Origin of the sequence: Nitrospira sp. (genome assembly GCA_029194675.1) — a bacterium.
Taxonomy (GTDB): Bacteria; Nitrospirota; Nitrospiria; order Nitrospirales; family Nitrospiraceae; genus Nitrospira_D.
In genome coordinates, this window is record JARFXP010000002.1 from 57,672 (window position 1) to 115,342 (window position 57,671).

Consider the following 57,671-nt stretch of genomic DNA (forward strand, 5'->3'; position numbering starts at 1 on the left):
CTTGCCGGAGTGCTTGCGCAGGTGACGTTATATATCGGCCATGATTCGGGTGTGACCCATTTGTCTGCTTTGCTGGGTGTACCGACTATTGCCTTATTCGGTCCTACAGATCCACAGCGGTGGGCCCCACATGGTAGCCACGTGACAATCCTGCGTGGGTCGCCCTGTTACTGTGACTTGTGGGAAACGGTAAAAAAGTGCGCGGAGAAGCCCTGTCTTCAAGTACCGATCGAAGAGATTCTCATAGCATCGAGGCCTGCGATGGAGTGTGAGCAGCGCAAACCCTCGTAATTCCATGTAAACCGCCTTGTCTCTGCCTACCTCATGTGATAAAGTGGCGCGTTAATTTCCTTTCATTGGTAAGCACTTAGAGGAATTGTTGTGTCTCAAGGACTCGTGCAAGAGAAGGTTACAACGGCCCTGCTTGGCGCCCTCAATGGCGCGAAGCAAAAAGGGCAGTTGAAGACGACGGCTTGGCCCACACTTACTCTCGACGCGCCCAAACGACCGGAGTGGGGGGACCTCGCTTCCACGGTGGCTATGTCTCTGGCCTCCTCTGAGCACAAGGCACCTCATGATATCGCCCAAATCATCGTAGAAAACCTTCCTCAAAGAGAGCAGATGTTTGATCGTGTCGAGATCGTTCGTCCCGGTTTCTTGAATCTTACGGTTAAACCGGCTCTCTGGCAGGAGGTTCTCCGCGAAATTGAGCTGCAAGGAGATCGCTATGGCCGGGCCGCTGTCGGAACAGGCCATCGCGTGTTGGTTGAGTATGTGAGCGCAAATCCGACCGGTCCATTGCACGTTGGTCATGGCAGGGGTGCTGCGGTCGGGCAGGCAGTTGTCCGGTTACTACATGCGATCGGATACGATGCCGTGGGCGAGTATTATATCAATGACGCAGGACGACAGATGAAATTGTTGGGCGCGTCGGTGTACGCTCGTTACCAAGAATTGTCGGGGCGGACCGTCGAATTTCCTAGGGACGGCTACCATGGTTCGTACATCACAGCTGTGGCACAACAGCTCAAGGAGCCACTCGACCGCGTAGCTGGTGAACTGACCCCTGCCGACCTGGAGGCTCGATGCCTTTCGCTTGCCTATCAGAAACTGCTAGGGTTGATCCGTGACGATCTTATGGCATTCGGCATCGAGATCCAATCCTGGTTCAGCGAAGCTTCGCTTCTGGAGTCCAAAGCCATCGAGCGTGCTCTGGATGAATTGAAAGCTCGTGAACTCCTGTTTCAACAGGAAGGGGCCTGGTGGTTTCGAGCGTCGATGTACGGGGATGAAAAGGACCGCGTCGTCATGAAGCAGGACGGAGAGTACACATATTTGGCTTCCGACATCGCTTATCACCACGACAAGCTCCGGCGCGGCTACGATCTGCTGATCGATGTCTTTGGTGCTGACCACCACGGATATATCCCCCGCATGCAAGCCGTCATGCAAGCCTATGGACATCCCAAAGATCGTCTCCATGTCGTGCTGGTCCAATTGGTGAAGCTGTTGCGCGATGGAGTCGAGGTGAAGATGTCCAAACGGACGGGGGAATTCATTACGATGCGGGAAGTCATCGATGAGGTCGGAGCCGACGCCGCAAAATTCTATTTCTTGATGCGGGATTCCAAGACTCATCTGGAGTTCGATTTGGAGTTGGCGAAGCAACGGTCAGCCGACAATCCGGTGTACTACGTCCAATATGCTCATGCCAGGATCTGCAGCCTCTGGCGTGTGGCCTCCGAAAGAGGAATGACCCGTCCGTCTGCATTGGAGACGGATCTGACTGTCTTAACTGACCCCGATGAATTGGGACTGATCAAAAAGCTTTCCGCCTATCCTGAAATTATCCAAGCCAGCGCGCTGGCCTTTGAGCCGCACCGTGTGACGTATTACCTTCAGCAATTGGCAGCGCTTCTTCATATGTTCTATAACAAACACCGTGTTTTGCCCTCTGCGACCGATCAGGAGCATTGTGAGTCAGCGTCCGCCGAAGTCCTCACGCCAAAACGAACTGCGGCGCGTCTAGTCTTGATGGGGGCGGTCCAGCAAGTCCTCAGAAACGGGCTTGACGTGCTCGGTATCTCCGCGCCTGAGCACATGTAACGGCCCAGCCCCGTACAAGATGATGCAGTACCAAGTCCAACAATCCGACCGTCACTCAAAAGGCCGCATCGGCCTGCTTACGACCGGTCATGCACAGGTCAACACACCAGCCTTCATGCCGGTAGGCTCGTTGGGACCGGTCAAGGGGCTCGAACCGGAGGACCTCCAGAGTCTAGGGTTTCGACTCATCCTCAATAATGCCTATCACCTATACCTGCGCCCCGGTCATAAGATTGTGGCTGACCTGGGGGGGCTTCATGCCTTCACCGGATGGCCGGGAGCGATCCTCACCGACAGCGGTGGGTTTCAGATTTTCAGCCTAGCGAAGTTGTGTGAGATCACCGACGAGGGCGTCACGTTTCAATCGCACATCGATGGGGCGACGCACTTCATTACGCCGGAAAAAGCGATAGAGATCGAAGAGGCGTTGGGAGCCGATATCATCATGGTGTTGGATCAGTGTGTGGCGCTCCCTGCCGGTCGAGAGATCGTCCAGGAAAGTGTGCGTCGGACTCAGCTCTGGGCTGAGCGATGTCAGGTCAGCAGGCGACGAACGGATCAAGCCTTGTTCGGCATCGTACAGGGTGGACTGGAAGCGGACTTGCGAGTAGCTTCGGCGAGGGAGTTAGTCAGATTGGGGTTCGACGGCTATGCGATCGGCGGCTTGTCGGTCGGAGAAAGTAAGCCGGACATGCAGGCGATGCTCGATGTGACGGTGCCGGAGTTGCCGGAGAGAAAGCCCCGGTATCTCATGGGGGTTGGACATCCGGAAGATCTGCTTGAAGGGGTGGCTCGCGGGATCGATCTCTTCGATTGCGTTGCTCCCTCGCGTCATGGCAGAACAGGCTCGCTGTTTACAACGACAGGCCGGGTCGTCATCAAGCAAGCTCAATATGCTGAGGATGAACGACCGATCGATTCTGATTGCATGTGCCCGGTATGCCGCCGATACTCACGAGCCTATTTGCACCACTTGTTTATGGTCAAAGAAATGCTGGGAGCACGGCTGAATACGATTCATAACTTATGGTATTACTCCGACTTGATGCGCCGCATACGAGAAGCCTTGGAAGAGGGAACGTTCCAGGAGTTTCGGGAAGCATTTTATCGCCACCACAACCGACAGACAATGATGGTCGGTTTAGCAGAGAGTCAAGAATCGTGCAGACAATCGCATGGAAACGGTCATACATAGAAGAAGGGGATTGACTTGATGTTGATGGAATCGATGGCATGGGCTGAGGGAACGGGCGGAGGCGGCTCACCCGCCAGCGGAGGGGCGGGCGGAATTCTATCTCTGATCCCGTTCCTCTTGATCTTTATCATTTTTTATTTTCTTCTGATCCGGCCTCAACAGAAGAAGCAAAAGCAACAGAAGACGTTGTTGGACGCGTTGAAGAAGGGCGACAAGGTGGTCACGACGTCGGGGATCTGGGGCACCATCACCAACATGGGAAAAGAGACCGTGACGCTGCAGATTGCCGATAATACCAAGGTTAAAATGCAACGCGAGAATATTGCGCGAGTGCGTGCAGAGGATGACGACAAAGAAAAAGACTCGTAGTTCGATGGGGTAAGGGGTCGCGGACGACATGAAAAAAATAAGCGGGCGCTTATGGTTATTAACGCTGGTTATCTTGGTCTCGGTAGTGGCCTTTCTCCCATCGTATCAGCCGACGTATCAGGCTTTGCCAAGCTGGATGAAGGGAGTCCTCCCGAACAAGGGTATTACCTTGGGGTTGGATCTGCAGGGCGGCATCCACATGGTCCTGGAGGTCGACGAGGACCGTGCGGTGGAGATCGCGGTGGACCGTTCCGTCACGGCGCTGCAAGATCTCGTTGCCGAAAAGAAAGTGGCGGCCGATTCCATCAAGCGAACCGAGCATGATCGAATCACGGTTCAGTTACAAAATTCAGACGCAAAGGCTGCGGCTCAAAAGCTAGCCGACAACTTCCCTATTTTTGTCGAGAAGGAGTCGGCGGGATCGACCAATACCGTCGTGTGGGAGCTTCGTGAGGCGGAAGCCAAGAGAATTAAGGATTCGGCGATCAATCAAGCCCTGGAAACCATCCGAAATCGGATCGATCAATTCGGAGTCGCGGAGCCGATCGTTCAGCGGCAGGGGTTGAAGCAAATCGTCGTTCAGCTGCCTGGTGTCAAGGATCCAAAACGAGCCAAGGATCTGATCAAGGAGACGGCGTTGCTCGAATTCAAAATGTTGGATGAAGACATCCACCTGGATCTACCGGCGCGTGTTCCGAAAGACAAAGAAGCCGAGGTGATCCAGCAGTTTGCAGGAAAAATGCCGGAAGGTGACCAGATCTTATTCGAACGAATGGTCGATAAGGACACCGGGCTTGAGTTTCGCATTCCCTATGTCGTCAAAAAACGGGTCATGCTGACCGGTGATGTGCTGAGCGATGCGCGTGTGGCCATCGGTCAATTCAACGATTCGTATGTGTCCATCACATTTGACTCCAAAGGGGGGCAGGAATTCGAACGAATTACAGGCGAGAACGTCAAGAAGCGTATGGCCGTCGTCCTCGATAACACCATCTACTCGGCGCCTGTTATCCAAGAACGTATCTCAGGGGGACGTGCGCAGATTACCGGAACCTTCACCACGCAGGAGGCCAATGATTTGGCGATTGTCCTACGCGCCGGCGCCTTACCCGCTCCATTGAAGATCGTCCAAGATCTCACGGTCGGACCATCGCTTGGACAAGATTCCATCGACAAGGGCGTCAGGGCGACCCTCATCGCAGGGGCGATGGTGGTGATTTTCATGATCGTGTATTACCGCCTCTCCGGGCTTATCGCCGATTTTGCGCTGGTGCTGAACCTTGTCTGCCTCATGGGCGCACTGTCCGCGTTGACCGCCACGTTAACGCTCCCCGGCATCGCCGGTATCGTGCTGACGATCGGAATGGGAGTCGACTCGAACGTCCTGATTTTTGAGCGCATTCGTGAAGAACTCCGTGGCGGAAAGGCCGTACGATCGGCAATCGATGCGGGTTACGACAAAGCGTTACTGACGATCGTCGACTCACACGTCACGACGTTGATCACAGGAGTTGCTTTGTTCCTCTTCGGGACCGGGCCCATCAAAGGGTTTGCCGTGACGTTGTGTCTTGGTATCGCCATCAACCTCTTCACGGCGTTGGTCGGGACAAAAGTCATTTTTGATCTGTTGTATCATCGACAAAAAGTCGAAGCGCTGAGCATCTAGCCATGAAACCGACGATGATCAGTCTTCAGGGGAAGGCCCAAAGCGATCAAAAGGGAGCGCGCATGTTAGAGATTCTCGGGAAGACCAACATTGACTTCATGGGCAAGCGCAAGTTCTCGTTTCTCCTTTCAGGGATTATGGTCTTGCTCGGTCTCATCGCTCTCGTGCAGATTGCCCGAGGCGCGGCTAATTTGGGCATCGACTTCGCGGGAGGGACGGCTGTTCAACTCAAGTTCGAACAGCAGGTCCGGATCGATGAAGCCCGCAAGGCCCTGGAAACCAACGGCTTGAGTGATGCGGAGTTGCAGGAATTTGGACTAGACAACAAGCTCCTCATTCGGGTGAAGGCTTCCACGACGATCGAAGAGAAGACCGCGGATCGTGTGGTGGGAATCTTCGCCAAAGAGTTCCCTGCCAATAAATTCGTGGTCGACTCCACCACTGAGATCGGACCGACCATCGGGAAGAAGCTTCAGGAAGATGCGCTCGTCGCAATCGTCATCTCATTTGCGGGCATTATCCTGTACATTGCGGCGCGATTCGAGCTCCGGTTCGGCGTCGCCGCCGCGTTGTCGACGTTTCATGACGTCTTGGCCGTGGTCGGGGCTTTCTACCTCTTGGACAAAGAAATTACCCTCCTGATCGTGACCGCGCTCTTGACGCTGGCGGGATATTCCTTGACCGACACCGTCGTGGTGTTTGATCGGATCAGAGAAAATCTGATGTTGCGGCGTCGAGAAAGCGAAGAAGCGACGATCAACGCCGCCATCAATCAGGTGTTGAGCCGTACCATTGTGACCAGCTCAACCGTGGTGCTCGTTCTTATCCCGTTGACCGTGGCAGGCGGGGAAGTTCTGCACGATTTCTCACTTGCCCTGCTCTGGGGTGTGATTGTCGGCACCTATTCCTCGGTATTCGTTGCCAGCCCACTACTGCTCTTGTGGCCGGGAGCGCCAGGTCGACTCTTGAAACGCAGCTGAGCGAATGGTGGAATAGAGCGTTGAGCGTCCGTCCCGTGCTGCCGGTGGTGAGCGGTGCATTGAGCCCGCCACACCGTCGACTTATCACGCGAACGCGTTCTCACAAGGAAACACCGTCCCACGTCTCGGTGGTGTAGCCATGGCACTCTGGAGCCGTTCTCACAGTCTCCAGCAGAAGATCATCACAGCGATCGTGATGGTCGGTCTCTTGCCGCTTACGCTTCTGCTTGCCCTCATCTATATAGAAGAGCGACGAGCCTTGCGAGAGTCGACGGGGGCGAATTTTAAAGAAGTGGCCGTCGAAGCCGCCCGTCGGATCGAAATACACATTACGCGAGGCATGAACGAAGCCCAACAACTGGCGACAACACCCTTCCTTCGCACCGCCGTCTCAGAGGCCAACCGAACGTACGAGGGCAAAGACGCGCAAAGTATTTCAGAAATCCTCAAGGACTGGCAACAGCGGTGGGGGCAGCGCGACAAGCGAAGCGAATTTCCGCTCTTCGTCAACCGGATTGTGACGAACTACTTGATTCGATGGCACGAGATTCGACAGTCGGACTATCTCGGCATTTTGATCACCGACGGACAGGGGGCCTTGGTCGTCAGTTCAATCCCCCAAGTGGAGTATTCCTACGCCAAGACCGGCTGGTGGCAGGCTCTGGTAAAAGGCGGCAGCCGGCAGCCGTACGTGAGTGAAATTGCTTTCGACCCATCGTTCGGGACTCACGTGGTCGCCGTAGCTGCTCCGATCCTGGACGATCAACGCCGAGCTGTGATCGGAGCCGTGACGATCCTGCTTCGGCGGGACACCTTGTTCCAGTCCATCGCCGAGGGCTCCTTCGGCATGACAGGCCACGCCATGCTGTTCGCCTCAGACGGGGGTGTGGTGATGTGCCCGGTCCTTGCACCCGAGGCCCATTCGATCGATGCCGAGTTGCTCAGTACGCTGGGGGCTCTGAAATCAGGATGGACGGTGGCCCTCGACGATTCTCACGGAAACAAGCACGCCCTGGTCGGATTTGCGCCGGTGCGGTTTACCGATCAACTTGCGGCAGGCAGTCTCGGCGGAAAACGGTGGATTACACTGGTGCGTCAGGAAGCGGCGGAAACGTTCGCTCCGTTGGGTGAGCTGATGACCAAGATGCTGTTGTTCGGCTCTGTGGTACTGATGGGGCTGGGGGGAATCGGAGTCATCGTCGCCCGCCGGATCGCGAGGCCGATTCGGCTGTTGCACGAAGGAGTGCAGCAGATCGGGAGCGGTCGCTTGGAGCAGCGGGTGGAGTTGAAGACCGGCGATGAAATCGAGGGGCTTGCCCAGGCCTTCAATCAGATGGCGTTCAATCTGCAACGTTCGTTCGGACAGCTGGAACAACGGATAACGGAGGTCCGGCAGTTAGAGGAGAAATATCGCGATTTGATCGAACATGCTCCGGAAATGATCTGTCAACTCGATCGCGGCGGTCGACTGGTGCACGTCAATAAGACCGGCCTCGACAAACTCGGATATACCCACGATGAGATGCTCGGCATGAAGCTATGGGATTGTGTTCCCAACGGACAGGAATTGAACGTATTGCACTTCCTGGAACGGCTTGTGTCACAGGGGCAAAGCTCGATGGAAACAGTGTTGTTGGCCAAGGATGGCCGGTTGATGGATGTGGAGGTTCATGGGACGGCACTGTTCGATCAAGCGCGAGGCGGGCTGATTCACTCGCGTGCGTTCGTTCGAGATGTGACCGAACGGCGTCGGTTGGAGCAGCAGATACAGCGGTATACCGTGGGATTGGAACAGGCGGTGTCGGAGCGTACGCAGCAGCTGACGGTCTCGCAAGCCCGCTACAAGGCCTTGTTCGACTTCGTGGCCGATTCTGTTTTTATGGTGAGTGCAACGGGGTCCATCGTTGCCGTCAATGAACGGGAAGAGCGGGTGCTCGGTTATGCCGAGTCGAAGATCGTCGGGAAGAACTTTCTCGACATCGTACCGGACGCGTACCACCGGGCTTTCACGGGTTGGTTGTGCGATGTCAGTACGGAGCAACGGCAGGTCGTCACTCAGGAGATGACCGTGTACCACGCCGATCGCGATGAGATTCCCGTGGAAATGGACTTGATCCGCGTGGGTGGGACCGAACCATTGCTTGTGATGGTGCAGCTTCGCGATATTACCGATCGGAAGAAGCTCGAGCGCCAACTCCAATCATACCGAGAAGATCTCGAGCTGAAAGTTCGGGAGCGCACCAGAGAAATCGAAGAGACCAAGCAGTACTTGGAAAATTTGCTCGAGAATGCCAACGACGTCATCTATACACTCGATCTGGATCAACAGTTCACCTATGTCAACGGCAAGGTCAATGCCTGGGGGTATCGCAAAGATGATTTGATCGGTCGGCCATATCTCTCGCTCCTTTCACGGCGTCATCGGGGACGGCGTCTCAAGAGCACATTAGATATCGGAGCCAAGCAGGTGTACGAGGTCGAAGTCGTGACTCGGCTGGGTGAAGTGCGTGCCGTCATGGTCAGTGTCTCTCCTCTTCAAGGGGTTGACGGGGAAATCCTTGGAGTGCTCGGCATCGCGCGTGACATGACGGAGACCAAGAAGCTGGAGCGACAGATTCGTCATGCGGAAAAACTGGCCTCAATCGGCCAATTGGCGGCTGGGGTGGCCCATGAAATCAACAATCCATTGGGGGGAATCCTCAATTGTCTCTACAACCTTCGAAAAGGTCCCCTCTCCCCGGCACGTCAAGAGGAATACTGGGTTTCCATGGAACATGGCGTTCGACGTGTTCAAAAAATCGTTCGGCAGTTGCTTGATTTTTCACAGCAGCACGAACCGGCATTCAGCCCGGCCGATATCAATCGAATCGTCGATCAGGTCCTGGGACTGACCACCCATCTCTTTGTTCCCAATCGGATTCGCTTGGAAACCGTTCCTGGGGATGGCTTGCCCAACGTGATGGTTGATCGGCATATGATCGAACAGGTCTTGATGAACTTGATCTTGAACGCCGTGCAAGCCATGAAAAACGGCGGAGTGCTGACGATCAGAACATCCGTGGCCGAGGGCGTCTGCCGGGTTGAGGTGAACGATACGGGTTCGGGCATTCCTGCATCCGTCCTCCCACGGGTCTTTGATCCCTTCTTCACGACCAAAGGGGAAGGGGAGGGGACAGGACTGGGTCTTTCGGTCAATCTCGGCATCGTGGAACGTCATGGCGGGAAAATTTTGGTCGAGAGCGAGGTCGGAAAGGGAACGACCTTCACATTGTGCCTGCCCGTGTCACGAGAACGTACCTTTGCGGAGAAGGAGGCATGAAAGGGTTGACTATTCTGGTGGTCGACGATGAGCCTTTGATGCGGCTTTCCATGATGGATGCATTGGAGGCTGTCGGTTGCGATGTCCGGGCGGTACCGACCGGTACGGAAGGGGTCGACGCGATCCGAGAGAAGACATTTGATGTGGTGATCACCGACCTCCGGTTACCGGGTGTGGATGGGCTGACCGTGCTCCAGACGGCCAAAGACAATGAGTCCCAGACCGAGGTGCTCGTGATTACCGCACATGGATCGGTCGAAACAGCTGTTGAAGCCATGAAACTGGGAGCATTTGACTACATCACGAAGCCCTTCCAGATGGAGGAATTGCTCCTGATCGTCGAGCGGGTCAGCGGCATGATCACACTCCGTCGCGAAAATCAGGATCTCAAACACCAGCTCGAAGACAAGTTCTGTTTCAACGGCATTTTAGGGGCGAACAGTCAGATGCGCGCCGTGCTGGACAAGATCAAGCTCGTGGCTGAGACCGATTCCACCGTCCTGATCGTCGGGGAGAGCGGGACGGGCAAGGAACTTGTCGCCAATGCGCTGCATCAGAACAGTTCGCGAAAAGGGTATCCGCTGATCAAAGTCAGCTGCGCCGCGTTGCCGGAGACGTTGCTGGAAGCGGAACTCTTCGGTCACGAGAAAGGCGCCTTTACTGGTGCCCTGCGTCAGCGTCGGGGGCGATTCGAAATGGCGAATCGAGGGACCTTGTTCCTGGATGAAATCGGCGAAATCTCGCCTGTGGTGCAGGTGAAGCTCTTACGTGTCCTGCAGGAGCGTACTTTCGAACGGGTGGGGAGCAATGAGCCTATGGAAACGGATGTGCGGCTCGTGTGCGCCACGCAGAAAGACTTGCGCAAAGAGGTGGCTCAGGGCCGGTTCCGTGAAGACCTCTTTTACCGCCTCAACGTCGTGCCGGTCGTCGTTCCACCGCTCAGGCAACGGCAAGAGGACATTATGGTGATTGCCGATCATGTCCTCGAAACATGCTCGCTGAAGCTGAACAAACAGCTGCGCGGGTTTTCCCAGCAGGCGCGTGAATTGTTGCTTCGTTATTCGTATCCAGGGAATGTGCGGGAGTTAGAAAATATGGTCGAGCGGGCTGTGGCTCTCGGTCGAGATCGTGCCGCGGTTCAACCGGCCGACCTCTGTGGATTTCAAGCTTGCCCATTCTTGGGGGGCGTCCCACAGGAATCCTGCGGCTTCTGTAGCGAAGGTTTGACCGGAGGGAAAAAGAAGAAAGATGCGACCCTGACATCGCTTGCTGCCGCGCGAGAACGATTTGAGAAGGACTACATTGTCTCCGTATTGGAACGTGTCGATGGAAGCCGCACGACAGCCTCCAGAATCTTGGGACTGTCCAGAAAAGCTCTTTGGGAAAAATGCAAACGCTATGGTATTCCGTCGGCACACGGCGACGCTGAGGATGAAAGCTGAAGGCCGCTCATCCCCATACCGACGAGATTCCAAGTTGTCGCCTGGTCGTGGGGGAGGGCCGTCGTGTTAAAGGATGTCACGTACTTGATGTAGGAGGAATCATGAATGTTTGGCGCCAAGTCATTCTTATCTCGTGGGGTGTCGTTCTCCTAGCGGGAGCCGTGTCTGCAGCTGAACCGGCAGAAGTGGAGAAGTTCGTCAACGCCCGAATCGAGATCGGTGAGATGATGACGAACTATTTCAAAGATGGCCAGAGCTATGGGGAGGGGCAGCGCCCGTCCCAGGAGCAAATGCGACAAATGGGAGCAGACATCACCGCCAAGCTCACCGCGCTTCTCGCCAAGTACGATCTGACGCTCGATGAATATCGCAAGCGCAGCCCGGAGGTGTTTGCGGATGATGCGGCGGTCAAGCGCTATCTCAACGAGCATCCGGACCTCAAACAACGCTACGAGGCGCTTCCACTCGACCGAATGGGGCGGGGCGGCAGTACCGGGCGGGGGTATTAGGTCCGATGGCATCGTCTTCTCAGGCCGAAACCGCTCAATTTTCCGGTGGTGATCCCTTCTGAGGAACTCCCAGAGAGAAGGCTGCATACCCATGGAATACACACACCTTGGCCGGTCCGGAGTGAAAGTCAGCCGACTCTGTCTAGGCACGATGAATTTCGGTCCGCAGACGAACGAGCCGGACAGCTTCGCACTGATGGATCGGGCATTGGATCTCGGCATCAATTTTTTTGATACGGCGAATGTGTACGGCTGGAAACTCGGTGAAGGCTGGACAGAGCAGATCATCGGACGTTGGTTCGCACAAGAGGGAGGCCGTCGGGATAAGGTGGTGCTGGCTACGAAAGTGTACGGTCGCATGGGCGAATGGCCGAATCAGTCACGCCTCTCGGCCGTACACATCAAACGAGCTTGCGAGGACAGTCTCCGACGGTTGAAGACCGACTGGATAGATGTGTATCAAATGCATCATGTCGATCGGGAAACACCGTGGGAAGAAATCTGGCAAGCGATGGAACAGTTAGTCAGGGAAGGCAAGGTGGTGTATGTGGGCAGCAGCAATTTCGCCGGTTGGCACTTGGCCCAAGCTCAGGAAGCCGCACGGAGCCGTAACTTTTTGGGGCTGGTGTCGGAACAAAGCCTTTATAACCTCAATGAGCGTACCATTGAACTGGAAGTCATCCCTGCCTGTGAGGCCTACGGCATCGGTCTCATCCCATGGAGTCCCCTGGGAAGGGGCCTCTTGGCCGGTGTCCTTCAGTCAGACAACATTGGTCGGCGCGCGGACGCGGATCTGAAACAAGCGGTGATCAAGTCCCGTCCCAAATTGGAAGCTTACGAGGGGCTGTGCGCACGGATTGGTGAAAGACCGGCGAATGTCGCACTTGCCTGGCTATTGCATCAACGGGCAGTTACTTCACCTATTATCGGACCTCGCACCATGGAACAGCTGGAGGGGGCTATGAAGGCACTCAGTCTTTCTCTCAGTAGCGACATCTTGAAGCAACTGGACGAACTCTTTCCTGGGCCCGGTGGAACTGCGCCGGAGTCCTATGCCTGGTAGGTCACTCATCTTTTGTTTCAGCTTCTTCTTCCAACATGATGAGTATCCGATTTCATCCTACCTTCACAGCGTCCTCTTCGGCGACCTCGCATAAAGGATACGGTTGTGCCTGTGGCCGACCATTCGGCTCTGGATTTGAGAAATTGGTCCCTAGATCTTTGTCCTATTTGATGGAGCCGTCTTTCTTCATCTAAGCTCTTGACAGATACGAAACCTCGCTCCTGACGCTGAGAGCAACCATCCACAGAAAAGTCTTGAACCTGTGGATAGTGACCCGAACGGTGGCAATAGTCAGTGGATGGCGGGCAGTGATCATATGATGTCAAGCAGATTTTTCTAGGTATACGTGAAAATATACAGAAGTATCACGTAGACCACTATTACTGGTGGTCCTGCCGATATGGAGCGGATGCCTAAAAAATAGGCGATCCGATGAATAAGTACGCCATTCGCACCATCTTTCCAGCACAAAGCGACTTGCCCACATGGTTATCCACAGAAGATGGGGAGTGGGAATTTTCATGCCAGGTTCGCAGATAATTCGTATTCCATGGGAAAAGTTTTATCGGATCTCTGGAAGCTCTCATTCGGTTCTGAGGTCAAAAGCTACTAAAGTCGGGACGACGAGAAGGAAAATACGGAGAGGGGGGACAAAACAGTTGTCATGCGTAAGGCGGAGTATGCCCCGGCTTCCACTTGATGCTGCAGCCGATGCTTGGTCGCTGGGTACCGCCGATAGGCTTGCCGACGAGCACGGCTTGGATGGCAGTGCGGAGATCACGGCCGGTCACAGGCTTATTATTACCGGGACGACTCTCATCCAATTGTCCACGATACACCAGCCGCCTGTCACGATCGAAGAGGTAGAAGTCCGGAGTGCAGGCGGCGCGATAGGCTTTCGCAACCTCCTGCGTTTCGTCGTGACAGAAGGGAAAGGTAAAGTTCAAACGTAAGGCCATTTCTTTGAGCTTGGGCGGGGCGTCGTCGGGATACCCGATAGGGTCATTGCTGCTGATGGCGATGATCCCCAAACCCGTGTCTCTATAGTCGAGCCCGATCTTGGCGAGCTCCTGCTCGACATGGACCACGTAGGGACAGTGCCGGCAGATGAACATCACCAAGAGCGCGGTCTTATCGGCAAATGATTCGAGTGAATAGGTCTGCCCGCTCACCACGTCACGCAGTGAGAAGCGCGGTGCGGCTGTTCCCACTGGGAGCATGGCGGATGATGTTGCCACAGGGACACCTCCTTTGTGATGCTAGAAGATGGCGCATCTTCGTAGTTGCGTCAAGTGGCTGCGAGGGGGGCTGTTTTTTTCTCCATAACTGAGTGAGAGGATATGCTGCCGCACATCTCTTGGTGGTGTGGGCAAGCCATGACAGAGATGAGTTGTCCCGTTGACGAAAGGAGGACGAACATGCGGATTGTCCAGCTGTTGGTGCTGCTGATGCTGGCGTTTCCGGCTGTGACGCAGGCGCATGATGAGACGAAGCCCGACACGCCGACCCTTACGGTCAGCGAAACCGGAACGATGACGCACGCGCCGGATACGGCTTACGTGACATTCGGTTTGGACAGTCCCGGTAAAGTACTCGCCGAGGCGCAGAGGCGGAACAGCGCCGCCATGAGCAACGTCATGGATCGGCTGCGGGAGTTACAGATCGGCAAGGAGCGGATACAAACCTCGTCCTTTACGGTCACCCCCCAGTATCGGCCGCCGGCTAAACGTTCGGCTGATGCGCCGTCTGCTCCGCCGGAAATCATCGGGTATGTCGTCAACAACATGGTGACGGTGGAAATCCGCGCCCTCGACGGAGTCGGCACGGTAATTGAGGAGGTCTTGAAGGCCGGTGCGAACAGCTTTCAGGGGTTGCATTGGGGGTTGCGCGACGAACAACCGGCACGGCTGAGCGCATTGAAACAGGCCGCGGCTAAGGCGCGTGAGAGAGCGGCAGCCCTGAGCGAGGCGCTGCACGTGAAACTCGTGCGGATTGTATCGGTCAATGAGGGTGGCCATATGATCAGGCCTGTCTCTCCCGTGGCACGCATGGCGATGGATGCGGGCGCAGGCGAGGTGCCGATCTCGCCGGGGGAGCTGAAGGTTGAGGCAACAGTGACGCTCGTCTACGAAATCGCTCCGAACTGAGGTGTATTCTCGTGAATAAGCAGAAACTGCTCGCCAAGGCATTGGCCGGCTCAAAAAATCTGCGGTTCACCGAAGCCGTCGCGCTCGCGAAAGCGTTCGGTTATCGTTTGGCGAGGACCAAAGGAAGCCATCACATTTTCGTTCATCCTAAAATCAAGGAACTGATCAACCTTCAAGAAGTCGGAGGCAAGGCAAAGCCGTATCAAGTACGTCAGTTGCTGGATATCGTGGAACGGTATAATCTACTGCTGGAATTGGGAGATGAGCCATGAAGGATTATCACATCAACATCTTCTACAGCGACGCCGACAAGGGCTACATCGCCGACATTCCTGATCTCGAAGCCTGCTCCGCTTTCGGCAAAACTCCGGCAGAGGCGCTCAGGCATGCGCAGCTGGCCAAGAAGGCTTGGGTGGAAGCAGCCCGTGCCGAAGGCAAACCGATTCCTCGTCCACGGTACCGGCCTGTGATTTATCAGACCGGCTCATGATCGTTTCCATGAACGTTGAAGAGTTGGATCCCGAGCTGTGTGCTTGGCGAGAGCGACACGACACTCCCACCAAGGTGGCGTCTACTCCTGAATTCGACACCGTCTAGGCCGTCTTTCCCTATTCAGATCTTCTAGGGTCTCATGGCCAAGCAGCAGGATTGGAGTCCGCTCCAGCCTTCAGCTCTGGTGGCGATGCCTCTTCCGGCTCTTCGCCAGCCGGTTGACTGATAACTTGACTAATACTTGACTCATCTACTCTGCTCCATCCTCCTGCACCGTTGTCATAGAGACATTCTCTTGTTTCTGAGAATCAGTAACTGAAGGCCAATGACTTCTTTCGATGAAAACGGTATTCTTCGGCCCCATTCGGAACGGTATCTGGACGAGAAGTTCTCTATGGAGCAAGCACCTTCCATTGTTTCCTCACTCATCGAACGGTTTGAGGGCCAGCGGGAGGCCTACAAAAGTCAGGGCTATAACGAGACACAACTGCGCCGTGAGTTTCTCGATCCCTTCTTCGAGGCTCTCGGTTGGGACGTAGCCAACAAGCAGAGTCATGCTGAAGCCTACAAGGATGTCATCCATGAAGATGCGATCAAGATCGGCGGCAACACCAAAGCGCCCGACTACTGTTTTCGCATCGGCGGCGCACGAAAATTCTTCCTTGAAGCGAAAAAACCCTCCATCAATATCAAGGATGAACCCAGCCCCGCCTATCAGCTGCGCCGCTATGCCTGGTCGGCCAAGCTGCCGCTGTCGATTCTGACGGACTTTGAAGAATTTGCCGTCTACGACTGCAGGACTCGCCCCAATCCGTCCGACAAACCCAGCGCCGGACGCATTCTCTATCTCACCTATCAGGACTATCTCGCCCAATGGGATCAGCTTGCCTCCATCTTTGCCAAGGAGGCGGTGCTCAAGGGTTCCTTCGACAAATACGCCGTCACGGACCGGAAACGCGGGACGGCCACCGTCGATGCGGAATTTCTGAGGGAAATCGAAACCTGGCGAGACGCGCTGGCCAAGAATCTCGCGCTCCGCAATCCCAGGCTCACCGTCCACGAGCTGAATTTTTCCGTCCAGCGCACCATCGACCGGCTGATTTTCCTCCGCATCGCGGAAGACCGGGGCATCGAACCCTATGCCCAACTGCAATCGCTGCTCAGCGGCCAGAATATCTATAGCCGCCTGCGCTATCTCTACAACCAGGCCGACGACCGCTACAACTCCGGCCTGTTTCACTTCCAGGCTGAGAAAGAACGCGCCGAAGCGCCGGACGATCTGACGCCCAGCCTCAAGATCGACGACAAAGTACTGAGAGACATCATCGGGCGGCTGTACTACCCCAGCAGCCCCTACGAATTCTCCGTCTTCCCCACGGAAATTCTCGGCCAGGTCTATGAGCAGTTTCTTGGGAAGGTCATCCGGCTCACCTCCGGGCATCAGGCCAAAATCGAAGAGAAGCCGGAGGTCAAAAAGGCCGGTGGCGTCTACTACACGCCCGCCTACATCGTTGAATACATCGTGAAGCACACCGTAGGGACTCTGTGTGAGGGCAAGACACCCAGGCAGATCGCCAAACTCACGATTCTCGATCCCGCCTGCGGATCGGGATCGTTCCTGATCGGCGCCTATCGCTATCTGCTCAACTATCACCGCGACTGGTACGCGAAAGATGGCCCGGAGAACCACCGCAAGGCACTCTTTCAGGCCGGCAGCGGGGAATGGCGGCTGACGACGCAGGAGAAGAAGCGGATTCTTCTGAACAATATCTACGGCGTGGACATCGACAGCCAGGCCGTCGAAGTCACGAAGCTCAGCTTGCTGTTGAAAGTCTTGGAAGGCGAGAGCGACGAAACGCTGAAACGGCAGCTCTCCTTCGTTCACGAGCGGGCCTTGCCGGACTTGGGACAGAACATCAAGTGCGGCAACAGCCTCATCGGACCGGACTATTTCGCTGGCCAACTCATGCCGGACGACGACGAGATGCGCCGGGTGAATCCCTTCGACTGGAAGGCCGAGTTTCCGGAGATATTCAAGGGGGACGGTCCTTCGACAGGCTCAGGACAAGGCTTCGATGCCGTGATCGGTAATCCACCGTATGTGCGGCAGGAGTCTCTGTCGGCATTAAAAGATTATCTCGCGCAACGCTACGAAGCCTTTGACGGAGTGGCGGATCTCTTCACATACTTCATGGAAAAGAGTGTCAGATTGCTTCGTGAAGGAGGACGCTTCAGCTTTATTGTCTCCAGCAGCTTTCTCCGCACCACCTACGGGGAGGCCTTGCGCCGTACGCTCAAGAAACACGCCGCCGTGCTGGGCATCCTGGACTTTGGCGGACTCGCCGTGTTCGAGAACGCCAAGGACACCTATGTCTGCATTCCGCTCCTGGCGAAAACGAAGCCGCCTCCCCGTATCGAAGTCTCGCGGATACCTTTGCTGGACTTTACGAGTCTTGACGATAGCGCGATCGAGCACCGCTTCACGATCCCGCAAGAGCGTCTCACGGAAAGCGTCTGGTCGTTGAAGTCAGACGAAGAGGCGGCAGTTTTTGAAAAAGTTTTGAATGCCGGAAAACCGCTAGGGGAATATGTGCAGGGCCAGTTCTTTCGCGGTGTAACATCTGGGCTTAATGACGCGTTCATTATCGACTCTGAAACCAGGAAAGCCCTCATTCGAAAGAACAAGGCGAACGAGGAGTTAATAAAACCGCTACTGGGTGGTGAGGATGTTCGACGCTACTTCATTGAAGATCCTGGTACGTGGCTCATTTTTGCCCGGCGAGGTGTTGATGCCGATCGCTATCCGGCTATTCGTGAACATTTGGCCAAATGGAAGGCTGAGCTAACCCCCAAGAAATCTTCAAGCGATAAGGTAGGACGGAAGCCAGGGCGATATGCGTGGTATGAGATTCAAGATGATGTAGCGTACTTCCCAATCTTTGACGGCCCCAAGATCATCTTTCCCGACATCTGCAAGGCGCCACGATTTTTCCTCGATCGCAGCGGCATGTATCTCGCCAATACGGCCTATTGTCTGGGCGTAGACGATCCCTACCTTCTTGGTATTCTCAATAGCCGCTTGTTCTGGTTTGCGATTAGCAACCTAAGCATCCCATTCGGCGTTCGTGCCGGGCAGTATCGCTATCGGCTCATCTACCAATATATGGAGAAGGTGCCGATTCGAATTATTGACTTCAACTCGAAGGCCGATAAGGAAAGGCATTGCCGGATAGTCTCGCTTGTCGAAGGCATGCTGAAGTTGCACCAGCGGCTCACTGATGCCAAGACACCTGCCGACAAAGACCGTTTACAACGTCAGATCGACGCAACCGATGAGGAGATCGACCGGTTGGTCTATGATCTCTACGGCTTAACGGAGGATGAGACCAAGATTGTTGAAGCCGCCTCGGTTGCATCTTCAGCCAAAGTGAAGGAGAATGACAGCCATGAATCAGACACCCAACCAGCCGATCAACCTGGCTCAGGCCGAGGCGCGGCTACAACAGTGGCGCAGCCAGCACAATACTCCAGCGAAGGTGGCGGCGGCTCACAGGAAGGTCTTGCTGGAGCGGGTGAGCCAGTCCATGGCGTTCGAGAACCAGCCGGTCAGTACGGATCGCCTCAAGACCCTGATGGCGAAGCCGAAGGCCAAGGCGAGTTAAGCTCCACGCGCGAATTCGATACGGCCGAAGGCCGCCTCTCCTATTCTGAACTCTCCGAACGTCTCGCGGTCCCACTGGTCGCGATCTGCGACGAGATTCTGCAAGCGCGTCCCGATCAGATTGTCATTACCTCCGAATGGCTTTGCCTCCGGCACAAACGTCTCGCCGGGCATCTCTATCCCGATTGGGCCGGTCGCTTCCGTGACGTGAACGTACAAGTCGGCGTCCATGTCCCGCCGCCGTTCTATGAAGTGCCGATCCATATGCGGCAGTTCTGCGACGATCTGGCCGAGCGTTTGCGGCACGATCCTGGCGCGGCGATCGGAAGCGCAGCGGAGTTTTTCTCCTGGGTTGATTGGCGCTTCCAGTGGATTCACCCGTTCAGGGATTTCAACGGACGGATCGGGCGAGTACTTTTGGCCGCGTTGCTCTATAAACTTGGATTGCCCCACGTCGAAACGGCATCTGCTGACCCAACTGTGCGCCGTGAATATCTCGAAGCCCTGCAAGCTGCAGACGAGGGGAGCCATGGCCCGCTCATAGATCTGTGGATTCGTCGAATCATCGAATCAACATAGCTGCATTTCGTTGACGTGACCTGTCATAAGACTTGGCTGGCGGTGTATGAGTCGAGGATGGGTTTTGGTGCTGCAGGGGTAAACCAATGAAAGCGATTGACCTGTTTGGAGATCTCGAAAAAAGCATTTTGCACATCATCGGTGCTGCGGATTTATACGCAATCCATCTCCTTGCAAGTTCACGGAAAGAGGAGCCCGACACGGAACTCGTTCAAAGCATTCTCGCGGGTAAGCACATCAGTACCGTCACAGTTCTTGGAATGCCATATACTGAAACAGAGAGAAAAGAGTTAGAGGAGAGAAGAATCTTTCGAGGTATTGGAAGCCAAATCGTGCTGGCTACATATACCGCGCTCGAGTCTTATCTGATAAATAAGTTCAGGGAATATTTTCGGTTCCGTTTTAGAGGTGCGGATGATGAGATGGTTGCGAAGGTCTTGGGAAAGTTTTCGTTTCGGAGCTTAAAGGACATAGCAAAACTGTACAAGGACGTTTTAGATATACATCTGCCATGTTTTGAAATTGACATGTATTTCATCGGTGCGAGTTCCTCCTTTAATCCCCAAAGGACGTGGGATGGTATTACGGCTATAGAAAAAGCCAGGCATGATATCGCTCATGAAGGGAAGGCTAAAAATTACAAAATTGGAATTTTGCCTGATGCATGGGAGCCGTTTGAGTTCGTGAGGCGTTGGGTTGGGTTGTTTGACGTGAACTTCGATTCCCTGGTTTATGAAGATAGGCCAACACCTTCTATCCAAGAATATCGAAAACGCGTAGCAATAGTTAAAGAGAACACTCGGTTCCAGAGCTAGGGAAGGTCTGATTAATTCAAAATTCGAGGGAGTCGGTCCCAGGAGGCGCTGGCCATCCGATGAAAAGGTGATGGAGTACACGACTCCGCTGTGGCCCTTCAGAGCCTGGAAGTTTCGCTCCACCGGAGGCGAAAAGCCTCCTCGCAGATGATTTCTGAGGCCTAAAAGAGTATCCTTCGACTTCAGGAGTCCCAAAAAGGATGATGCAACCAGCGGGGAACATAAGGGCAGTTCAAGTTGCCATTGCCGAAATGGTACGGCGCATTGTCGAGCGGTTCCATCCGGAGCGCATCGTTCTCTTTGGATCACATGCCCGTGGGACAGCCGGTCCACATAGCGATGTCGATTTGCTCGTCGTGATGCAGCCGCAGGGTTCCAAACGAAGGCGAGCGGTCGAGATCCATGGATTGCTGGCCGGCATAGGGATTCCCAAGGATGTCATTGTCGTGACTCCTGAAGAATTTGAAGCCTACCGAGACGCGCCAGGCACTGTGATAAGAACAGCGTGGCAAGAGGGGAAGATCTTGCATGACCGTGCGGCCTAAGGACGAAGATCTTGTCCGGGCTTGGATTCTAAAGGCCGAACATGACTTGCTCAACATCGAGAATAATCTCGCTGCGCGGGATATCCCGTGGGATACGGTAAGCTTCCATGCGCAGCAGTGCGCAGAGAAATACCTCAAGGCTCTCCTCGTTTTTCGACAAATCGATCCTCCGAAGATTCATGATCTGACCGAACTCTATGCGCTATTGCCGGAGGGCCTGCTGGGAGATTTCGACGTACGCTTGCTCGGTGAATTGAATCCCTACTCGATTGAAGGGCGATACCCTGGAGTTTGGGAGCCGGTTGAACAGGCAGAGGCAATACGTGCTGTTGAGGCTGCGAGAACGATCCGTCAGGCAATTCGCCGGATACTACCGGGCACCTGTCTCGTCTGAACTATACGGATATTGGAAGAAATGTGTTTGGCGAGTTGTTCTGCCGCTCTGCGGCAGAGCCGTGCGAGGTTACTCTTCCGCTTTCGCTCCGCCTTCCCACAGCTTCACGGTCCGGTCCCAGGAGGCGCTGGCGAGGCGCTTGCCGTCGGAGGAGAAGGTGATGCAGCGTACTCCTCCGCTATGGCCTTTCACGGTCCGGAAGTTTCGTCCGGTGGCCAAGTCCCAAAACTTGATGGTCTGATCGTCGCTCCCGCTGACCAACACTTTCCCGTCCGGGGACACAGCGAGACAGCGGACCCAGTCCTTGTGGCCGGTGAGGATTTTCTTCTCGACAACGGTCGGCATCTCGAAGAGCTTGATGGTGGTGTCTCGGCTGCCGGTAATCAAAAGCTTGGCATCCGGGGTGAAGGTCATGGCGCCGATCCAGTAGTCCATCGGCTTTTGGAATATGCTGTCATCCGTCGCGACGAAGTAGCCGCGGGTTTCAGTGGTATCCTCCTCGTCCTGCCGCCAATGACCATTGTGCAGCACCTTCTCCTCGCCGCTCGGGAGCACCTCCCAAATCTTGATCTTCCCGATATCGGTCCCGCTGGCGAGATGGATACCGTCCGGTGAAAACGCCACGCAAACCGACCAGTGATGGTCGTACTCGTCTTTCCCGAGCAGGGTCATCAACTCGGTCCCGGTGGTAATCTCCCAGATCTTGATGTCTTTGTTGTGGCTGCCGCGCGCGAGCATGAGGCCGTCCGGCGAAAGCGATAGGCAGCAGACATTATGATCGTAGCGTGTGAACAGGAGCTTCATCGGCTCGCCGGTCTTGCCGTTCCATAACCGGATCGTGCGGTCTTCGCTACCGGTGGCGAGGACCTGTCCGTCCGGAGTGAAGACGATGGCGCGAATATCTTGGGTATGACCGCGAAGCGAGCGCAGTAGCCGACCGGTTTCGATGTCCCACATGCGCACGAGGCGTTCGGCGCCGCCGCTGGCGAGTGTTGTCCCATCGGGAGAAAAGGCGACCGCCCAGACTCCGTGCGAATGACCACGGAACGTTTTCACTTCTCGGCAGTCGGTCGTCCAGTACCCTAAGAAATCGACGGAAGGTACAGGCGCAGCCGCCGTCTCAGAGGAGTTGTTCACGAGCGAAGTGGTCATTGTGCGTTCCATCATTGGTAAGGTACTTTCCTTGGTCGCCCGGTCCTTGATTGGGCAACAGCCGGGCCAGTATAATTCCGCTGGTCGTTCGGATCGTAAGAGATGCCTCACAGCCAAGTCAACCCTTCGACCGCCCCATCTGTGGGAGGGAAGATGCGCAGGGTTGACGGTGAGGGTGTGCTCACGGCATCATCGAAGCGCCAAGCCAGGCTCTGATAAACGATGTCGTCGATCGGTCATCATACAGGTTGTCTCACAGTGGTATTCTCAAGCCGCTAAGGGTTCGTCCATGGAAATCAGATTCCAACCGGCTTTGCTCCAGGAAGTGATCGACTCGTTCGTTGAGAAGACGGAACGGGAAGGCGATCCTACGTACTACAAGGAATTCCATGAGCATGCCGACCCGATTTATGAGAAGTTCATTCTCGAAGACCGAGAGGGGGAGTTCAAGAAGCTCTATCAATATCTCTTCGGTATCTGGGGGTTTTCAGATATTGTGCGAGACTCGTTTCACGAGTATCCGCTGTTACGGGAGAAGGTCGGAATCGTCCTGGTCAAGGGTGTGCTGAAGGAGGATCAGGAAGGCGTCGATATCCTCAGGAAATGGGGGGCTGTTGAGAAAGGTTTGGCCCAGGAGTTTGAGGCGAAGGGGATGAAGGGCGTGGGGATCAAGCTGATTCCCCGTCGATTTTACGACCCGGCGCTGACGCGCTATTGTCGCCATGAGCTCATGCACATCTCCGATATGATCGATCCACAGTTCGGTTACGATCCTGATACCAAGGTGGGGCTGAATCCCGGCGAAGAGACGTTGATCTTACAGCGCTATCGTGTGCTCTGGAGTTTGAGCGTGGATAGCCGGCTGGTCACGGCCGGCAAGGAACCCATGCTGAGCAAGGAGGATCGATTCAAGGAATTCCGATCGTGGTACCGAAAGATTCCACCGCCTCAGCTGAAGTCGGTGTTTGAGGGACTCTGGCAGGCTTCGTATTTCACTCACGCCGAGCTGATTGAGATGGCCGGTGACACGCTCCGTGTGATGGATCGGGCTGTGGATGTGGAAGGCGGCGAGGTCCCGGAGACTGAAAATAAGATCATGCTCATGCCGGGCTTCCCTTGCCCGCTCTGTCGGTTTCCCACCTATTCGTGGGTCGAAGATATGGGAACGAAACTGGAGCCGTATGTGCTCGACTTCATCCGTGAGAATCATCCAGGATGGGACGTGGAGTTCGGAGCCTGTGATCGCTGTGTTGAGGTGTATCAGTTGCGTGCCGATGGCGTCATGTAGATGAGGAGGGTGAAAAAGACCGCCGGCTGTGTTCTCGGCTCCCAAGAATCTTCAACGTACCGAACTCGGGAAAGATGCCGCTTCGGCCGCTCGGGACGGGCGAGTGAGATCGGGAAATGAGCTGCTCCGGCAGCTCGGGGCGGGCGGGTGAGAAAAGTGCGCCTGCGGTCCTTGCAGCGCCCGTAGCCTTGCCGAACGACCTTTTTGACCCTCCTCCAAGGAATCCACATCAGTGGCAACCAACCCTTCATATGGCCGGCGAGATTTCTTGAAGGATTCCGTCTTCTCGACCGTCAGAGCCGCGCGCGAACTCGTCAAAGAGGCAGATGGTCTTCAAGCGGAGCCGCCTTCCGCGCCGACGCGTATTGACTGGCTGCGTCCCCCTGGTGCGGTGGGAGAACAACTGTTCCTTGAACGTTGTACAAAGTGCAAGGATTGCGTCACGGCCTGTTCACCCGGCGCGATCGTCGCACATCCGCAGGACGGCACTCCCGTTCTTTTTGCCGATCAATCCCCCTGTCTCCTCTGCGAAGACCTCCCCTGCATCGCAGCATGTGGGACGGACGCGCTCGTGCCCGTCATGGGGATCACTCAAGTCCACATGGGCATCGCCGCGATTTCACACCGATTCTGTACGGCTGGTCAGGGATGTCATGCGTGCGTGTCGAAGTGTCCAACAGACGCCCTTGTGATGGATGTTGCGTCGTTGCATCTTTCCGTGGTGACGGAATCCTGTGTCGGGTGTGGAATGTGTGAGATGATCTGCAAGACCGTCAATGACCATGTTGCGATCCGTGTGATACCGTCAAGGCATTTGGCAAGGATCGATGCGTGATGACGTCACTCCGGAGAGATCGCTCAGCAGAAGATCTCAATTCACAACATCGAACCAATTCGCTCTTGACTTCATACCGCCCTTATTCATATACATACATGGCTCTGTTGCCTAACCTTAGGGGGTAAGGTGAACGAGGCGGCGAGGAGATAATTGCTATGACGAGTCAACAGCCGATGCAAAGCGTATCTGCATCAGCAACCGGCATACTACCGACCTCTTCCACCATCAAGGACTCTCCTGCCGTCGAACGCGCGCTTAGTCGCAGTAAAATCTACTTGCTGATCTCCTGGAGCCTGCTGTACCCCGAGGATGAGGAATTTCTCGATTATCTCCGGTGCGGCGAGTTCGTGGAGGATGGTCGGGCGGCTCTCGATGCATTGGAGGTCGCCCTCGGACCTGACGGCAGCGGGCTGGCGAAGGAAAAGTTGAGTCCGCTCAAGCAACAGTTTGTCCGGGTGGAGAGCCTGATCGCGTCCGAATGTGTGAACTGGCACTTGAGCGATCTACAGTCGGAACATCGTCGCGTCTTCAGTAACGTGATTACGCTCGATTGCCCTCCCTATGAAACTCTGTTCGGGAACGACCATGTGTTTGCGCAATCCCACGTGATGGGCGACATCTCCGGCTTCTACAAAGCCTTCGGAGTCGAATTGTCGAAAGACATTCATGAGCGCCTCGACCACCTCAGCGTGGAATTCGAATTCATGCACTTCCTCGCCTACAAGGAATCCTACTCGCTCTGCCACGATGGGCCGGAGAAGACGCAAATCGTTGTCGATGCGCAGAAGAAGTTCGTGAAGAATCATGTCGGCCGATGGGTGCCGCTGTTCTGTCGTATGCTGACCAAGAAAGCGGACTCCGGTCTCTTCAAATTAGTCGCCGATCTGACCGCTGATTGGATGGAGTTTGAGACGGCCTTCTTGGGCGTGACCCCTCAGCCCTATACGGAAACCGACTATCGTCCGGCGACGTTCAGCTCTCCCGAAGGCCAGACTTACGAATGCGGCGCGCAAGATCAGGGGAACGAATTGACCATGTTGTTGAACGAAGTCGGTGCCCAGTCGTTTATGGATGTGAAAGAGAAAGACAAGGAGAATGAAGAAGGGCATCCATCCGGAACGGCATGAATCGACTTGATAACGGTTTTAGCACAAACAGAGTCCTTATAATAATTCAGAGAAGGGAGTAGCACTATGAGGATAGCGCAGACGACCAACAAGAAATTGGTGTTTGCCATTCTTCTCTCCGCTGTCACCGTCGGCCTGATGCTGACGTTGGGGCGGGTACCGCTGGCCGTCAGTCAACCGGTCACGATACCGGCCAAGACGATCAAGGGCCCGATCCCCATGGACGGCGCCAATCCCATTTGGGAAAGTGTCCCGGGCGTCGTCATTCCGTTGAGTGGTCAGCTCATCACGACACCGATGCATCCGAATATCTCGGTGAAGTCGGTGTTCGTCAAGGCCATGACCAACGGCAAGGACATTGGGTTGCGGATGGAGTGGAGTGATCAAACGAAGAATGACACGGCGATCGGGCCGCAAGACTTTCGAGACCAGGCTGCCGTGATGTTTCCGGTGAACACCGCCGGCGCTCCGCCGTTCCAGTGCATGGGACAGTCCGGGGGGACGACCAATATCTGGCGGTGGAATGCCGAATGGCAGAAGGATCTCGGCAAGGACAGCGCGGGAATCTGGGATGTGGACGATCAGTATCCAGGTATCTTCTGGGATTATTATTTTGAAGAGCCGGCAGGCGGTGTCACCTATCCGGATCGCATCGGTCGAAGCCTAGGGCCATTCAATCCCGGCATCTGGTCCGGGAACATCATGTCTGATCCGACACTTCGTGTGAGTTCAGTGGAGGATCTGAATGCGAACGGGTTCAGTACTCTCACGACACAATCGCACCAGAATGTCATCGGAAATGGGGTCTGGGAGCCGGCGGGGTCCGTCAAAGGTGGAGGCTATACCGGTCCGACATGGCGGGTTGTCGTGAAACGGACGTTGGAGAGCGGCGATGCGAACGATGTGCAGTTCAAGGCAGGAATGTCGGTGCCCATCGCTTTTGCGGTGTGGGATGGTGCCAACGTCGAGCGGAACGGTATGAAGTCGCTTTCGACCTGGTTCACGCTGAAACTGTAGTGGGCGGCATTCGAGCTGATCGCAACCACCGCTACGTTGCGTCATTCTAAAGAGGCCTCGGATCGGGATCCCGGTAAAGGAGGGAACGGTTCGAGGCCTTTTTTCTGAATGATTCGGCACTCGATTAAGTCTCGACGCTTGCAGGATTGCATTTCTCAAAGTGCGGAGGGTATAAGAGAAAATATGTTCGAAACTGCTGATTTTCAAGCATAAAAGGACATACATCGCATGAAAGTCTCGCTACTTTTTCCCCCAACCTGGCATCCTTCTCAACCCTATCTCAGTTTGCCGTCCCTGACCGGCTTCTTGCGCCAGGGAGGGATTTCCGATGTCTCGCAGCGCGACCTTGGTATCGAATTGTTGGACACCGTGCTGACCCGAGATTATGCAGCCGAGGTGCATCAGTGTTTGATTGTCAGGCAGCGCGAGCTTGAGCGGACTCAGACGGGAGAGACAGGTCCAGGAAGTCGCGAGCATTACGTGAAAGTGACCGACGCGCTCGATCGGTTCTCCTATCTCGTTGATCGTATTGAGCTTGCCAAGGAAACGTTACGCAGCGAAGGATTTTACGATCCGGACGCCTATCGAGCGAGCTTGTTCATGATCGACAAGTGGTTGGAGGTCGTTTCCTCCGTCTATTTCCCGACCAGGCTCACAGTTGTGGATAATCAGTTTGGGACCTATTCCATCTATTCCTCGAAGGATCTGATGCGGGTCGTTCGTGACGAAACCCAGAATCCCTTCCTCAGTCTTTTTCGCGACCGATTCATTCCCTCGATCATCAACAGCCGCCCCGATCTCATCGGTGTCTCGATTACGGCCACGTCCCAAATCATCCCAGGCCTCACACTCTGTCGACTGATCAAGGAGGCTGCCCCAGACCTGCACGTGACCATCGGCGGCAGCATCTTTACGCGGCTCGTGGATAACATCCGTCGCTGCCCGAGCCTCTTTGAATTGACCGACGATATCGTCGTGTTTGAGGGCGAAACGGCCCTGTTGGAGTTGGTCAATCAGCTGGCAGGCAAGAAGGACTACAGCAAGGTGCCCAACCTGATCTATCGACACAATGGAAAAATCACGGTCAACCAGCCGTTCTATTCTGAGAATGTCAATCAGCTCCCCGCGCCGAACTATGACGGGTTTCCGCTGGATCGCTACTTATCGCCGGAGCCGGTGTTGCCGGTTCAGTTTTCACGGGGCTGTTACTATAAAGATTGTGCCTTTTGCGCGCTGACTCTCGACCACCAGAATTTCAGACAGAAGGATCCGGGACGGACGATCGAGGACTTGCAATGGCTGAAGCAACGCTATGGCGCGCGACATTTCTTTTTCACCGACGAATGCTTCGCGCTGGCACCGACAAAACGGCTGTGTCAGCAGATGATCGCGCAACAGCTCGATGTCAAATGGACGTGCGAGATGCGGTTCGAGAAAAACCTCTCACGCGAGCTGTTGGCATCGATGCGGGAGGCCGGATGTCTGAAAATCGTCTTTGGGTTGGAGTCGTTCAATCAACGTATCATGGATTTCATGAAGAAGGGGATCAAGCAAGAATGGGTCAAGAGGATCGCGGCTGACTGCGTGGATCTCGGCATCGCCGTGCATTGTTACATCATCGTCGGGTTCCCCACGGAAAAAGAAGAAGAAGCGCTTGAAACCATGAACTTTATCGTCGAAAACAAGAAACTCCACGAATCGTATGGGTTCTCTTGTCAACCCTGCCTGTTCGACTTGGAAAAGGAAGCTCCCATCATGAGCGATCCCGGCGGATACGGGATTCGACGAATCATGCGACCGTCGGCGGAAGACTTGAGCCTCGGGTTTTTCTATGAAGTGCAGGAGGGTATGACTCCCGAAGAGGCGGAGCGACTGTATCAGTATGTTTACGAGCGGATCAGTGAAGTCGTGTGCGAGCTTCCCTTCAACTATGCGATGGCAGATGGGTTACTGTACATCTCGAGGGCGAAAGAAGGAGCCGGACAGGCGCCGATGGCCGCACATTGACCTCATTTTTTTACGACAGCTATAATGCCAGAATCTATGGTGTGGTCATGAAGGCAGCAGCCCTCGGCGAGCGAATGACGGGGAAAGTTTCGGACTTCGGTCCACTGTTTGAGTATACCGTTAAGCTGGTTCTCCTGACCTCCTTTCTTGAGCTGGTTCTCTATCGTCTGATCTCCCGTCTTGGGATGCATCTCAGCAAGATGGCGGCAGATCATCCGTGGATCACACCCACATTCACCGCTCTGACCGAGGTCGGCATGTGGCTCCTCAACATCGTCGCGGTGTTGTTGTTCTTGGCACTCACGTTGACCCTCATCAACCGATGGGGAGGGCCTGAAGTAGGTCGGTTCGGCAAACTTGGCACGGTGGGGGCGGCACTCCTGTTGCTGTTGACCGTGGTGTTTCTTGTTGTGCAGCCCGGCATGGTGGGCGCAATCGTCTACAACGGGTTGACGCTACTGGTTCTTACGGTCTTTGTGTCGGAATATGTGATGACCCATCGCGAGCCGGCACAACGGGTACTGGCAGCCACGTATTACTTGGGCGTTTCCGGATGGCTCTACTATCAGATCGTTTCGACGACCTACGGTTTGATTGGAACAATCGCGGCGCCTCCCTTGGTCTACGAATCTCATCGTGTGGGTGAGGCGTTGATGATTCTGGCCAGTTTCTTCGTTTTTGTGGCCTATGGTAAGAGTAAGAGTCTATCGCTGCGAACGACGAATCGGCGGCAACGGAACCGGGCCGTTTGGTTTTGGTCGACGACGGGTGTCATTTTTACCGCACTCATCGTGGCTGACTATCTGCTGGACATCTTTAATCCGGCATTCGCTTCGGCCTTCCGGCAGGCCTCGCAAGGCATCGGCTGGATCTTTCAATTCGGAATGGGCTACACCTTCTACCTCCCTTTTGCCCTGTATGTCGGGGGATTGCTCTGTTGGTCCTACACCGTGGTCAAGTTGCTGATGATCGGGCGACTGGCGGGCTATGGGATCGGTTTGATGTTCATGGCCGGCTATGCCTTACTGTTCTCGAACCTTACGTTGATGGTTGTGCTTGGGGTTATGTTGCTTGCCCTTGATCGAGTGAAAGCAACCGCTGCCGAATCGGTGCCGACCGCCGCTGGTCCTGTAATGTCGGCATCGGACGGCCTACTTCCAGGACAGATCTAGTTTCAGAGCGAGATGCTTATGGAAAATTCAGAACCGACGCCATCGCAATCAGAGACCGTTCTTGACCCCGGCGATCAGCCGCTTACTCCCGACGAAGAGATCTCCGGGATCGAAAAATTATTGGCAGACGAACCTGATGACTTTCAGGCTCGTTGTCGACTCGGTGAACTGTACTTCAGCAAAGGGCGCCTCGACGATGCCTTGGCAGAAGTCAAGAAAGCGATCGAGATGGCGGAGTTCCTTCGTGCGGAAATGAATCGCTCGCTGGCCATGTATTACGCAAATCTGGGAACGATCTATGCCACCAAGAACATGACCGATGAAGCCGAGGCTGAGTTTCGACATGCATTGGATATCTTCCCCCATGATGTCCTGGCGCTGTTCAACCTTGGGAGGCTCCACGCGGATAAGAAGCAATACATGGAGGCGAAGAACTACTATGAGCGCCTCGTCGAAATCACTCCGGACGATCCGATCGCTTGGTATAACCTGGGGGGGGTCTATATTGAGCTGGATAACCCTCAAGTCTCCGACTACAACACGATCGACATGGGAATTCAGTGCTATCTTCGCACCTTGGAGCTGGATCCCAAGCACTTGGAATCGAGCTTCAAGCTGATGGAAATCGCGCTCAATCATAAGAAGACCGACTTGGCGGTTCGGGTCATGGAGAGTGCGGTGGAGCACAATCCGGACGAACCGCTCGCGTATTACAACCTCATCAGCGTGTATGACAAGTGCAAGATGTTTGACCAGGCCGAAGAGGCCCGGAAACGGTTGAAGGAGCGGTTTGCCAAGAAGTCGAAGGATGGTCCGAGGCCCTAATTCACTTTTAGGAAGAGGTGCACTATGTTCGGCAGTCTAGGGTTCACCGAGCTGGTTCTCATACTCATGATTGTGCTGATTATCTTCGGCGCTGGGAAGTTACCGCAATTGGGTGAAGGACTCGGCAAGGCGATCAAGGGATTCAAGAAGTCCGTCCATGAGGCGGAGGCGATCGAGGCCGAGGCTGAGGCGGCGGCGCAACAGGCCGCTGTACCTCAAGCGGTGACCGCGGCTTCGACTCAGAACGCTGCATTGAATCAACAACCAGCGGGAGCTACCGCGCAGCCCGCTCCACGAGCCTAGCACAGCCGTTTATGGAAACCGAACTCGGATTAGCTGCCGGTTACATTGAAACCTTTGCCGGGAACGGTAAGGCCCGAAGCACGGGTGACGGCAAGCGTGCGGTGAAAGCCGGAATCCCGCTCCCCCATCACATCGCGCTCGACAAGACGGAGCAGTGGGTCTATTTTGCCGAGTCAGGGTCCGATCGAGTCCGGCGCGTCAATCTTCAGGAAGGCACTGTCCACAATTTTGCCGGAATCGGGGAGACGTGCTACAGCGGCGATGAAGGTCTCTGTGGCGAAGCAGGACTCTATCTACCCTTGGACGTCGCGTTTGATTCCCAGAACAATTTGTACATCTGTGATTCCGGGAGCAACAGGATTCGAAAGGTCGATCATGTGACGGGGATTATTACGACGGTGGTCGGTACCGGTCAGCATGGATTCAATGGGGACGGTCCCGCGCTGGACGTCAATCTGACCTGGCCTGCAGCGATCGCCTTTGATCACGACGACGTTCTCTTTATCGCCGATACCCAAGCGCATAAAGTCAGGCGGTTTGATCCCAAGACGGGAATGATCACGACGATTGCAGGGACCTGGTCGGCCGAAGATGAAGCACGAGAACAGCCGTTGGTGGCGAGGAATTTAGTTGTTTTGTCAGGCGACGCGATTGGAATCGATTTCAGCGATGATCAGGGGTGGCTCATACCGGTCTGCTCGGATGGATTGGATATGTCGATGTATCTGGACGATGGACGGCCTGCGGTGGATGCCCGTCTTTACGACGTCGTCGGCCTAGCGGTTGATGCCGGGGGCGATGTGTATGTCGTCGACAAGGGCAGCAATCGTGTCAGAAAGATCGATTCCCGGACGGGAATTATTTCGACTGTCGCAGGAGTCTGTCGGTACGGATACGACGGCGACGATAAGCCGGCCGTCAGAGCCATGTTGCACGCCCCGGAAGCCGTGATCTTTGATCAAGATGAAAATCTCCTCATTTCCGATACGATGAATCATCGTGTTCGCAAGGTGGATGTGAAGAGCGGCCTCATTGCCACGGTTGCGGGAAACGGGGACAGCGGATATGAAGACAAGAACATCGGCGGCTGCGGGGCTGCACGGTTTGTCGCCAAGGAATCGGCGGGGATGTTGAGACATGGAGACGGTCTGCTCGGGACCGAGGCTGTGGTGAATTCGCCCGTCGGTTTGGCCGTGGATTCGCAAGGCCACCTCTATATCTGCGAACGAGGAGAAAATAAGATCCGCCGTCTGAAGCTCTCGTAGTCAATACCCACCTGCCTCCACATTTGTCTCGCACGCGTTTTGTGATATTCTGAATTCGGCTTTTTCTCGGAGTACCGTGCGGTGCGAATGACGGACATCGACAGTTCCCGCTTTCATCTGCTTGGGTTGTTTTTCAGTCTTTCTGTCGTTGCCGGCGTGCTCGGAGCGTTTGGAATTCCGCTGGTCAGTTCGGAGGGCATGACCATTAGATCTTATTTGGTCCAAGGTGATTTGCCGAACGCCGCCGATGATGTCGCATGGAAGAAGGTTTCACCGATCACGATCCCCCTGAGCGGGCAAGTGATCACGAGGCCTGTGTGGCCGGAACCCACCGTGCGTGCGTTGACGGTGCGGTCCGTACACAACGGGACCGAGATCGCCTTCCTGCTGGAATGGCAGGACAATACGAAGAATGATCGGCTGACTCCCGGCACCTTTCGGGATGGGGTTGCGATCGGCCTTCCGCTCGGCGATGCGCCGGCATTTTTCTGCATGGGGCAGCTCGACCACTATATCAACATCTGGCATTGGAAGGCGGATTGGCAAAGCGATATCGATCGACGGGCGGCTCGGGCATCGGAGAAAAAAGAGGGAGGGGTTCGGACCTTCGAAGTCATCCCCCGACGAGTCTCTTCGGTTGAAGATTTAATCGGCGGGGGATTCAGCACGTTGACCACAAAGGAGAGGCAGGGAAGAGTGCAGGGACAGGCGGTATGGAGGGACGGTGTTTGGCATGTCATGATGCACCGCCCCCTGGTGAGCGAAGAACAAGAGAATGAAGCCACCCTCGTTCCTGGTCGAGTGCAGACCGTTTCATTCGCCGTGTGGAATGGAGAAAACAAGGAGCGAAACGGCCAGAAGGCTGTGGCGCCATGGTTTCAACTCAGCATCGATCCTGTCGCCAGATTGTAGCAGGGCAATGAAAAATCCCATTTATGACGATGTGTCTTGTATGGAAGCGTTGTTCTCGGGACTGAGCGGTGGCCGCCCGTGGAGAGGCGAGATCGTGAGTTCTCGTATTGTCTGGGGAATGGTCCTGTTCTGTGGGCTTGTCTGTTGTGGGATGGAGAGCGTCCAGGCTGCGATGCAGAATGGTGCGATGACCGAGGATGAGGCGTCCAAGCTGGGAGAAGAGTTTGGGATTGTTGTCGGCGCCGTCGATGAAGAGATTCAAAAAGAGCTTAAACTGCAGAAACCGCAGGGCGTTGCTGTGTTCGAGGTCATCGGGAATTCACGCGCGGACTATGCAGGCATCAAGGTTCGGTCCGTCATTAAGGAGATCGATAAGCAGGAAATTCGAAACATGACGGATTTCGGTCTGGCCATTAAGAAAGCGATGAAAGAGTGCAACTTTACCGTCGGAACCTATGAGCCTGCAGATCCAGGCGATCCGGTCGGCTGGGGGGTTAATTTTCATTTTGTCGGCTGTAAGCGAGATTAGTGACGGTCGTGATGAGTGGTGTGATGGGACATGGCCGGTTGTGGCGACGACGAGGCGCGGCAATGGCCGTCTGTCTTCTGAGCCTCATCGGCGTGCCGAGCACCAATCATGAACGAGCAATCGCTCAAGGAGCGGATGGTCAGTCTCCGGCCGACTGGGTGGCAGAAATCGAGAAGGTCTTCATCCGTTCTGAAGAATGCAAGCAATGTCATGAGCGTCATTACGAAGAGTGGAAGGGTGCCAGAGAGCAGACGCCGGACCTGAAGACCTTTGGCCGTGTGGATGCCGCTCTTCTTCACGGCACGTCGTTGGCGTCACCTGTATTTCGAACCGTGCTGGGTCTTTGGAGGCAGACGAATCCCACGCCTGATGAACAACGCCGCTGCCTGTCGTGCCATGTGCCTTCCATCAACGCATTTCCCCAGCATGCCGAGAAGATTGCGATGCAAGTGATTGCCGGCACGCCAAAAATTGAAGGAATCGGCTGTGCGGCCTGCCATCTGATGAACGGGATCGAAAAGGGTTTGAACTCACCGCCGACATTCACATTGCAGTTGGGGAACACATTCTACGGTCCATATGCCCATCCCGAGGAGAACCTTGTCCACCCCGCTGCACAGTCCGACCGGTTCCGTGAGGTCAGCTTTTGTGCCTCCTGTCATTTCGATAAGGTGAAAGATGTGACGCAGAAGAATCTGTCTGGAGAAATTCTTCAGGGCACGGTTTGTCAGGATTGCCACATGGAGCCATCGACCGGGAGCTCCACCTCTAAACGTGGTGCGCTGACTAGACCCATCGGGCGCCATTGGTTTCGTGGGGTCGTCGCTTCCGGTACCATGCTCAAGAATCGGAACCTACAGGCCGAGTGGATGCCTCGGATTGATATTGAAGTGACGAAGATCGATACGCCGGTGGAGGGAACCGGAATCGTGAAGGTCGGCAGTCTCCCGCACAGTTTCCCCGATGGGGATCCGGTATTGAAACAGTTCTTTCTGACTGTCACGGCGAAGGATGAAACGGGCAAAGTATTAGCGGAAGAGACGAAACAGTTTGGGTTGTCGTACGACAAAATCCTTCGCGGTCCGATTCCTGATCCCTTCATTAAGGGCGGGAACACGAGGAAGGTCCCATTTTCGCTGACGCTCCCGGCCGGCCCCGCCGCCGCGTCGATAGAAGCCGTACTGACCTATTCGCTTCTTCCTACGCCCGATCCTCTCCTGCTGGAACGATATCTTGCGACTCTGCAGACCGACACAGAGCGGGAGGAGGCGAGAAAAATCATTCAGGAATATACGCAGCGGCGCTTTCTGACGTATCGTGTCAAATCACTCTTCTAGCAGAATGTTGAAAAAGTCCTCCAGCATCGTTCTCGCATCGCTCAGAGGCTCAACGTACCGAAGCGTACGCCTCGCCTCTTCGCTCGCTGCGGCCTTGGCCGGTGGAATGCGCGGTCTGGCCGCGCTGGGATGGGCGGGTGAGAATGAAGGCCTTTTTGAACATTCTGCGGTCCGGCTCAGTTTTATCGTAATAATTGGGGCGGCTGTGTTATCTGACGGTGCGTTCACATCCGTGTCCGCTCAGAACGTCACCGGTCAGTCATTGATTGAAAAAACCTTCCCTCATTCCACCAAATGCAAACGGTGTCACGAACGCGTGTACGAGGAGTGGGAAACCTCTCCTATGGCCAAGTCCATCCATTCCCCGGCGTTCCGCGCCTCGCTTGATATTTACTTGAATTCAACGATGGGAAAAGACAAGACGCTGTGTTTTCGTTGCCATGCCCCGCATGTGCGAGAGTTTTCGGATCATGCGCAGCTCTTTGTGGATCAAGCGAAAGCGGGCGACCCCTCCTTGGATGGCGTAGCCTGCAGCCAGTGTCACCTGATCAAGTCTCTGGATCTGGGTAGACATCCCCCGGAACCGAAGTATGAGATTGGGAGCAAAACTCTCTATGGGCCCTACGGTGACTTCGTTCAGAACCTGGCCCATCAGTCCATGGAACTGAACCTGTTTCAAAAGTCGGACCTTTGTTTGAATTGTCATCAGTCAGTGCCTTCAGCGACGAACTTGGGTAAGGCCAACGACTTGCTCGGGAATTGGGACCAGAGCCGAGCCGTCAAGTCCGGCAAAGAATGTCAGACGTGCCACATGCCGCAGCAGGTCGGTGAGTCAGCCAATGGAGAAAAGAAACGTAAGATTGCAAACCATACGTTTCCCGGGCGCGTCGGTAAGCTTCGACAAGAAGCGGCGAAACTGGACGTGCAGACAAAGGTCGACGGGGACAAGACGACGGTCATGGTAAAAGTCCAAAGCCTGGTGCCGCACAACCTGCCGACCACTCATCCGGCTTGGGCTACGGTGGTATTAGGCCTTGAGGTCAAGGGTAAGAACCTCAAAACGGTATTTTCCGATAAGCGTGTCTACGGTCGAACGTATCTGGATGCCCAAGGACAGAAGACCGTGTTCGACTTCGAAGCAGTGAAGGTGGCCGAAGACACGGTCCTGAAGCCCGAAGAGCCCAGAGAAGAAACATTCACGTTCCCGACACCGAAAGATACTAAGACGTTCGACGTCGAAGTCGGATTGAATTACGCTCCATTGACTGGCCCTGCCTCATTCCTCGAACGGGTCGAAGCCGAATCCTCAAAGGGATCGCAGGATCCGGTGTTCCAGCCAATCGAAATCGTCAAGCGGACGGAGAACGTACCGGTTGGTAAGTAGTTGAGCAGGCGTGAAACGTCAAAGGTAAGACGCGAAATCTGACGGATTTGAATCTGTTTGATGCTGAGGTGTACTGAGCCCATGCCCTTCAACCTCCCTCTCAAAGATATGAGCCTCCACGAGAAGCTTGCCGCGATGGAGTCTTTGTGGGAAGACATTGCCCGTACCCCGGAAGCCATCGAGTCCCCTGCCTGGCACAAAGACATCCTTAATGAGCGTCGCCAACGACTCGATGAAGGACAAGCTCACTTCATCGATTGGGAGGCCGCCAAAGCGGATATCCGAAACAAGGGTTTGTGAGGATCAAGATCCTGGACGAGGCCCAGGATGATTTAATCCGGGGCTCTCGTTTCTATGAGGCCCGGGAATCCGGTCTTGGGGCCTACTTTCTAGACTGCTTGTTCTCAGATATTGATTCTCTTCTCTTGTGCGGCGGAATCCATCAAGTCGTATATGGTCATCACCGTTGCCTCTCCAAGCGCTTCCCGTTCGCCATTTACTCCAGCGTGGAGGAAGACATCGTTTATGTGCATGCTGTATTGGATTGTCGCAGAAATCCCTTATGGATCAGGAAACGATTGAATAGAGAGGGCTAATCAGGCTCTCCAGCCAAGAACAGAAATCGTGCGGAGACTGAAAAAACCCAGGAACCATTGATTGCTCCTGCCCGCGGTAGATAGCGGAGGTTTATTTTACGTCTTGTAGGGCCGTTGCAGTAGGGGTTTCCAGGATAGTGAGGATAGAACTCATGCGTTCCATTTTGGTGATATGTGCACTCATAGCGCTGAGCTGCATGTTCGAACACGAAATTCGAGCGGAACAGATCTCCCAGGCTGACTTCGTTCAGTACCGAGATGAAAGATACAGATTCAGTATCCATTATCCCCGTTCATGGTCCAAGGTAGAGGCTACTCATGCGCAGACTCGACTCAAAGCTGTGAGTGATGGCGGTTCGGGTGGCGATGACTTGAGCGTAGTTGTCACCACGGTGCCTGGGTCAGAAAACGAAACACCCGAAGAGTTTCTTAAGTCGATAGATGCGAAAGCATACTTGAACTATTTGCGCGAAAATGTGCCGGGCGCAAAGCTGATGGAGCATGGGCCCACCAGCCTTAGCAATCAGGCCGCGTACTACTTCATAACGGATCTGACTCATCGTGTTATGGGAATAGAAGTGCCGATGCGTCAGCTCCAGTTTCAAACTGTGCGCAAGGGCAACGTGTACACAATCACCTTCCGGACCGATCCCGAGCAGTTCCCGGGAAAATTCACACTTTTCAAACTCATGGCAGCAGGGTTTGTGCTCTGGCCAGAAGTGCCAGCAACGAGATGATGATCATGGTGGCAGGTCTGCCAGCAGCGAGACTCTTGCCACGGTTAGGTGCTGGAAAATTTCCATTCTCATAATTATGTTTTTCAGGATCAATTGTGAGATTTCTGCCACGTGGGCTTTTGTCTTTCTGTGTTGAGTGATGTGGCACACCCCAAGGCTGTCATGGAAATTGTAATAGACAAGAGCTATTTACAAGGTGCTTCCCCGGACAAAATTCGCGACCTATGTGCTGAGCATACGGTTCTGTTTATCGAGACACTGCTGTACGAGCTTCTGACTACCGAGGCGGCAATACAGAGGACGTGTTTTGACAAGCTTTCTGAGGAAAATGATAACGTCATAGTTGTCCCATGCACCGGCCCGTTGTTTCGGCATGAGATGGAGTGCCAGCGGCCAGCCTCGCCGTTGATCGACCACCGGGTGCAGATTACATTTCAGAGTCTCGTTGACGGAGTATTCTCTCGTCCCCTGAACGATCACCCAGCGTTAGCTAAGTGGAGACTTGAGGTGCAGCGGGAGATCGATACGTTTCATCAGGTGGCGACAGGGATAGCAGAATGGTGTCCGGCTTTACTGAATGCGCCAGGCCAGGTGCTCAGCGAGGCATGTAACGACCTAAAACGACAGGCATGTACTGACGTCGATGTCGTTCGCAAGATCTACCGAAGCCTCGATCTTGAAGGCTTCCCTCGTGCGACGCTACTTGATTCATCCTGGGCCTTGTTTCGCTGGGTACAAATGCATCTCCTGTTCGGCTTGGACTACATCCGACGCTATGGTTTTGCCGATCTTGCCGCAGTACCAAAGCGACTAGAGCATGATGTCCACGATCTTCAGTACGCCTTATTCGGGACCCTTTGTGGTGCGCTTGCAACAAAAGACACGGAGGTCGCACAGAACTTCAAACTTGCATGTTCGGATGGCGCATTGCTGTTGTGAGAGGCCACACAACCGACTCTAAAACCTGTCTGCGGTGTGCAGAAACAAAGCTGAGGATAATGGGGATCGGATCTTGTTCCGTGCATCACCAAATTATGAGTCTCCTTCAGTGTTCCAGCAGTCCAGGAACAGGAGTTTGATGGGTTTATTGGTGTGTGAGTAAACGCACAAATTCAGCGGCTGAAATAACAGGGACGCCGCTGTGGTTCGTCTTGAATCCAGCTCGGACTTGCCAGTAGACTTACCTGACGGTATCGTGAGCTGACACCCCATCTATCGACCGGTCTCCATCCGGGGGTTTTTATGGAAGTCCAGTATCTGAGTCGTGACCCGGAAATCATGAGCGGCGCCCTCTGTTTCATGGGAACCCGTGTGCTGGTTCAATCCCTGTTTGATTACCTGGAGGGGAGCTCATCGTTGGAGGAATTTCTGAAGGACTTCCCCTCAGTCTCTCGTGAAGCAGCCGTAGCCGTGCTCGAGGTGGCGAAGGAGCGTCTTTTCGCTCATGCGCCTGCTGCTTGACGAGTCCGTCCCGCGCCGTTTTCTCCAGGCACTACGCGCACACACTGTCAAGACTGCTGTGGAGATGGGGTGGGGCGGGAGAAAGAACGGTGAGCTGTTAGCACTCGCAGCTACCGAGTTCGAGGCATTCATTACGGTTGATCAAAACCTTCCTTACCAACAGAATATTTCGACTCTTCCCATCGCGGTCGTTGTGCTCGTAGCCCCGTCTAATGAGCTGCAGGCCCTGCTCCCCCTTGTACCACGTCTTGAGGAGGCACTTGCGACGTTGCGGCCGAGATCGCTTGTTCAGATCAGAACATAGCGGGGGCACAATGAAATAGAGGCCCAGAATTGATTGGCTCATCCCTGGATGGTCCCAATCACGATGGCATTGGCGACGAATCGGCCGTAGGGCACGTCGCGGCATTGCTCCCAATCCGACTCGATCCAATAATTCTGCTTTGAAATCCGCTTGAGAAAATGCTGGGTCGTGAATGGGCTCTTGCCGCTGTTCTGCAAATAATCGAAGTAGCGGTTGTAGCCGATGGGCAGGCTGGCCACGAGTTGGCCGGACGGGGCCAGGCAGGTGGATCGCAGATGATCAATTGCCTGCAGCAGTTTGATTGGCTTCTGGGGCTGTTCGTCCCAGCCGACATGCTCCAAGGTTGAGATGCTGATAATCAGATCATATTTATCCTGAGGGGCAAACTCGACGATATCCCGATTGATGATGCCGGAGCTGACTTCATATTTGTCGACGACGTCATGATGAATGGGGAAATAGTGAGATAAGACGTTGCCCACTTCGAGCACCCGCTTACCTTCATGTTTCAAAAGGAGTTCACGGAAGATGGGGATCTCGACGCCGCGCTCGTTCTTCCAGGTTTTGTTGTACATGTGGTACAGGTACTCGTACGTCTTGTCGTCGAAATGGAAAGTCTTGGTCCGCATGAAGCGGGTCAGCGTCATCTTCATGAGACGCCAGTATCGCCTGAATGCGCTTTCACCGGCTGAGGCTCTTGTGTAATCGTAGGTATAGGACAAGAACGTCCTGCTTCGAGAGATTACTCGAAGATGATGCGAGATCCGGGTGATTTCATTTTGAAGATCTGCAAGGCATTGTAGATACCCTTGGCTGGGTGGTTCAGGATCAGGCGAGAATTGGTGATATGAGTATCGAGGAGCTCGTATTGTCCACCACTGTAATAGAGGTCGCAGTCGTCGATCTGACAGTTCTTGTAGACGTGATTGTCCAATGCCAGTTGCGCCTTGGAAAAGGTTTGCCCGTCAATAATGATGTAATTCGGTTCCAACCCCATTCCGCCTGTCTCCGCGGCGCACTATAGCAAGTCTCTCCTTGAACAGCAAACCAACGTTCGGTCATGACTTCGCGGGACTCACGCCTCGTTATCGATTCTCCAACCGGTTGAAGTCGAGCAGCCCCGCTCCGAGCGGGTCGATCCGCCTGTAGATCTCGTGGATCCCATAGACATAGTCCTTGACCGACTGGTGGGCATCTCGGTACCAGAAGTCCCGTTCCCGCTCCCGTTCCTTGCCGGGGAGCAGCATCAGGAAGTTGAATTCCCCCTCCATCCGCAAGAAATCCATGTAGAGGCGCGTGTCGAGCCGGTGTCCGGCGAAGCATAGACGTCGAAGCCGGCCACGAGTAGATAGTAAATTCGCTCGAGCAGATCGTAGGACAGGAGCCAGGCGGTTTTTGGATCGTCGCCGACCAGGCCTTGTACCACAGAGGCGCTGTCGGCGTGGCGGAACACGGTGAGGGCTGTGTTACGGTTCCGTCCCCGCCCGTTCCAGACAAAGGACAGGTCGTGCGCCTCGTGTTCGACTCTGAGGTCTTCAAGATAGGCTTGCTTGGCTTTGAGGAATTCGTTTTGCGTACGGGAGTATTTCAGCCAGGAGGCCAGGCCGAGTCGGCTTGTTCCTTCGGTGGTCGGCAGGTAGAGATGTTTGCTCGTCCTCGCCAGGAATTCCTCGTTCTTGTCGAGCACAGCGCTGTCCGGGTCCACGAAGAAAATCCAGAACCGATCATCGATGGCGGTGAGCGCGATGGTTCCGCGGCAGACCGGCCCCTTGATGAACAACATGACAAAGGCAAGGGCATCGTCGAGCAGAAACCGGTAACGTGAGCGGACCGGCAGGTCGCGGAACGCGACAAAAGGGTTCGAGACTACGGCGGCCTCATAGGTGGGCAGCGCTTGGACGTTGTACGGCTGGTCAAGGAACAGTTCGGTATAATGCTGTTTCCGTGAGGTATTGAGCACGTAGGGGGTGTGTAGCTTGGTCAGGAAGCTGCCACGCACCGGCTCGAGACGATAGTAGACGCGGGTCACTCCAGGGTCGTCATAGGGCCGACGTGTCACGATCGGGTCGATGGGCTGACCTGGTGCCGAACGAGACCGTATGAGGCGAAACCACTGCCGATCGGGTAGCTCGTCGAAATAGAGATGGGTTGACCTCGATTGTCAATAGTGGACGGCTGCACTGCCGGCCGTCGTGGGAGGAGGCGCGGCCGGTTCACCGGCGTGCGCCGGTCCTGATGACGTAGAGCGTGCGCATCCGGTCAGGCTCCACAAAAGAAGGCTCAGAAATAACCAGCCGGCTGTGGCGAGGCAAGGGGGTCGGATCACACCGAGAACTTCGTCCCGTCCTCGGCATGACCTTTGTCTCCCATCGTTGCTCTCCCCTCCGTTCCGCAGCTGACCGGAGACTGTAATATAACGCAGTGAGAAATAGCCGAGCCCTGGCGCTGGCCCCGTTTCGAGACAACGCTTCATCGGAGCAGAAGACGGCTTCGACCGTCTGTTCCGGCTGACGAGGGGAGGCGCATGTATTCGGAGGCAGGAACCGGAGTGAGCTGTGCACCCTTCTCCAATTTACATAAGTGGCGTGCTCTCACCAAGAGGAGCTGCTGAGGCACATAACAAATGGAAAGAACTCTAGTTCGGGACGATTCGGGATATGTTGCCACCCTTGGTCAGAATATAGAGCTCTCCCGAGCCATCCTGGCCAAAACTGGTGATGGAAGAAGCAGCCAGCAGGGGCCACTCTGTTTGTTCAAGAGCTGAGCCATTATTGAAGCGGAAGCTGCGGACAAACCCGGCGCAAAAATCAGCATAGAAATAGGTGCCTTGGATTGCCGGTGCTGCTTGGCCTCGATAGACATACCCTCCGGTAACAGAGCAGGCTCCATTGTCATGGGTATACTCAACAATCGGCAATGTAAGATTCCCGTTATTGCAGTTGGTGGCTGGGTTAAAACAAACTGATCCCTCCATGAGTCGCCAACCGTAATTGAGTCCTCTTCCTGCATTGGGACCCGCCGACACATTGATTTCTTCTCGAGCATCCTGGCCGACATCGCCGATATAGAGATCGTTCCCATCGAACGAAAAGCGCCAGGGATTCCGGAGTCCATAGCTCCAGATCAACTGATTGCCTCCGCTGAGGAGAAAAGGGTTGACTGTTCCGCTGGTGCAGGCTGCTCCGGTGGTTGGATCGATCCGGAGCAGTTTTCCCAGTCGGCTTCCGAGGTTTTGGGCGTTATTGTTCGGATCCCCGGAACCTCCTCCATCTCCGACTCCTGCGTACAAACAGCCATCCGGTCCGAATGCCAACATGCCCCCATTATGGTTGGCGAAACCCGGATGTGGAATGGAGACCAAGATGACCTGCGAAGCTGGAGCAGCGACGTTGGGGTCTGTTGGTGACACTAGAAGCCGAGCGATCGTGATTGCTCCGTTGGCGTCCGTATAATAGATATAGAACCGACCGTTGGTATTGTAGTTTGGGTCAAAGGCCGCTCCCAGCAAGCCTTGTTCTCCTCCACTTGTGATGCCCGTCACGGTCAGAAATGTCGAGAGCACGCTTCCAGTTGCCCGATCAAGTACTTTAATGGCGCCTCCCAGTTCCAGGACGAAGAGACGATTCGAATCACCAGGGGGCGCCGTCATGAATACCGGAAAATTAAGGTTGCTCGCGATGGTTTGGAGCTTCAGAGTGGTTGATGTCGGAGCGCTGTCCTGGGTGTCACCTTTTCCTCCACAAGCAGCAAGGCCGGTACAACACATACATAGGGTGGTCCAGAGGATAAGCGTTCTCATTGGGTAAGCCCTTGTCTTGCTTGGGAGATATTCCGCATCTTATCACTCCTTGTGGTAACAAATCCTTAGCGCCATTTGAAGAGGGCAGACTTATCTCAGGAATGACACCAGAACAACCTGGTCCCTGGGCTTCGCTGAGTCTGGTGTTTTCTAGAAGGGCAGTCTTTTGTCTTGATCCGCTCAGGGCGACTCTATAGAATGGCTCAGCTTTTCGGGTGGTTAGCTTCTTGTTCGACTCCGCCCGCCTTGGATTTACCCACTCGCGCATGTACTTTGGATGGGTTGAAGCCACGGAGAGCCGTGTGACATAAGGAGTCCGTTTAACCAGCAGGAGGATTTCCCGTGAGTGACTCATCGATTGTAACGTTTGCTCTTATAGCGGCCGTGGCTGGTATCGCCTATGGGCTGTACCTCGCGATGTGGGTGTTCAGGCTCGATGCCGGCAATGCCAAGATGCAGGAAATCTCAAAAGCCATTCAAGAGGGTGCCAGCGCCTACATGAATCGACAGTACAAGACCGTCGGGTATGTCGCCGCGGGCCTGTTCGTCATTCTGGCGGCGGCTGGAGCCGTCTCGGATAAATTTGGTCTGATCACTGCGGTCGGATTCTTAGTCGGCGCCAGTGCCTCGGCCATCGCCGGCTACGTGGGCATGATCATCGCGGTTCGTGCCAATGTTCGGACTGCCCAAGCAGCCCATGATGGGATGAATGCGGCCTTGATCGTTGCCTTTCGCGGTGGAGCGGTGACGGGCCTGCTCCTGATCGGGCTCGGACTTCTGGCTATTACTGGGTTCTATACCATTGCAGTATCAATGGCTGGACAGGAGAAAGCCATTCACGCGTTGCTCAGTCTTGGCTTCGGTGGCAGTCTGATCTCCGTCTTCGCACGCGTCGGTGGCGGCATCTACACGAAGGCAGCCGACGTCGGTGCCGACTTGGTCGGCAAAGTAGAAGCGGGGATTCCAGAAGATGATCCGAGAAATCCGGCCGTGATTGCAGATAACGTGGGTGACAATGTGGGTGACTGCGCCGGAATGGCGGCAGACTTGTTTGAAACCTATGCCGTGACGACCGTGGCAGCCATGGTGTTGGCCTTTACGATGTTCAAGGGAGCGACCGCTCCAATCCTTTATCCGTTAGCGTTAGGTGGGGTGACGATCTTTGCCACAATTATCGGTATCTTCTTTGTCAAGGTCACTCCGGGCGGGGAAATCATGCCGGCGCTCTATAAAGGGTTGTTTGTAGCCGGTGGGATCGCAGCTGCGGCATTTTTGCCGATCACCTTCATGATCATGGGTGGAGTAGGCGGTGTCAGCGGATTCAGCTACTACATCGCAGCGTTGATGGGCTTGGCCGTGACATTGGCGCTTGTGTTTATCACGGATTATTACACCTCCAAGAGCTATGAACCGGTGCAGTACATCGCCAAGGCGAGTGAAACCGGCCATGCGACGAATATTATCGCAGGCTTGGCGGTGGGTATGCAGGCGACTGCAGCTCCTGTAGTGGTGATTGCCCTGGCAATTCTCGGCAGTTATTGGATTTGCGGGGGAGCGGAATCCAGTGGCCTGTATGGCGTTGCCGTCGCAGCGGTGTCCATGCTCTCGATGGCAGGGATTGTCGTTGCGATCGATGCCTTCGGTCCTATTACGGACAATGCGGGTGGCATTGCAGAAATGTCGCATTTGGGCAAGGACGTTCGAGACATCACGGATCCATTGGATGCGGTCGGCAATACGACCAAGGCGGTCACAAAGGGCTATGCGATCGGGTCCGCTGGTTTGGCGGCGGTCGTGTTGTTCGCGGAATATTCCCGCGAGGTTGCAGCCCGCAATCCCTCACTGGCCGCATTTGATCTTTCCAATCCGAAAGTTTTAGTGGGGCTGTTCCTCGGTGGCATGTTGCCGTTTATTTTCGGCGCATTGTGCATGAAAGCCGTCGGTCAAGCCGGTGGTTTGATCGTCGAAGAAGTCCGGCGCCAATTTCGGACGATCAAGGGCATCATGGAGGGAACCGGTAAGCCGGAATATGGAACTTGTGTGGATATCGTGACGCAGGCGGCGATCCAGAAGATGATGATCCCAGGATTGATTCCGGTGGTGTCGCCACTCTTGATAGGCGTGATTCTTGGCCCTCAGGCGCTGGGTGGGGTGCTCGTGGGCAGCATCGTGACCGGTTTGTTTGTTGCGATTTCCATGACGAGCGGTGGTGGCGCCTGGGACAACGCCAAGAAGTTTATCGAAGAGCAGGGCAAGAAGGGGAGCGAAACACACAAGGCGGCGGTCACCGGTGATACGGTCGGTGATCCATACAAGGACACAGCGGGTCCTGCCGTGAATCCGATGATCAAGGTGATTAATATCGTGGCGTTGCTTATTATTTCGCTCATTGTATAGGGTAGCATCTCTTGTATCTCGCGAATCGTTGTTCGAGCCATGAAGTGGGTTGCTCGCGCTTTCTTCATGATCGAGCAGTCTTCCTCCTGTCGGTTCCTGAAGCCATGAGATGGCTTTTCTTCTCGGCGAGAGTCTTCTCATGGTTTTTACGTTAGCTTGACGGTTTTACGAATGCTGGAGTAAGGTTAATTAAACCTGTCCTTGGTTATCGGGAGGTGCTCGGATGGAAAAACAAGAGCGAAAACAGGAAACCAGACGAGAGCCGCAAGGTCAAGGTAAGGAAGAAGTCAAGGCGAATCCCAAGGTTGTCGAAGCCGGCAAGAAGATCAAGGAAGACATCGATAAACTGGTCGATGAAATTGACGATGTCCTTGAAAAGAACGCCGAAGAATTTGTGAAGAACTACGTACAGAAAGGAGGAGAATAACACCGGCTCCAACTACCCCATTCCCACTCGATTCGTCCTACCCCTCCCACAAGGTCCTCGGTTTGACAAAGAATGAGCGACTTATTACAGTCTGCCCCGCTCCGCCGTGATTCGTAGTCTGAGTGGTCTGAATTGTGACACGGCGCAGCTTCTTAAGGAGACGAGGATGAAGTCTAGACTTTGGGTCGTTCGCCAGGTCGATCCAATTCAACGGGGTCTCTTATCACAAGCCTTATCCATCTCATCGGTGACTGCCTCGTTGTTGCTCAATCGGGGTGTCACGAACGTGGACCAGGCGACAGCCTGGATGTCTCCTCTCCGAACTCATGATCCTTTCTTGATTCCCGATATGGAACGGGCAGTTGACCGTCTGTATCAGGCCATGCAACGGCGCGAGGTCGTCTGTTTTTACGGCGATTATGATGTGGACGGCATGTCCGCGACGAGTATTTATCTTTCATTTTTCCGTGAGCTCGGCGCCGAAGTCCGAGCCTATGTCCCTCATCGCCTGCGTGAGGGATATGGTCTGAATGAGAACGCCGTTCGGATCTTGGCGAAGGAGGGTGTTTCTCTATTGGTAACGTCCGATTGCGGGACCACGTCGCATCGTGAGATCAGCCTTGCCAATCAATTGGGAATCGATGTCGTCGTGACCGACCACCATCAAAGCGACATGGAGATGCCGCCGGCTTTGGCGGTGATGAATCCGCATCGGTCCGAAGCGTGGTATCCCTTTCACGGGCTTTGTTCCGGTGGGCTTGCATACAAGGTTGCTCAGGCCTATGACAGAAAGTACGGTTCCGGTTCGGTGCCACTGGAGTCACTATTGGATCTGGTCGCGCTTGCGACGATCGCCGACGTGGTTCCGCTGCAAGATGAAAATCGACTATTCGTTCGAGAAGGTCTCGCTCAAATTTCACGAGGGGCGCGCTGCGGCATACGAGCCTTGAAGTATGTCGCCGGTATCAGTCGTGAATGCACGACGGAAACCGTCGCGTTTAAACTCGGGCCTCGACTTAATGCCGCAGGGCGATTAGATGAGGCTATCAAAGGGGTCAAACTTCTGACGACGGAATCTGAATGGGAAGCCAAAGAGTTGGCTGAAGATTTGGAACGGTTGAATCGAGCCCGCCGTGATCTCGAGGCCGAGATTCTACAGGAAGCGTTAGCTCAGGTGGAAGCACGGGAGTGGCCGGGCGGCATCGTGCTGTATGCACGAGGGTGGCATCTAGGGGTCGTCGGTATCGTGGCCGCCCGTATCATGGAGCGGTTCCATCGTCCGACGGTCGTCATCGCTGTGAATGAACAGGGTATTGGAAAAGGGTCCGCCCGGACCGTGCCCGGGTTCGACTTGTATCAGAGTTTAACAGCCTGTCGAGACTTGCTCATGGCATTCGGTGGCCATCCCAGCGCGGCAGGAATTACGATTCAGGAAGCAAGGCTGCCGGAATTTTTGGAACGATTTTCCGCCATCGCCGAGACATGGCTCCGAGAGACTCAAAGTGTTCCCATGCTGCATGTGGATTCAGAAGTTCTGCTGAACGACGTCACGTTGCAGCTGATTCGGGAGATCTGGACGTTGCATCCATTCGGGGCTGGAAATCCGGAGCCGACGTTCGCCGTCAAGGGTCTGGATGTTCTCAGCGCTCGAATGGTCGGAGAGAAGCATTTGAAGATGACGGTCCGCCAGGGAGGGTCGGTACCGTTTGATAGTATTGGATTCGGGATGAAATCGTTGGAGGAGTATGGATTGTCTCTCAAGACACCGATCGACATCGCGTTTACGCCGGAACTGAATCACTGGAACGGGTATGATCGGATTCAACTGCGCCTCCGAGATATACGGGCGGCAGGTTGTGAGTCATAGAAGATGTACGAAACCGTGACGAGTATCGACCAATTGTTGGATCGTTTGCAAGACTATCAGCCTGACGCTGATCTTGGCGTGGTACGGAAGGCGTATGAGTTTTCCGCGAGGGCGCATGAAGGACAAGTGCGTCGATCCGGAGAGCCCTATGTGAGGCATCCTCTGGCGGTGGCTGGGGTGTTGACGTCCTTGAAAACCGACGTCACCGCGGTTGTGGCCGGACTCTTACACGATACACTGGAAGATACGGTCGCGACGGCCGCGGAGCTTCAGCGTGAATTCGGGAATGAAGTCGTTCATCTCGTCGATGGGGTGACCAAGATCGGGAAGATCACCTTTAAGAGTTCAGAAGAAAAACAGGCCGAAAATTTCCGCAAGATGGTGCTCTCGATGGCGGACGACATTCGCGTCGTGATCATCAAACTGGCCGATCGTCTCCACAACATGCGAACCCTTGAACATCTCAGCGAGAAAAGAAGGCAAGAAATCGCACAAGAGACGGTAGAAATCTATGCACCGTTGGCGAATCGCATCGGGATCGGATGGGTCAAGAATGAACTGGAAGATTTGTGTCTGAAACATCTCAAGCCGGATGTCTATGAAACCTTGCGAGTGTGCGTGGCGAAGCGCGACGAAGATCGTCAGCAGTACATCCATGAGGTGCAGGCACTCGTTGAGAGGGCGCTGAAAGAGAATGGGCTTGTCGGAGGGGTGTATGGGAGACCGAAACATCTCTACGGTATCTACCAAAAAATGAAGAAGCAATCGATCTCCTTCGAAGAGGTGTACGATCTCACCGCCTTGCGCATCATTACGGATACGAAGATGAACTGTTATGCGCTGTTGGGTGTCATCCATTCGTTGTGGCGACCGCTGCCGGGTCGCTTCAAGGATTACATCGCGATCCCCAAATCGAACCTCTACCAATCTCTCCATACAACCGTGGTAGGGCCGAAGGGGGAGCACGTAGAGTTTCAGATCCGCACGGAAGAAATGCATCGCGTGGCTGAGTACGGGATCGCAGCGCATTGGAAATATAAAGAACAGGGGAGGGTGCAGGATAAAGATAGTAAGGCCTTCGGATGGTTGCGGCAGTTCATCGAATGGCAAAAAGATCTGCCGGACAATCGCCAATTCATGGATTCCGTGAAACTTGAGCTGTTCCACGACGTGGTCTATGTCTTTACGCCCAAGGGAACCGTCAAAGAACTGCCTAAAGGGGCCACGCCGGTAGACTTCGCCTACGCGATTCACACGGAAGTCGGCGACCACTGTGTCGGGGCGAAAGTCGACGGGAAGATCGTTCCGCTCAAACATGAACTGGCGAGTGGCGACACCATCGCAATTCTGACATCGCCAAACCAGACTCCACACAAAGATTGGCTTAAGTTCGTACGCACGTCACGGGCAAAGACAAAGATCAAGCATTGGATCAAGGCGGAGGAACAGAAAAGGAGCTTGGAAATCGGTCGGCGTTTGCTCGAGGCGGAGGTACGTCGCCATGGTCTAGCGCCGGCGCAGGTGTTGAAGTCTGATTCCCTTCTCGAGGCTGCGAAACAAGAGGGTTATGAAACGATCGACGACCTAGCGGCGGCTGTGGGATTTGGAAACGTCGCAACGGCTCAAATCTTCGGAAAATTGATGGCTCCGCTATCCGCTGCTGCTCCAATTCAATCCGAGCCGGCCAGTGCTCGCAAAGTCATCAGTACGAGAAGAGAGGAGCCGGGCGTCCAAGTGAAGGGGGGACGCGATCTGTTGATGCAATTGTCGCGATGCTGTAATCCAGTTCCCGGAGACAGGATCTTGGGATACATCACGCGTGGAAGAGGTCTCACGATCCATTCGGTCGACTGTCCCAACCTGGAAGCCTTGGATTATGATCGAGAACGTTTGGTGGAAGTGGAGTGGGATACGGCCACACCGAGTCAGCATGCGGTAAAAATAGCCGTCATTGCGGCGGATAAGACGGGAGTGTTGGCGAACGTCTCCTCAGCGATCGCCGAATGCAGAGCGAATATCAGCCGAGCCGAAATCATCACTCGGGAAGACCGCAAGGCACAGCTGGATTTTGTCATCGAAATCGCTGATACAGCTCACCTGAATCGAGTGCTGAAAACCATCGAACGGGTAGAGGGCGTCATTACGGCACGGCGCGTTCGGTCTTGGCAGGAACGATCCTAAAGACAGTGTGCCCAGAGAAGACGCTAAGGCCGGCCGAACAGCAGTGTTGTCCCTTTCTCAATCTTGTACCCGTCGACTGTACCACCCCCAATTTCGAGCACATACATCGCATCATCACTGTTGGGGCGGTATTGAGGACAGGAGTCGTCGGTCTTCGTGCAAATCGGAACATTGCGTTCGATATGGATGACCCGTTTTTTGGCGTCGAGCCAAATCAGATCGAGTGCGATCTTGGTGTTTTTCATCCAGAATGACCAGGCTTGCGGCTGACTGAAGAAAAATAACATCCCATGATCTTTATTCAAGTGATCCCGATACATCAAGCCGACGGTACGCTTCAATGGCGTATCGGCGATCTCGGCATGGATCGTGATGCCCGAGGGAGTCTGGATATGTATGAGCCCTCCGTCAGAGGCGTTGGATGTCGGCATGCCGAGAAGGAGTGATCCAATGAGCGGCATGGAACACCAAGAAAAGCGAATTACATTCCCGAATGGCATGGGGTGCATCGTAGCCATCCGGCCCAGATCAGTCAAGGAACGTATTGGAGCCGTTGCGAGCAGACGGCGTTTCCCTTCCCTCAATCTTGCAATCCTTTCGGGCAATGTGCCATTCTCAGCCGCCGGGTGAAAGAGGGAATCATGCAGGAAAAACGACGCGTGTTATACAAAAAGGGGGTGTTCGTCTGCCCTGGATGTCGCCAGTCCTATGTTCAAGAGAAATGGATCGAAGAATGGCGGATTCGGTGCCACCGCTGTACCTACCGTGGAACTCTGACAGAAGTGTCGGTTGAGGAGCATATGGAGGAAGAGACGTTTCGTCGCTGACCCTTCCATAGGCTTTCATCCGGAACCTAACGTTGTGTCGCCATACCCCACGAAGACGCATGCTTCAAGTGAATCACGGCATCTCCTGGCCGTCGCGTTGACGTTGGTCACGCTTTGCACCGGCTGCGTGTCCAGGTCATGGGCGGACGAATCCTCGCCCGCGATCAAAATCCTTGTGGCTTATCATTCGCTCTCGGGAAACACGGAGCGCATGGCGGAAGCAGTGGTGGCGGGAGCAAAGTCGGTCTCCGGTACCCAAATTGTTTTGAAGCGTGTAGGACAAGTAACCGCGGAAGATTTGTTTTCTGTCGATGCGGTCGTGGTCGGCTCTCCTGTCTATTGGTCCAACATGTCTGGAGAGGTGAAGACTTTCTTCGATAATTGGCAGTTCAAGTTCGGCGTCTTTCCTGAATTCAAGATGAAAAATAAGGTCGGAGCTGCCTTTACCTCGGGAGGGCAAGTTTCAAGCGGGAAAGAGATTACGATGTTGACTATCCTTGCCGCGATGCTGGGAAATCAAATGATTGTGGTGAGCGGTGGTGGAGCCTTTGGAGCGTCTGCCACAACCGAGGGTGAGAGTCCGGGAATCGATGACAAAGAGCTCGCCGAGGCCGAAGCGTTGGGCCGGCGTGTTGCCGACGTGGCGAAGCTCATCAAAGGTGGGGCTTCCCGTTGAACTATTCCGAATGGATGAGTGCCGAAACCTCTGCTGCGAATTGACCTGTCAAGGAAGCGCTGGACCTACCGCTCCACGATGCCGGGCGATGCTCCTTGGACAGCGAGATCGACAAACTCATGGATGTTTTTTGCGCAACGACCGCAGCTGCCGCTCTGCTTGAGGCCAAATTTGGACTTGAGCTGACAGGGCATCACACACCCTGCTCGCCCCGCATCTCGAACATCTGATTCTGTGATTCCTCGACACAAGCAAACAAACATTCAGTCACCATTGAGCGATTATGAGAAGCATTATCAGTGTGCCATTGCAGAACGATTCTGTCAAGTCTTCTCGTGCAGTCTTGTCATGTGTCGGTTTAACCGTTATTCATCAGTGAGATAGGGTTACGAGAGGGTTTCTTCCAGCTGCTGCACCATGTCCTTAATGGTATCGAACCCTGACTGCCAAAAGGAGGCGGATGTCATATCCACGCCCAATTTGTTGAGAATGGCCTGGGGTGATTGAGATCCTCCGATGGCAAGCAGGTCCAGATACTTTGGGACAAATGATGCCCCTTGCTCTTTGTACATTCTGTATAAGGCCAATACGAGCAGATTGCCAAAGCTGTAGGCGTAGCAATAGAATGGACTGGCGAAGAGATGGGGAATCATGAGCCACTCCCATTGAAACTCGTCCGGTACTCGTACGGCTTTGCCGAATTGCTGTCTCAGCTCTGAGAGATAGGCTCGTGCCAGTTGGTCTCCTGTGGCCCCTTCCGCCACCATTTGATGCGCTACTTGCTCGAATCGAATGAAATAGGCCTGCCGTAGCACAGTTGCATAGATGTCATCCAGTTGACTCAGGAGCAAGCCTTGTCGAACGGTTTTGCTGTGCTCGTTCGACATGAGGGTGTCAGAGAGAATGCATTCGCCGAAGACGGACGCTGTTTCCGCCAGTGGAAGGGTTGAATGGAAAGTAAAGATCGAATGGTCTTTCGCCATCATTCCATGGATGGCATGGCCGAGCTCATGGGCCATGGTGGCGATGTCTCGGGCTTCTCCGGTGTAGTTCAACATCACATAAGGGGTCAAGCCCGGCACCACGCTGTGGCAATATGCGCCCCCCAGCTTGCCGGGACATGTGGGCCCGTCGATGTGTCGATCACGAAAGACCTGCTCGGCCAACTCCGCAAGCCGGGGAGAGAAACCACGATAGGCGCCTAGCACCATGCTGACGGCGTCGGCATATGCATATTTCTTGGTATCTGCCCGATGGGGAGCGTAAATATGATACCGATTCATGGGGGAGATTTTGCAGATCTTCGCCTTCAGTTTGAAGTAGGTCTGGAAAATCTCCGCATTCTTGGCACAGGTGGACAACAGCACGTCGACGGCTTGGTCCGGCACATCATTACCGAGGTTGCGGGTTGCGATCGGGGAAGCAAACCTACGGAGTTCGACGTTCTCAGCTTTCCAGTCGTTCACGAGTGTCCGATATATCTCTCCGAGCAGGTCACGTTGGGTTGAGAACACGCGATAGAGTTCTCTGTATGCAGCCTGGCGGATGGATGCCTTTTGGCTTCGCACGTGGGTCATGAGTTCTTCGCGGTTTATGGTGCGTGGCTTCCCGCCGATCTTCATCGTGAATGTCAGTCCGTTGGTCACGACGTCATAGAGTGTGTTGACGGCACTCCGACCGGTCACATTCTTGATGTTGATGATTTTCTCCTCCGATTCAGAAAGTGTGTGAGGTGTGTAACGCCTGATGGTTTCCAGGTAGTATCGAAGGTCGCCGACGTCGGCCATCAGTCTTGCCGCATTCTCCTTATCTACCCCCTGCCACCAGAGGTCAAGAAAGAGCAGGCGATTGTTTACGGCGGTGAGCCGCTCCTCCACCTGCGACTTAAACGAGCGTGCTTTAGTGTTTTTGGTGTTTTCCGAAAACCAAAGGTAGGCGAATGCGCCAAGCCGGGCGGAGCTCTCCGCGATCGACTCGGTGAGCGTCAGGATCGATCGGAAATCAGAACCCGCCATTGTTGCCTGGAGCCGAGGACGAGCCGACTCAACCTGCACGACCTGCTCATCAAGCGCTTCCAAATGCCGCGCCAGGTCGTTGAGAGGGTTCTTGACTAGATGAGTGAGATCCCAGCGGTCAGACACCGCCGGGGATGAAGTCTTCTGCCGAATCGGATGTCTCGCGATCATGCCCAATCTCCTTTGCGTAGCTGCCCCAGGGCGAACAGGTTGCATCCTATCATCCGGCTGTGCCGTGATTGGAGAAAATGATCAGAGCCCAATGGATGCACAGCCGCGTTGACAGTCAGTCGCCGGGGTGTAAAGATTGTTTTCACGGACTGCAACATGAACGACCACGAACTGCATCGTGTTGTCCAATATGTAACTGCAAGCACGTCGTATGCGCGGGACACGGTGTCGGACATCCTTCACACAGGTCTCGGAGAGCTGTCTGCCTTGGCCGCGCATTCGACCAGACCCTTCGAGCGGGAAGCGCTCCTCGAATATGTTTCACAATGGACGATCAAACGAACGGGACAGCCTGAGCCGTTGGTGCGGGAAGTTCTGGGGTGCGCGGGTCGATGGCTGGATGAAGTGTACGACCAATGTGTCGCTCGACAACCGGAGGTCTTGGGCGAGTCACCGGATGACGACGAAGGCGACGAGCCGGTCGCATGACGGTCGGTGGTGCCTTGTGAGGCGTATCTCGCCGCGGTAACATCAGGACAAGCTATCAACGTGTTTGACGGACCACAGCGGGAAAAGTGATGGCACGATGGCGACCGCGACGAACAGTGAAGCTCCACTCCGGCTTGCGTGAAGTCTATGGTACACCCGTCGTCGTCATATCCTGGAAGCGCCATTCCCAGCAAGACCTTTCTCACCACCTTGATGACCAATGGAACATGCTCAGTCGGCACTGTATCGATCATTCAAGTCATCTTCGGCTCGGGCGGCTTCTTCATCGCTTGGCCCATCATGATCTCGGCGTGCAGGAATCTGCGATGGCGGAACTGGAGCTGGCCACCCAGCTGATTCGCGTCGGACACCGAGTCACGTTTCTTCCTGAGTCACAAGCCAGAACGGCCGATTTGGAATGCCGCCATGGATCAGAACGGTTTTTTGTGGAGGTGACGGCAATGGTAGGCTCGGCTGAACAACGGCGGCTGCCTGTACGTGGGATCACGAGTGACGAGGGGCCGGAAGAAGAAACGGATCGCGGCGTGATCTTGACCCACCGAATCTTAGCGCGCATCAGACAAAAGGCGAAGCAGCTTGCCGACTATTGCGATCCGGTCATCTTGAGCATTTCCATACCACGGGCGGATCTGCTGGGAGGACGTCAAGGTCGGCGGGAGCAGATTCGAATGGATCTGAAGGTGCTGGCCGGCTCCACAACAGTCGATCTGATGAAACTTCGACAGCTCAGTGCCGTATTGATCTCACTGTGGGACGTCGAGCCGCTTCCCTCTCGAGCGGCGTTGAGGCTTGCCAATGTGGACTTAATTGAACGAGCCAATCATCAGCGTACTCAACCGCGTGTGCGCATGTTTATTCAGAACCCCGCTGCCGCCGCGTCGCTGAGCGAGCGACAAGCGGAGGACTTCCGCCTGATTTTCTGATGGAGACCATCCGCAATCGATTTCATCAAGGACCAGGAAAAACTCCCGGCACCTTTTCATATCCCGGTACCGTTTCATACCCCACGCTGTCGCCATCGAGTCTCCTCTCCACTGTGTGGAGAAGCGTCTTGATCCTGCTCTTATAGCGAGAGTGGAGAAGATTGGTGATGGGGCTCACCAGGAACCGTCCTCTCAACCGAGAGGATTGATAACTCCTACCTGACATCGTCTGGTAGGAGTTGATTGTGGAGCCCCTGGGTCGGGTTGCTTCTGCTTCGTCCTTTCTCCATTCAATCGCATATCCGCTTGTGCGGTGCGACTTCCGTTCGGAAGTGTCAATTTGTCACGCCCGCTCAGTACTGTCCCAACGTTATTCGAACAAGTCAGCTGTTTTATCTGAAATGTGGTCGATGTCTTCAAGCACGGCTTATGCACATAGTTAGGCTCAAGGTATTTGTTCACTTTGTTCACATAGAGTTCGGCGATCGTGAAGGCCGGCAAGATGTGCTCCCACGATGGACCTCATCGCAAGGTCGTAAGCCGTCCATTTACGGTTACGGTTCAAGTCGACGACAGACGAAATCATGTGTGGTTTTCCCCAGTCAAGGAGGTTCGTATGAGAGCGGTAGTCATGGGTTGTATCATCACGTGCGGCTATGTGCTGCCCGAGTTGCTGCCGGCCGTGTATGCCGGTTTGTTGTGGAAGGTTTGGCTGCAGGCGGTAGGTGGAGTGAGCTCATGACGATCGAATAGCCTCTTCCCGCAAATAGACTGCTGGGACGCTTAAAGCAGGTCACACAGAATCGAACGAAAGGGGTGTCTATCGAAAAAACTTCTGTATCTACTCTGCTGTCGGAGGCCAGAGATCTTCAGAGTCCAGAGCCTTCTGTCGTCCGTCTGTTTCCTGACGGAATAGGAGGATACGATGAGGCTCTGGATATGGTTTTCGATGATACTGCTCTCCGCGCTGCTTGCGGGCGAGGCATGCGCCGATCTTGATCCCTTCGAGTTTCAGATCTACCCTTATGAAACCGGTGGCAAAGGGCATTTCGATCCTCAGCTGTTGTCCAGTTTCGTGGCGTCTGGGTTTCGGGAACCCGGCCGCGGTACCTCATCGGACAGCACATTCGCCAGTCAATATATGACGCGGATGGCTGCTGAATTCGAGTATGGTCTCACCAAGAAGATTGACTTCGCTTATTATCTGAATGTGGCCATTCCAGGGTCTCCCCTGATGGCTCCTCAGTATGCCGGCTCGAAGTTCCGACTGCGCGGCCGGCTTTTTGAAAAAGACGTGCTGCCCGTCAACTTGGGATGGTATGCGGAGATCGAATGGTGGAACAAGCAGTTCGAGGATAACCTCGTGGAGGGAGAGATCATGCTCGTCGCTCAAAAGGATATCGGTCGTTGGACGTTCATCATAAACGCCCCAGACTTGGACCACGGCTTGGTCGGAGCCGATACGGGCAACTGGTTTTCGTTGGGCTATCGAGCCGAGGTTCGGTATTGGGTCAGCAAAAAGCTGACTCTAGGGCTCCAGCCTTATGGGACGATCGGCCAACTACAGGATCCGCACCCGCTGCCGGATCAGCAGCACTATATCATGCCGGTCGTGCATATGATGCTCGGAGAGGTTCCTGCGAGTTTTGGCCTGGGGTTCGGTCTCACACCCAATTCCGATCTGGTGATTTTTAAGGGCAATTTTTACTTTGGAGGGGCGGGGAGCCTAGCACGAGATATTCGGCTGTGGCGTTAGTTGTGCGTTGGCTATGGGCTAAGGATTTCATCGTTCTCATGGGCCACGACCATAGCACTATTTCCGGCTGAATATGCCCAATCATCACTTTCGGGTATTGTAAATTCGACCTCCGGATCGCTCATATCGCTGAAAGACAGCGACGGCTTCATCTCGGCAGAGATCTCTGGTTACGGTAATCCTACGTTGCTTCAGCTCCGCGATCCAATTCTTGGGTTTGGGAGCTTCGTCGAACCCGATCGATGTTGCATCGGATCTTCGTGCGCCGCAAACGACTTTTGGGACACCGGACCAAATGATCGCACCGTAACACATGGCACAGGGTTCACAACTCGTAACCAGTTCGAGCGTCGGCATGCCGTCGGTCCCCAGGTCGAAATGCCTCAGGGCTTGGTGTGCATTCGCGAGCACCACCATTTCGGCGTGGGCGAGGGAACAGTTGGAGGGTTCCACGACATTTACCCCGACAGCGATGAGCCGGCCCGTTTGAGACTCAAATACGGCAGCTCCGAATGGCCCACCGGTTCGAGCAGTGACGTTCGTGAGGGCGAGTTGGATCACGAATCGCATGCGATCAGCAGCCGTC

54 protein-coding genes, 1 pseudogene and 1 riboswitch (1 of these 56 only partly in view) are annotated in these 57,671 nt (G+C 54.7%); of the genes and pseudogenes, 44 read left to right on the forward strand and 11 right to left on the reverse strand.

The genetic code is table 11. The features are described 5' to 3' along the window. Positions 1–381 precede the first annotated feature (381 nt). The 9 genes from argS (at position 382) to P0120_09315 (ending at position 12,649) form a co-directional block, all read left to right on the forward strand. Positions 382–2,106 carry an arginine--tRNA ligase gene (gene argS / locus P0120_09275; protein ID MDF0674506.1) on the forward strand — a complete coding sequence of 575 codons (1,725 nt, stop codon included), beginning with the start codon at positions 382–384 and terminating at the stop codon, positions 2,104–2,106. A gap of 19 nt (positions 2,107–2,125) precedes the next feature. Continuing rightward, positions 2,126–3,301 carry a tRNA guanosine(34) transglycosylase Tgt gene (gene tgt / locus P0120_09280; GenBank protein MDF0674507.1) on the forward strand — a complete coding sequence of 392 codons (1,176 nt, stop codon included), beginning with the start codon at positions 2,126–2,128 and terminating at the stop codon, positions 3,299–3,301. Positions 3,302–3,334: 33 nt separating this feature from the next. Beyond that, complete coding sequence (yajC, locus tag P0120_09285; protein MDF0674508.1) at positions 3,335–3,670, forward strand: preprotein translocase subunit YajC; 336 nt, start codon at positions 3,335–3,337, stop codon at positions 3,668–3,670. A gap of 28 nt (positions 3,671–3,698) precedes the next feature. After that, on the forward strand, positions 3,699–5,336 hold the full coding sequence (gene secD / locus P0120_09290) for a protein translocase subunit SecD (GenBank protein ID MDF0674509.1): 1,638 nt from the start codon (positions 3,699–3,701) through the stop codon (positions 5,334–5,336). A gap of 2 nt (positions 5,337–5,338) precedes the next feature. Beyond that, on the forward strand, positions 5,339–6,316 hold the full coding sequence (gene secF / locus P0120_09295; GenBank protein ID MDF0674510.1) for a protein translocase subunit SecF: 978 nt from the start codon (positions 5,339–5,341) through the stop codon (positions 6,314–6,316). Between the two features lie 139 nt (positions 6,317–6,455). After that, entirely contained in the window at positions 6,456–9,635 is a 3,180-nt protein-coding gene (locus P0120_09300; GenBank protein MDF0674511.1) for a PAS domain S-box protein, read from the forward strand. Next, complete coding sequence (locus P0120_09305; protein ID MDF0674512.1) at positions 9,632–11,077, forward strand: sigma-54 dependent transcriptional regulator; 1,446 nt, start codon at positions 9,632–9,634, stop codon at positions 11,075–11,077. The genes P0120_09300 and P0120_09305 overlap by 4 nt, the downstream gene beginning before the upstream one ends. 101 nt (positions 11,078–11,178) lie before the next feature. Next, positions 11,179–11,586 carry a hypothetical protein gene (locus P0120_09310; GenBank protein MDF0674513.1) on the forward strand — a complete coding sequence of 136 codons (408 nt, stop codon included), beginning with the start codon at positions 11,179–11,181 and terminating at the stop codon, positions 11,584–11,586. 91 nt (positions 11,587–11,677) lie between these two features. Further along, the gene (locus P0120_09315) at positions 11,678–12,649 is read left to right on the forward strand and encodes an aldo/keto reductase (protein MDF0674514.1); all 972 of its coding nucleotides are present in this window, start codon (positions 11,678–11,680) and stop codon (positions 12,647–12,649) included. A 662-nt stretch (positions 12,650–13,311) separates the two neighbouring features. Here the strand turns inward: P0120_09315 and P0120_09320 are convergent. Next, positions 13,312–13,887 (reverse strand): thioredoxin family protein, encoded by a 576-nt coding sequence (locus tag P0120_09320; GenBank protein MDF0674515.1) that lies wholly within the window; start codon positions 13,885–13,887, stop codon positions 13,312–13,314. A 180-nt stretch (positions 13,888–14,067) separates the two neighbouring features. Between P0120_09320 and P0120_09325 the strand changes: the two genes are divergently transcribed. The 7 genes from P0120_09325 (at position 14,068) to P0120_09355 (ending at position 21,282) form a co-directional block, all read left to right on the forward strand. Continuing rightward, positions 14,068–14,796 (forward strand): SIMPL domain-containing protein, encoded by a 729-nt coding sequence (locus P0120_09325; GenBank protein MDF0674516.1) that lies wholly within the window; start codon positions 14,068–14,070, stop codon positions 14,794–14,796. 11 nt (positions 14,797–14,807) lie between these two features. Then, complete coding sequence (locus P0120_09330; GenBank protein ID MDF0674517.1) at positions 14,808–15,068, forward strand: type II toxin-antitoxin system HicA family toxin; 261 nt, start codon at positions 14,808–14,810, stop codon at positions 15,066–15,068. Next, positions 15,065–15,286, forward strand: coding sequence for a type II toxin-antitoxin system HicB family antitoxin (locus P0120_09335; protein MDF0674518.1), 222 nt, complete (start codon positions 15,065–15,067; stop codon positions 15,284–15,286). Before P0120_09330 ends, P0120_09335 begins: the two co-directional genes overlap by 4 nt. Before the next feature lie 327 nt (positions 15,287–15,613). Further along, complete coding sequence (locus P0120_09340; GenBank protein MDF0674519.1) at positions 15,614–19,528, forward strand: Fic family protein; 3,915 nt, start codon at positions 15,614–15,616, stop codon at positions 19,526–19,528. A gap of 86 nt (positions 19,529–19,614) precedes the next feature. Beyond that, positions 19,615–20,343: a hypothetical protein gene (locus tag P0120_09345; GenBank protein MDF0674520.1), complete on the forward strand. Its 729-nt coding sequence runs from the start codon at positions 19,615–19,617 to the stop codon at positions 20,341–20,343. A gap of 200 nt (positions 20,344–20,543) precedes the next feature. Further along, complete coding sequence (locus P0120_09350; protein ID MDF0674521.1) at positions 20,544–20,888, forward strand: nucleotidyltransferase domain-containing protein; 345 nt, start codon at positions 20,544–20,546, stop codon at positions 20,886–20,888. Next, positions 20,872–21,282 (forward strand): HEPN domain-containing protein, encoded by a 411-nt coding sequence (locus P0120_09355; GenBank protein MDF0674522.1) that lies wholly within the window; start codon positions 20,872–20,874, stop codon positions 21,280–21,282. Before P0120_09350 ends, P0120_09355 begins: the two co-directional genes overlap by 17 nt. Before the next feature lie 69 nt (positions 21,283–21,351). Here P0120_09355 and P0120_09360 read toward each other — a convergent pair whose 3' ends face one another. Then, the gene (locus tag P0120_09360; GenBank protein MDF0674523.1) at positions 21,352–22,434 is read right to left on the reverse strand and encodes a WD40 repeat domain-containing protein; all 1,083 of its coding nucleotides are present in this window, start codon (positions 22,432–22,434) and stop codon (positions 21,352–21,354) included. A gap of 289 nt (positions 22,435–22,723) precedes the next feature. Between P0120_09360 and P0120_09365 the strand changes: the two genes are divergently transcribed. From P0120_09365 to P0120_09450, 18 genes are all read left to right on the forward strand, one after another. Beyond that, positions 22,724–23,722: a hypothetical protein gene (locus P0120_09365; protein MDF0674524.1), complete on the forward strand. Its 999-nt coding sequence runs from the start codon at positions 22,724–22,726 to the stop codon at positions 23,720–23,722. A gap of 232 nt (positions 23,723–23,954) precedes the next feature. Continuing rightward, on the forward strand, positions 23,955–24,557 hold the full coding sequence (locus tag P0120_09370) for a 4Fe-4S ferredoxin (GenBank protein ID MDF0674525.1): 603 nt from the start codon (positions 23,955–23,957) through the stop codon (positions 24,555–24,557). 158 nt (positions 24,558–24,715) lie between these two features. Next, entirely contained in the window at positions 24,716–25,687 is a 972-nt protein-coding gene (locus P0120_09375; protein ID MDF0674526.1) for a molecular chaperone TorD family protein, read from the forward strand. Positions 25,688–25,753: 66 nt separating this feature from the next. Further along, complete coding sequence (locus P0120_09380; protein MDF0674527.1) at positions 25,754–26,704, forward strand: ethylbenzene dehydrogenase-related protein; 951 nt, start codon at positions 25,754–25,756, stop codon at positions 26,702–26,704. Positions 26,705–26,932: 228 nt separating this feature from the next. After that, positions 26,933–28,711: a radical SAM protein gene (locus P0120_09385; protein MDF0674528.1), complete on the forward strand. Its 1,779-nt coding sequence runs from the start codon at positions 26,933–26,935 to the stop codon at positions 28,709–28,711. 47 nt (positions 28,712–28,758) lie between these two features. Continuing rightward, a complete protein-coding gene (locus P0120_09390) occupies positions 28,759–29,883 on the forward strand; it encodes a hypothetical protein (GenBank protein MDF0674529.1) in 1,125 nt (374 codons plus the stop codon). Between the two features lie 18 nt (positions 29,884–29,901). Next, the gene (locus P0120_09395; protein MDF0674530.1) at positions 29,902–30,708 is read left to right on the forward strand and encodes a tetratricopeptide repeat protein; all 807 of its coding nucleotides are present in this window, start codon (positions 29,902–29,904) and stop codon (positions 30,706–30,708) included. Positions 30,709–30,732: 24 nt separating this feature from the next. Beyond that, entirely contained in the window at positions 30,733–31,011 is a 279-nt protein-coding gene (locus P0120_09400) for a twin-arginine translocase TatA/TatE family subunit (GenBank protein MDF0674531.1), read from the forward strand. 11 nt (positions 31,012–31,022) lie between these two features. Next, a complete protein-coding gene (locus tag P0120_09405; protein ID MDF0674532.1) occupies positions 31,023–32,276 on the forward strand; it encodes a hypothetical protein in 1,254 nt (417 codons plus the stop codon). 87 nt (positions 32,277–32,363) lie between these two features. Beyond that, positions 32,364–33,188 (forward strand): ethylbenzene dehydrogenase-related protein, encoded by an 825-nt coding sequence (locus P0120_09410; protein MDF0674533.1) that lies wholly within the window; start codon positions 32,364–32,366, stop codon positions 33,186–33,188. A gap of 7 nt (positions 33,189–33,195) precedes the next feature. Next, on the forward strand, positions 33,196–33,717 hold the full coding sequence (locus tag P0120_09415; GenBank protein ID MDF0674534.1) for a PDZ domain-containing protein: 522 nt from the start codon (positions 33,196–33,198) through the stop codon (positions 33,715–33,717). Between the two features lie 62 nt (positions 33,718–33,779). Continuing rightward, positions 33,780–35,054, forward strand: a complete 1,275-nt coding sequence (locus tag P0120_09420; GenBank protein ID MDF0674535.1) for a multiheme c-type cytochrome — start codon at positions 33,780–33,782, stop codon at positions 35,052–35,054. A 4-nt stretch (positions 35,055–35,058) separates the two neighbouring features. Continuing rightward, positions 35,059–36,438 (forward strand): multiheme c-type cytochrome, encoded by a 1,380-nt coding sequence (locus P0120_09425; protein ID MDF0674536.1) that lies wholly within the window; start codon positions 35,059–35,061, stop codon positions 36,436–36,438. Between the two features lie 81 nt (positions 36,439–36,519). Further along, positions 36,520–36,738 carry an addiction module protein gene (locus P0120_09430; protein MDF0674537.1) on the forward strand — a complete coding sequence of 73 codons (219 nt, stop codon included), beginning with the start codon at positions 36,520–36,522 and terminating at the stop codon, positions 36,736–36,738. A 448-nt stretch (positions 36,739–37,186) separates the two neighbouring features. Then, positions 37,187–37,771: a PsbP-related protein gene (locus tag P0120_09435; protein MDF0674538.1), complete on the forward strand. Its 585-nt coding sequence runs from the start codon at positions 37,187–37,189 to the stop codon at positions 37,769–37,771. A gap of 141 nt (positions 37,772–37,912) precedes the next feature. Further along, on the forward strand, positions 37,913–38,710 hold the full coding sequence (locus P0120_09440) for a hypothetical protein (protein ID MDF0674539.1): 798 nt from the start codon (positions 37,913–37,915) through the stop codon (positions 38,708–38,710). A gap of 303 nt (positions 38,711–39,013) precedes the next feature. Then, positions 39,014–39,232 carry a DUF433 domain-containing protein gene (locus P0120_09445; protein ID MDF0674540.1) on the forward strand — a complete coding sequence of 73 codons (219 nt, stop codon included), beginning with the start codon at positions 39,014–39,016 and terminating at the stop codon, positions 39,230–39,232. Then, positions 39,216–39,536, forward strand: a complete 321-nt coding sequence (locus P0120_09450) for a hypothetical protein (GenBank protein ID MDF0674541.1) — start codon at positions 39,216–39,218, stop codon at positions 39,534–39,536. The genes P0120_09445 and P0120_09450 overlap by 17 nt, the downstream gene beginning before the upstream one ends. A gap of 38 nt (positions 39,537–39,574) precedes the next feature. Here the strand turns inward: P0120_09450 and P0120_09455 are convergent, their stop codons facing one another. From P0120_09455 to P0120_09475, 5 genes and pseudogenes are all read right to left on the reverse strand, one after another. Then, positions 39,575–40,258 (reverse strand): hypothetical protein, encoded by a 684-nt coding sequence (locus tag P0120_09455; GenBank protein MDF0674542.1) that lies wholly within the window; start codon positions 40,256–40,258, stop codon positions 39,575–39,577. Positions 40,259–40,278: 20 nt separating this feature from the next. Then, on the reverse strand, positions 40,279–40,533 hold the full coding sequence (locus P0120_09460) for a hypothetical protein (GenBank protein MDF0674543.1): 255 nt from the start codon (positions 40,531–40,533) through the stop codon (positions 40,279–40,281). A gap of 88 nt (positions 40,534–40,621) precedes the next feature. Then, positions 40,622–40,807 carry a fatty acid cis/trans isomerase gene (locus P0120_09465; protein MDF0674544.1) on the reverse strand — a complete coding sequence of 62 codons (186 nt, stop codon included), beginning with the start codon at positions 40,805–40,807 and terminating at the stop codon, positions 40,622–40,624. Next, positions 40,783–41,673: pseudogene (locus P0120_09470) on the reverse strand (fatty acid cis/trans isomerase). Before P0120_09470 ends, P0120_09465 begins: the two are co-directional and overlap by 25 nt. Before the next feature lie 498 nt (positions 41,674–42,171). Further along, positions 42,172–43,335 (reverse strand): PQQ-dependent sugar dehydrogenase, encoded by a 1,164-nt coding sequence (locus P0120_09475; GenBank protein MDF0674545.1) that lies wholly within the window; start codon positions 43,333–43,335, stop codon positions 42,172–42,174. Positions 43,336–43,677: 342 nt separating this feature from the next. On the opposite strand from P0120_09475, the gene P0120_09480 reads away from it, so the two are divergent. From P0120_09480 to P0120_09495, 4 genes are all read left to right on the forward strand, one after another. Further along, entirely contained in the window at positions 43,678–45,732 is a 2,055-nt protein-coding gene (locus P0120_09480) for a sodium-translocating pyrophosphatase (protein MDF0674546.1), read from the forward strand. 223 nt (positions 45,733–45,955) lie between these two features. Beyond that, positions 45,956–46,159 (forward strand): ubiquitin-like protein Pup, encoded by a 204-nt coding sequence (locus tag P0120_09485; GenBank protein ID MDF0674547.1) that lies wholly within the window; start codon positions 45,956–45,958, stop codon positions 46,157–46,159. 166 nt (positions 46,160–46,325) lie between these two features. After that, positions 46,326–48,026 carry a single-stranded-DNA-specific exonuclease RecJ gene (recJ, locus tag P0120_09490; protein MDF0674548.1) on the forward strand — a complete coding sequence of 567 codons (1,701 nt, stop codon included), beginning with the start codon at positions 46,326–46,328 and terminating at the stop codon, positions 48,024–48,026. A gap of 3 nt (positions 48,027–48,029) precedes the next feature. Then, positions 48,030–50,207, forward strand: a complete 2,178-nt coding sequence (locus P0120_09495) for a bifunctional (p)ppGpp synthetase/guanosine-3',5'-bis(diphosphate) 3'-pyrophosphohydrolase (GenBank protein ID MDF0674549.1) — start codon at positions 48,030–48,032, stop codon at positions 50,205–50,207. 23 nt (positions 50,208–50,230) lie between these two features. Here the strand turns inward: P0120_09495 and P0120_09500 are convergent, their stop codons facing one another. Beyond that, positions 50,231–50,638 (reverse strand): DUF192 domain-containing protein, encoded by a 408-nt coding sequence (locus P0120_09500; protein ID MDF0674550.1) that lies wholly within the window; start codon positions 50,636–50,638, stop codon positions 50,231–50,233. Positions 50,639–50,848: 210 nt separating this feature from the next. On the opposite strand from P0120_09500, the gene P0120_09505 reads away from it, so the two are divergent. Together P0120_09505 and P0120_09510 are read left to right on the forward strand one after the other, a co-directional pair. After that, positions 50,849–51,034 (forward strand): hypothetical protein, encoded by a 186-nt coding sequence (locus P0120_09505; GenBank protein ID MDF0674551.1) that lies wholly within the window; start codon positions 50,849–50,851, stop codon positions 51,032–51,034. A gap of 175 nt (positions 51,035–51,209) precedes the next feature. Beyond that, positions 51,210–51,710 (forward strand): NAD(P)H-dependent oxidoreductase, encoded by a 501-nt coding sequence (locus tag P0120_09510; protein MDF0674552.1) that lies wholly within the window; start codon positions 51,210–51,212, stop codon positions 51,708–51,710. A gap of 65 nt (positions 51,711–51,775) precedes the next feature. Here the strand turns inward: P0120_09510 and P0120_09515 are convergent, their stop codons facing one another. Beyond that, the gene (locus P0120_09515) at positions 51,776–51,973 is read right to left on the reverse strand and encodes a (2Fe-2S)-binding protein (GenBank protein ID MDF0674553.1); all 198 of its coding nucleotides are present in this window, start codon (positions 51,971–51,973) and stop codon (positions 51,776–51,778) included. Positions 51,974–52,096: 123 nt separating this feature from the next. Further along, complete coding sequence (locus tag P0120_09520; GenBank protein MDF0674554.1) at positions 52,097–53,896, reverse strand: M3 family oligoendopeptidase; 1,800 nt, start codon at positions 53,894–53,896, stop codon at positions 52,097–52,099. Between the two features lie 156 nt (positions 53,897–54,052). Between P0120_09520 and P0120_09525 the strand changes: the two genes are divergently transcribed. The 4 genes from P0120_09525 (at position 54,053) to P0120_09540 (ending at position 57,085) form a co-directional block, all read left to right on the forward strand. Next, complete coding sequence (locus P0120_09525; GenBank protein ID MDF0674555.1) at positions 54,053–54,385, forward strand: hypothetical protein; 333 nt, start codon at positions 54,053–54,055, stop codon at positions 54,383–54,385. Positions 54,386–54,474: 89 nt separating this feature from the next. Next, the gene (locus P0120_09530) at positions 54,475–55,329 is read left to right on the forward strand and encodes a hypothetical protein (GenBank protein ID MDF0674556.1); all 855 of its coding nucleotides are present in this window, start codon (positions 54,475–54,477) and stop codon (positions 55,327–55,329) included. A gap of 154 nt (positions 55,330–55,483) precedes the next feature. Continuing rightward, positions 55,484–55,554, forward strand: a riboswitch (Fluoride riboswitch). 391 nt (positions 55,555–55,945) lie between these two features. Continuing rightward, positions 55,946–56,071 (forward strand): hypothetical protein, encoded by a 126-nt coding sequence (locus tag P0120_09535; GenBank protein MDF0674557.1) that lies wholly within the window; start codon positions 55,946–55,948, stop codon positions 56,069–56,071. A gap of 183 nt (positions 56,072–56,254) precedes the next feature. Next, positions 56,255–57,085, forward strand: a complete 831-nt coding sequence (locus P0120_09540) for a hypothetical protein (GenBank protein ID MDF0674558.1) — start codon at positions 56,255–56,257, stop codon at positions 57,083–57,085. Between the two features lie 84 nt (positions 57,086–57,169). Here P0120_09540 and P0120_09545 read toward each other — a convergent pair whose 3' ends face one another. After that, positions 57,170–57,671, reverse strand: partial view of a nucleoside deaminase gene (locus P0120_09545; protein ID MDF0674559.1) — the 3' portion only. Its footprint extends 2 nt past the window's final position; only the last 502 of its 504 coding nucleotides appear in the window; the start codon is cut by the window's right edge — 1 of its three bases falls inside, at position 57,671; the stop codon is at positions 57,170–57,172.

Excerpts from the sequence above, each read along its gene's own strand:
- P0120_09540 (MDF0674558.1), top strand. The coding sequence starts at position 56,255 with ATGAGGCTCTGGATATGGTTTTCGATGATACTGCTCTCCGCGCTGCTT.
- P0120_09495 (MDF0674549.1), top strand. The coding sequence starts at position 48,030 with ATGTACGAAACCGTGACGAGTATCGACCAATTGTTGGATCGTTTGCAA.
- P0120_09365 (MDF0674524.1), top strand. The coding sequence starts at position 22,724 with ATGGAAATCAGATTCCAACCGGCTTTGCTCCAGGAAGTGATCGACTCG.
- secD (MDF0674509.1), top strand. The coding sequence starts at position 3,699 with ATGAAAAAAATAAGCGGGCGCTTATGGTTATTAACGCTGGTTATCTTG.
- P0120_09405 (MDF0674532.1), top strand. The coding sequence starts at position 31,023 with ATGGAAACCGAACTCGGATTAGCTGCCGGTTACATTGAAACCTTTGCC.
- P0120_09520 (MDF0674554.1), bottom strand. The coding sequence starts at position 53,896 with ATGATCGCGAGACATCCGATTCGGCAGAAGACTTCATCCCCGGCGGTG.
- P0120_09525 (MDF0674555.1), top strand. The coding sequence starts at position 54,053 with ATGAACGACCACGAACTGCATCGTGTTGTCCAATATGTAACTGCAAGC.
- secF (MDF0674510.1), top strand. The coding sequence starts at position 5,339 with ATGAAACCGACGATGATCAGTCTTCAGGGGAAGGCCCAAAGCGATCAA.
- P0120_09345 (MDF0674520.1), top strand. The coding sequence starts at position 19,615 with ATGAAAGCGATTGACCTGTTTGGAGATCTCGAAAAAAGCATTTTGCAC.
- P0120_09475 (MDF0674545.1), bottom strand. The coding sequence starts at position 43,335 with ATGAGAACGCTTATCCTCTGGACCACCCTATGTATGTGTTGTACCGGC.
- yajC (MDF0674508.1), top strand. The coding sequence starts at position 3,335 with ATGGCATGGGCTGAGGGAACGGGCGGAGGCGGCTCACCCGCCAGCGGA.
- P0120_09340 (MDF0674519.1), top strand. The coding sequence starts at position 15,614 with ATGACTTCTTTCGATGAAAACGGTATTCTTCGGCCCCATTCGGAACGG.
- P0120_09305 (MDF0674512.1), top strand. The coding sequence starts at position 9,632 with ATGAAAGGGTTGACTATTCTGGTGGTCGACGATGAGCCTTTGATGCGG.
- P0120_09420 (MDF0674535.1), top strand. The coding sequence starts at position 33,780 with ATGGCCGTCTGTCTTCTGAGCCTCATCGGCGTGCCGAGCACCAATCAT.
- P0120_09385 (MDF0674528.1), top strand. The coding sequence starts at position 26,933 with ATGAAAGTCTCGCTACTTTTTCCCCCAACCTGGCATCCTTCTCAACCC.
- P0120_09350 (MDF0674521.1), top strand. The coding sequence starts at position 20,544 with ATGATGCAACCAGCGGGGAACATAAGGGCAGTTCAAGTTGCCATTGCC.
- P0120_09300 (MDF0674511.1), top strand. The coding sequence starts at position 6,456 with ATGGCACTCTGGAGCCGTTCTCACAGTCTCCAGCAGAAGATCATCACA.
- P0120_09430 (MDF0674537.1), top strand. The coding sequence starts at position 36,520 with ATGCCCTTCAACCTCCCTCTCAAAGATATGAGCCTCCACGAGAAGCTT.
- P0120_09425 (MDF0674536.1), top strand. The coding sequence starts at position 35,059 with ATGTTGAAAAAGTCCTCCAGCATCGTTCTCGCATCGCTCAGAGGCTCA.
- P0120_09375 (MDF0674526.1), top strand. The coding sequence starts at position 24,716 with ATGACGAGTCAACAGCCGATGCAAAGCGTATCTGCATCAGCAACCGGC.
- P0120_09465 (MDF0674544.1), bottom strand. The coding sequence starts at position 40,807 with ATGGAGGGGGAATTCAACTTCCTGATGCTGCTCCCCGGCAAGGAACGG.
- P0120_09435 (MDF0674538.1), top strand. The coding sequence starts at position 37,187 with ATGCGTTCCATTTTGGTGATATGTGCACTCATAGCGCTGAGCTGCATG.
- P0120_09530 (MDF0674556.1), top strand. The coding sequence starts at position 54,475 with ATGGCACGATGGCGACCGCGACGAACAGTGAAGCTCCACTCCGGCTTG.
- P0120_09390 (MDF0674529.1), top strand. The coding sequence starts at position 28,759 with ATGAAGGCAGCAGCCCTCGGCGAGCGAATGACGGGGAAAGTTTCGGAC.
- P0120_09500 (MDF0674550.1), bottom strand. The coding sequence starts at position 50,638 with ATGCCGACATCCAACGCCTCTGACGGAGGGCTCATACATATCCAGACT.
- P0120_09515 (MDF0674553.1), bottom strand. The coding sequence starts at position 51,973 with ATGTTTGTTTGCTTGTGTCGAGGAATCACAGAATCAGATGTTCGAGAT.
- P0120_09360 (MDF0674523.1), bottom strand. The coding sequence starts at position 22,434 with ATGACCACTTCGCTCGTGAACAACTCCTCTGAGACGGCGGCTGCGCCT.
- P0120_09325 (MDF0674516.1), top strand. The coding sequence starts at position 14,068 with ATGCGGATTGTCCAGCTGTTGGTGCTGCTGATGCTGGCGTTTCCGGCT.
- P0120_09335 (MDF0674518.1), top strand. The coding sequence starts at position 15,065 with ATGAAGGATTATCACATCAACATCTTCTACAGCGACGCCGACAAGGGC.
- tgt (MDF0674507.1), top strand. The coding sequence starts at position 2,126 with ATGATGCAGTACCAAGTCCAACAATCCGACCGTCACTCAAAAGGCCGC.
- P0120_09400 (MDF0674531.1), top strand. The coding sequence starts at position 30,733 with ATGTTCGGCAGTCTAGGGTTCACCGAGCTGGTTCTCATACTCATGATT.
- P0120_09445 (MDF0674540.1), top strand. The coding sequence starts at position 39,014 with ATGGAAGTCCAGTATCTGAGTCGTGACCCGGAAATCATGAGCGGCGCC.
- recJ (MDF0674548.1), top strand. The coding sequence starts at position 46,326 with ATGAAGTCTAGACTTTGGGTCGTTCGCCAGGTCGATCCAATTCAACGG.
- P0120_09410 (MDF0674533.1), top strand. The coding sequence starts at position 32,364 with ATGACGGACATCGACAGTTCCCGCTTTCATCTGCTTGGGTTGTTTTTC.
- P0120_09415 (MDF0674534.1), top strand. The coding sequence starts at position 33,196 with ATGAAAAATCCCATTTATGACGATGTGTCTTGTATGGAAGCGTTGTTC.
- P0120_09535 (MDF0674557.1), top strand. The coding sequence starts at position 55,946 with ATGAGAGCGGTAGTCATGGGTTGTATCATCACGTGCGGCTATGTGCTG.
- P0120_09460 (MDF0674543.1), bottom strand. The coding sequence starts at position 40,533 with ATGGGGTTGGAACCGAATTACATCATTATTGACGGGCAAACCTTTTCC.
- P0120_09355 (MDF0674522.1), top strand. The coding sequence starts at position 20,872 with ATGACCGTGCGGCCTAAGGACGAAGATCTTGTCCGGGCTTGGATTCTA.
- P0120_09395 (MDF0674530.1), top strand. The coding sequence starts at position 29,902 with ATGGAAAATTCAGAACCGACGCCATCGCAATCAGAGACCGTTCTTGAC.
- P0120_09380 (MDF0674527.1), top strand. The coding sequence starts at position 25,754 with ATGAGGATAGCGCAGACGACCAACAAGAAATTGGTGTTTGCCATTCTT.
- P0120_09485 (MDF0674547.1), top strand. The coding sequence starts at position 45,956 with ATGGAAAAACAAGAGCGAAAACAGGAAACCAGACGAGAGCCGCAAGGT.
- P0120_09450 (MDF0674541.1), top strand. The coding sequence starts at position 39,216 with ATGCGCCTGCTGCTTGACGAGTCCGTCCCGCGCCGTTTTCTCCAGGCA.
- P0120_09310 (MDF0674513.1), top strand. The coding sequence starts at position 11,179 with ATGAATGTTTGGCGCCAAGTCATTCTTATCTCGTGGGGTGTCGTTCTC.
- P0120_09315 (MDF0674514.1), top strand. The coding sequence starts at position 11,678 with ATGGAATACACACACCTTGGCCGGTCCGGAGTGAAAGTCAGCCGACTC.
- P0120_09505 (MDF0674551.1), top strand. The coding sequence starts at position 50,849 with ATGCAGGAAAAACGACGCGTGTTATACAAAAAGGGGGTGTTCGTCTGC.